Annotated in this window: 55 protein-coding genes (2 of these 55 cut by a window edge); 36 read left to right on the forward strand and 19 right to left on the reverse strand. The window is 59.8% G+C overall.

Annotation, left to right across the window (positions count from 1 at the left end; all coding sequences use genetic code 11):
• Both FHW75_RS00555 and FHW75_RS00560 read left to right on the forward strand, forming a co-directional pair.
• Positions 1-1231: the 3' portion of a sigma-54-dependent Fis family transcriptional regulator gene (locus tag FHW75_RS00555; protein WP_019099411.1), read on the forward strand. 62 nt of this gene lie to the left of the window's left edge; the window shows 1231 of its 1293 coding nt (coding positions 63-1293); its start codon lies beyond the left edge, outside the window; the stop codon is at positions 1229-1231.
• Positions 1232-1359: 128 nt separating this feature from the next.
• Positions 1360-1767 (forward strand): RcnB family protein, encoded by a 408-nt coding sequence (locus FHW75_RS00560; protein WP_016712780.1) that lies wholly within the window; start codon positions 1360-1362, stop codon positions 1765-1767.
• 60 nt (positions 1768-1827) lie between these two features.
• Here the strand turns inward: FHW75_RS00560 and gyrB are convergent, their stop codons facing one another.
• From gyrB to dnaA, 4 genes are read right to left on the reverse strand one after another with little or no spacing between them, the layout of a single operon-like run.
• Positions 1828-4248 (reverse strand): DNA topoisomerase (ATP-hydrolyzing) subunit B, encoded by a 2421-nt coding sequence (gene gyrB, locus FHW75_RS00565; protein ID WP_016712779.1) that lies wholly within the window; start codon positions 4246-4248, stop codon positions 1828-1830.
• Between the two features lie 4 nt (positions 4249-4252).
• On the reverse strand, positions 4253-5356 hold the full coding sequence (recF, locus tag FHW75_RS00570; RefSeq protein ID WP_183673029.1) for a DNA replication/repair protein RecF: 1104 nt from the start codon (positions 5354-5356) through the stop codon (positions 4253-4255).
• Positions 5357-5371: 15 nt separating this feature from the next.
• Positions 5372-6475, reverse strand: a complete 1104-nt coding sequence (dnaN, locus tag FHW75_RS00575; protein WP_019099412.1) for a DNA polymerase III subunit beta — start codon at positions 6473-6475, stop codon at positions 5372-5374.
• 40 nt (positions 6476-6515) lie between these two features.
• The gene (gene dnaA, locus FHW75_RS00580) at positions 6516-8042 is read right to left on the reverse strand and encodes a chromosomal replication initiator protein DnaA (protein ID WP_019099413.1); all 1527 of its coding nucleotides are present in this window, start codon (positions 8040-8042) and stop codon (positions 6516-6518) included.
• Between the two features lie 177 nt (positions 8043-8219).
• On the opposite strand from dnaA, the gene FHW75_RS00585 reads away from it, so the two are divergent.
• From FHW75_RS00585 to glmS, 22 genes are all read left to right on the forward strand, one after another.
• A complete protein-coding gene (locus tag FHW75_RS00585) occupies positions 8220-8552 on the forward strand; it encodes a hypothetical protein (RefSeq protein ID WP_155951553.1) in 333 nt (110 codons plus the stop codon).
• Positions 8553-8637: 85 nt separating this feature from the next.
• A complete protein-coding gene (gene rpmH, locus FHW75_RS00590) occupies positions 8638-8772 on the forward strand; it encodes a 50S ribosomal protein L34 (protein ID WP_003253163.1) in 135 nt (44 codons plus the stop codon).
• Positions 8773-8785: 13 nt separating this feature from the next.
• Positions 8786-9190 carry a ribonuclease P protein component gene (gene rnpA / locus FHW75_RS00595; protein WP_016712775.1) on the forward strand — a complete coding sequence of 135 codons (405 nt, stop codon included), beginning with the start codon at positions 8786-8788 and terminating at the stop codon, positions 9188-9190.
• Positions 9183-9428, forward strand: coding sequence for a membrane protein insertion efficiency factor YidD (gene yidD, locus FHW75_RS00600; RefSeq protein ID WP_015268406.1), 246 nt, complete (start codon positions 9183-9185; stop codon positions 9426-9428). The genes rnpA and yidD overlap by 8 nt, the downstream gene beginning before the upstream one ends.
• A gap of 2 nt (positions 9429-9430) precedes the next feature.
• Positions 9431-11113 (forward strand): membrane protein insertase YidC, encoded by a 1683-nt coding sequence (gene yidC / locus FHW75_RS00605; protein ID WP_019099414.1) that lies wholly within the window; start codon positions 9431-9433, stop codon positions 11111-11113.
• A gap of 88 nt (positions 11114-11201) precedes the next feature.
• Entirely contained in the window at positions 11202-12572 is a 1371-nt protein-coding gene (mnmE, locus tag FHW75_RS00610) for a tRNA uridine-5-carboxymethylaminomethyl(34) synthesis GTPase MnmE (protein ID WP_016712773.1), read from the forward strand.
• A gap of 546 nt (positions 12573-13118) precedes the next feature.
• Positions 13119-15011 (forward strand): tRNA uridine-5-carboxymethylaminomethyl(34) synthesis enzyme MnmG, encoded by a 1893-nt coding sequence (gene mnmG, locus FHW75_RS00615; protein ID WP_025754224.1) that lies wholly within the window; start codon positions 13119-13121, stop codon positions 15009-15011.
• Positions 15008-15658, forward strand: a complete 651-nt coding sequence (gene rsmG / locus FHW75_RS00620; protein ID WP_105947118.1) for a 16S rRNA (guanine(527)-N(7))-methyltransferase RsmG — start codon at positions 15008-15010, stop codon at positions 15656-15658. The genes mnmG and rsmG overlap by 4 nt, the downstream gene beginning before the upstream one ends.
• Before the next feature lie 18 nt (positions 15659-15676).
• A complete protein-coding gene (locus FHW75_RS00625) occupies positions 15677-16468 on the forward strand; it encodes a ParA family protein (RefSeq protein ID WP_012274913.1) in 792 nt (263 codons plus the stop codon).
• A 9-nt stretch (positions 16469-16477) separates the two neighbouring features.
• A complete protein-coding gene (locus FHW75_RS00630) occupies positions 16478-17350 on the forward strand; it encodes a ParB/RepB/Spo0J family partition protein (protein WP_016712770.1) in 873 nt (290 codons plus the stop codon).
• A 149-nt stretch (positions 17351-17499) separates the two neighbouring features.
• A complete protein-coding gene (locus FHW75_RS00635) occupies positions 17500-17907 on the forward strand; it encodes a F0F1 ATP synthase subunit I (protein WP_183673031.1) in 408 nt (135 codons plus the stop codon).
• 16 nt (positions 17908-17923) lie between these two features.
• Positions 17924-18793, forward strand: coding sequence for a F0F1 ATP synthase subunit A (atpB, locus tag FHW75_RS00640; RefSeq protein ID WP_003260030.1), 870 nt, complete (start codon positions 17924-17926; stop codon positions 18791-18793).
• Between the two features lie 142 nt (positions 18794-18935).
• Entirely contained in the window at positions 18936-19193 is a 258-nt protein-coding gene (gene atpE, locus FHW75_RS00645) for a F0F1 ATP synthase subunit C (protein ID WP_003097235.1), read from the forward strand.
• A gap of 56 nt (positions 19194-19249) precedes the next feature.
• Complete coding sequence (locus FHW75_RS00650; protein WP_003253189.1) at positions 19250-19720, forward strand: F0F1 ATP synthase subunit B; 471 nt, start codon at positions 19250-19252, stop codon at positions 19718-19720.
• 12 nt (positions 19721-19732) lie between these two features.
• A complete protein-coding gene (locus FHW75_RS00655; RefSeq protein WP_003253191.1) occupies positions 19733-20269 on the forward strand; it encodes a F0F1 ATP synthase subunit delta in 537 nt (178 codons plus the stop codon).
• A gap of 21 nt (positions 20270-20290) precedes the next feature.
• A complete protein-coding gene (atpA, locus tag FHW75_RS00660; RefSeq protein WP_016712768.1) occupies positions 20291-21835 on the forward strand; it encodes a F0F1 ATP synthase subunit alpha in 1545 nt (514 codons plus the stop codon).
• Between the two features lie 48 nt (positions 21836-21883).
• Positions 21884-22744 carry a F0F1 ATP synthase subunit gamma gene (atpG, locus tag FHW75_RS00665; protein ID WP_003253195.1) on the forward strand — a complete coding sequence of 287 codons (861 nt, stop codon included), beginning with the start codon at positions 21884-21886 and terminating at the stop codon, positions 22742-22744.
• A gap of 27 nt (positions 22745-22771) precedes the next feature.
• Positions 22772-24148 (forward strand): F0F1 ATP synthase subunit beta, encoded by a 1377-nt coding sequence (atpD, locus tag FHW75_RS00670; protein ID WP_016502294.1) that lies wholly within the window; start codon positions 22772-22774, stop codon positions 24146-24148.
• 43 nt (positions 24149-24191) lie between these two features.
• Positions 24192-24611, forward strand: a complete 420-nt coding sequence (locus tag FHW75_RS00675; RefSeq protein ID WP_010955886.1) for a F0F1 ATP synthase subunit epsilon — start codon at positions 24192-24194, stop codon at positions 24609-24611.
• A 121-nt stretch (positions 24612-24732) separates the two neighbouring features.
• Entirely contained in the window at positions 24733-26100 is a 1368-nt protein-coding gene (glmU, locus tag FHW75_RS00680; RefSeq protein WP_183673033.1) for a bifunctional UDP-N-acetylglucosamine diphosphorylase/glucosamine-1-phosphate N-acetyltransferase GlmU, read from the forward strand.
• Positions 26101-26291: 191 nt separating this feature from the next.
• Positions 26292-27068 carry a DeoR/GlpR family DNA-binding transcription regulator gene (locus tag FHW75_RS00685; protein WP_016712766.1) on the forward strand — a complete coding sequence of 259 codons (777 nt, stop codon included), beginning with the start codon at positions 26292-26294 and terminating at the stop codon, positions 27066-27068.
• Between the two features lie 3 nt (positions 27069-27071).
• Positions 27072-28907, forward strand: a complete 1836-nt coding sequence (gene glmS, locus FHW75_RS00690) for a glutamine--fructose-6-phosphate transaminase (isomerizing) (RefSeq protein ID WP_016712765.1) — start codon at positions 27072-27074, stop codon at positions 28905-28907.
• Positions 28908-28961: 54 nt separating this feature from the next.
• Here the strand turns inward: glmS and lpdA are convergent, their stop codons facing one another.
• On the reverse strand, positions 28962-30362 hold the full coding sequence (gene lpdA, locus FHW75_RS00695) for a dihydrolipoyl dehydrogenase (RefSeq protein WP_183673035.1): 1401 nt from the start codon (positions 30360-30362) through the stop codon (positions 28962-28964).
• Positions 30363-30569: 207 nt separating this feature from the next.
• On the opposite strand from lpdA, the gene cfaB reads away from it, so the two are divergent.
• Positions 30570-31754, forward strand: coding sequence for a C17 cyclopropane fatty acid synthase CfaB (gene cfaB / locus FHW75_RS00700; RefSeq protein ID WP_025754226.1), 1185 nt, complete (start codon positions 30570-30572; stop codon positions 31752-31754).
• Between the two features lie 36 nt (positions 31755-31790).
• Here the strand turns inward: cfaB and cls are convergent, their stop codons facing one another.
• On the reverse strand, positions 31791-33230 hold the full coding sequence (gene cls, locus FHW75_RS00705) for a cardiolipin synthase (RefSeq protein WP_025754227.1): 1440 nt from the start codon (positions 33228-33230) through the stop codon (positions 31791-31793).
• Between the two features lie 132 nt (positions 33231-33362).
• On the opposite strand from cls, the gene FHW75_RS00710 reads away from it, so the two are divergent.
• Entirely contained in the window at positions 33363-33890 is a 528-nt protein-coding gene (locus tag FHW75_RS00710; protein WP_016712761.1) for a DUF3617 domain-containing protein, read from the forward strand.
• On the opposite strand, the gene folE2 is transcribed toward FHW75_RS00710, so the two are convergent.
• Positions 33874-34779 carry a GTP cyclohydrolase FolE2 gene (folE2, locus tag FHW75_RS00715; protein WP_161989583.1) on the reverse strand — a complete coding sequence of 302 codons (906 nt, stop codon included), beginning with the start codon at positions 34777-34779 and terminating at the stop codon, positions 33874-33876. The genes FHW75_RS00710 and folE2 overlap by 17 nt on opposite strands.
• A 25-nt stretch (positions 34780-34804) precedes the next feature.
• Positions 34805-35185, reverse strand: a complete 381-nt coding sequence (locus FHW75_RS00720) for a hypothetical protein (protein WP_019099170.1) — start codon at positions 35183-35185, stop codon at positions 34805-34807.
• Positions 35186-35299: 114 nt separating this feature from the next.
• On the opposite strand from FHW75_RS00720, the gene zigA reads away from it, so the two are divergent.
• Genes zigA through FHW75_RS00735 form a run of 3 tightly spaced genes read left to right on the forward strand, consistent with a single transcriptional unit; the run spans position 35300 to position 38143 of the window.
• Complete coding sequence (zigA, locus tag FHW75_RS00725; RefSeq protein WP_019099169.1) at positions 35300-36508, forward strand: zinc metallochaperone GTPase ZigA; 1209 nt, start codon at positions 35300-35302, stop codon at positions 36506-36508.
• Positions 36505-37131 carry a DUF1826 domain-containing protein gene (locus tag FHW75_RS00730; RefSeq protein WP_019099168.1) on the forward strand — a complete coding sequence of 209 codons (627 nt, stop codon included), beginning with the start codon at positions 36505-36507 and terminating at the stop codon, positions 37129-37131. Before zigA ends, FHW75_RS00730 begins: the two co-directional genes overlap by 4 nt.
• Positions 37132-37171: 40 nt before the next feature.
• Complete coding sequence (locus FHW75_RS00735) at positions 37172-38143, forward strand: GTP-binding protein (RefSeq protein ID WP_183673037.1); 972 nt, start codon at positions 37172-37174, stop codon at positions 38141-38143.
• Here the strand turns inward: FHW75_RS00735 and FHW75_RS00740 are convergent, their stop codons facing one another.
• A complete protein-coding gene (locus FHW75_RS00740) occupies positions 38144-38536 on the reverse strand; it encodes a DUF3301 domain-containing protein (RefSeq protein ID WP_016712755.1) in 393 nt (130 codons plus the stop codon).
• Between the two features lie 120 nt (positions 38537-38656).
• Here FHW75_RS00740 and pdxY point away from each other — a divergent pair, with 120 nt between their 5' ends.
• Positions 38657-39529 (forward strand): pyridoxal kinase PdxY, encoded by an 873-nt coding sequence (gene pdxY / locus FHW75_RS00745; protein ID WP_019099166.1) that lies wholly within the window; start codon positions 38657-38659, stop codon positions 39527-39529.
• Here the strand turns inward: pdxY and FHW75_RS00750 are convergent.
• The gene (locus tag FHW75_RS00750; protein ID WP_016712753.1) at positions 39526-40011 is read right to left on the reverse strand and encodes an acyl-CoA thioesterase; all 486 of its coding nucleotides are present in this window, start codon (positions 40009-40011) and stop codon (positions 39526-39528) included. The genes pdxY and FHW75_RS00750 overlap by 4 nt on opposite strands.
• Positions 40012-40353: 342 nt before the next feature.
• Here FHW75_RS00750 and FHW75_RS00755 point away from each other — a divergent pair, with 342 nt between their 5' ends.
• On the forward strand, positions 40354-42114 hold the full coding sequence (locus tag FHW75_RS00755; RefSeq protein WP_019099165.1) for a cation:proton antiporter: 1761 nt from the start codon (positions 40354-40356) through the stop codon (positions 42112-42114).
• 154 nt (positions 42115-42268) lie between these two features.
• Here the strand turns inward: FHW75_RS00755 and FHW75_RS00760 are convergent, their stop codons facing one another.
• The 4 genes from FHW75_RS00760 to zwf all read right to left on the reverse strand — a co-directional run bounded on the left by FHW75_RS00760 (position 42269) and on the right by zwf (position 47485).
• A complete protein-coding gene (locus FHW75_RS00760; protein WP_019099164.1) occupies positions 42269-42676 on the reverse strand; it encodes an SMI1/KNR4 family protein in 408 nt (135 codons plus the stop codon).
• A 115-nt stretch (positions 42677-42791) separates the two neighbouring features.
• Positions 42792-43649 (reverse strand): Tim44 domain-containing protein, encoded by an 858-nt coding sequence (locus FHW75_RS00765; RefSeq protein ID WP_016712750.1) that lies wholly within the window; start codon positions 43647-43649, stop codon positions 42792-42794.
• A 110-nt stretch (positions 43650-43759) separates the two neighbouring features.
• Complete coding sequence (uvrD, locus tag FHW75_RS00770; protein ID WP_019098444.1) at positions 43760-45946, reverse strand: DNA helicase II; 2187 nt, start codon at positions 45944-45946, stop codon at positions 43760-43762.
• A 96-nt stretch (positions 45947-46042) separates the two neighbouring features.
• Complete coding sequence (gene zwf, locus FHW75_RS00775) at positions 46043-47485, reverse strand: glucose-6-phosphate dehydrogenase (RefSeq protein ID WP_019098445.1); 1443 nt, start codon at positions 47483-47485, stop codon at positions 46043-46045.
• A gap of 103 nt (positions 47486-47588) precedes the next feature.
• Between zwf and hexR the strand changes: the two genes are divergently transcribed.
• Both hexR and FHW75_RS00785 read left to right on the forward strand, forming a co-directional pair.
• Entirely contained in the window at positions 47589-48455 is an 867-nt protein-coding gene (hexR, locus tag FHW75_RS00780) for a transcriptional regulator HexR (protein ID WP_003253273.1), read from the forward strand.
• Between the two features lie 132 nt (positions 48456-48587).
• Positions 48588-48806 (forward strand): PA3496 family putative envelope integrity protein, encoded by a 219-nt coding sequence (locus FHW75_RS00785; RefSeq protein WP_080578095.1) that lies wholly within the window; start codon positions 48588-48590, stop codon positions 48804-48806.
• Here FHW75_RS00785 and FHW75_RS00790 read toward each other — a convergent pair.
• Positions 48748-49695 (reverse strand): LysR family transcriptional regulator, encoded by a 948-nt coding sequence (locus FHW75_RS00790; protein WP_161751335.1) that lies wholly within the window; start codon positions 49693-49695, stop codon positions 48748-48750. The genes FHW75_RS00785 and FHW75_RS00790 overlap by 59 nt on opposite strands.
• A 204-nt stretch (positions 49696-49899) precedes the next feature.
• Between FHW75_RS00790 and FHW75_RS00795 the strand changes: the two genes are divergently transcribed.
• Together FHW75_RS00795 and oadA are read left to right on the forward strand one after the other, a co-directional pair.
• On the forward strand, positions 49900-51315 hold the full coding sequence (locus FHW75_RS00795) for an acetyl-CoA carboxylase biotin carboxylase subunit (protein WP_016712746.1): 1416 nt from the start codon (positions 49900-49902) through the stop codon (positions 51313-51315).
• An 11-nt stretch (positions 51316-51326) separates the two neighbouring features.
• Positions 51327-53135: a sodium-extruding oxaloacetate decarboxylase subunit alpha gene (gene oadA / locus FHW75_RS00800; RefSeq protein ID WP_019098447.1), complete on the forward strand. Its 1809-nt coding sequence runs from the start codon at positions 51327-51329 to the stop codon at positions 53133-53135.
• Between the two features lie 85 nt (positions 53136-53220).
• On the opposite strand, the gene FHW75_RS00805 is transcribed toward oadA, so the two are convergent.
• The 3 genes from FHW75_RS00805 to FHW75_RS00815 are packed head-to-tail and all read right to left on the reverse strand — an operon-like array spanning position 53221 to position 54987.
• Complete coding sequence (locus FHW75_RS00805) at positions 53221-53892, reverse strand: GNAT family N-acetyltransferase (RefSeq protein WP_019098448.1); 672 nt, start codon at positions 53890-53892, stop codon at positions 53221-53223.
• Between the two features lie 7 nt (positions 53893-53899).
• On the reverse strand, positions 53900-54346 hold the full coding sequence (locus tag FHW75_RS00810) for a GNAT family N-acetyltransferase (RefSeq protein WP_084296601.1): 447 nt from the start codon (positions 54344-54346) through the stop codon (positions 53900-53902).
• Between the two features lie 11 nt (positions 54347-54357).
• Positions 54358-54987, reverse strand: a complete 630-nt coding sequence (locus tag FHW75_RS00815; RefSeq protein WP_084296602.1) for an FMN-binding negative transcriptional regulator — start codon at positions 54985-54987, stop codon at positions 54358-54360.
• A gap of 91 nt (positions 54988-55078) precedes the next feature.
• Between FHW75_RS00815 and FHW75_RS00820 the strand changes: the two genes are divergently transcribed.
• Complete coding sequence (locus FHW75_RS00820) at positions 55079-56608, forward strand: PLP-dependent aminotransferase family protein (RefSeq protein ID WP_019098450.1); 1530 nt, start codon at positions 55079-55081, stop codon at positions 56606-56608.
• A gap of 101 nt (positions 56609-56709) precedes the next feature.
• On the opposite strand, the gene FHW75_RS00825 is transcribed toward FHW75_RS00820, so the two are convergent.
• Positions 56710-57184, reverse strand: partial view of a polyamine ABC transporter substrate-binding protein gene (locus tag FHW75_RS00825; RefSeq protein WP_016712740.1) — the final stretch only. Its footprint extends 629 nt past the window's final position; 475 of the gene's 1104 nt are visible here — the last part of the coding sequence; its start codon lies off the right edge, out of view; its stop codon occupies positions 56710-56712.

The following is a 57184-nucleotide window of genomic DNA, read 5'->3' on the forward strand; positions in this document are numbered from 1 at the left end:
GACCATTGTGCTGGACACCGATTACAACATCCTGGCCGCCAACGCCGCCTATCGCCGCCAGTTCGGCCACCACGAGCAAGCCCCGTTGGGCGAAAAATGCCACAAGGTCTCGCATCACTACGCCGTCCCCTGCGACCAGGCCGGCGAGCATTGCCCGATGCGCAAAGCCTGGGACAGCAAGGTGCCGGAGCGGGTATTGCACATTCATCACACGCCACGTGGCCCCGAGCATGTCGATGTCGAACTGCGCCCCATCCTGGATGAGCAGAGTAGGGTGGTGGCCTTTGTCGAGCGCCTGACTACCATCGCCCTCGCATCGGCTCAGCCTCAGGAACAAGGCCTGGTCGGCCGGGCCCCAGCATTCAAGGTTGCCTTGTCCAGCCTGCAGCGCGCAGCGCCGGCGCAGATCCCGGTTTTATTGCAGGGTGAGTCAGGTACCGGTAAAGAGCTGTTCGCGCGCGCGCTGCACATGGGCAGCCCCAGGGCCAACGGCCCATTGGTAGTGGTCGATTGCACCGGGTTGACCGAGTCGTTGTTCGAGAGTGAGTTGTTCGGCTATGAGAAGGGCGCATTCACCGGCGCCAATCAGCGCAAGATTGGCCTGGCTGAGGCCGCGCATGGCGGTACCCTGTTCCTCGATGAAATTGGCGAAGTACCGTTAGCGATGCAGGTGAAACTGTTACGCCTTATCGAGTCCGGCAGCTTCCGCCCGGTGGGCAGCCTGCGCACGGTGCACTCGGACTTCCGCCTGGTTTCGGCCACACACAAACCGCTCAAGCAAATGGTTGCGCAGGGCACCTTCCGTGAAGACCTGTATTACCGCATCAGTGGTTTCCCCATTCGCCTGCCAGCGCTGCGCGAGCGTGTAGAAGATCTGCCGCTGCTCGCGCAAAGCCTGTTACAGCGAATGGCTGGCAAGCCTACGCCCAGCCTGAGTGAGGATGCCTTGCAGCAGCTTGGGTTACATCCATTTCCGGGCAACATCCGCGAGTTGCGTAACATTCTGGAGCGCGCCCGTTTGTTTGCCGATGACGGGCTGATTCGGCCAGAGCATTTGCCGGAAGATATCGGGCCTACCGAGGTGGTCAAGGGACGCGGCCGTCGCAATGACCTGGGTGAACTGGCGCAGGCGCTGGAGCAGTTCAAGGGCTCACGCAGTGAGCTGGCCAGTCAGCTTGGCATGAGTGAGCGCACGCTGTATCGCCGCTTGAAGTCGCTCGGGCTGAACTAAGCGTGCCCAGACTTTACCGGACCTTTACCTGCGCCCTGACATAAAAGGGCAAAAATCGTGGTCTGATCAGTTATCCGAATCTGGCAGTCAGTGAACGCCAGGCGTTAACAGGCAGAGGCCCCTCTCAAATGAAGAAAACCCTAACCGTGATCTGCGCCGCGCTCATGCTCAGCGCACCGTTGGCCAGCTTCGCACAACCGGGCCCACCCGACCGGCATGATGATGGCCCATCGCACCAAGGCAACCCGCCGCATGGCCAGCCAAAGCAGCAAGGCCGCCATGACAACGGCCGTGCACCCGAGTACCGCAACCCGAACTTCCGCCCGCAGCAGGGCATGCCTGTGCCTCACCAGCAGTGGCAACGAGGGCATGTGGTTGACCCACACTACCGTGGCGACCGCTACTGGGTGACTGACTGGAAAGCACGCCACTTGTATGCGCCACCACGTGACCATCGCTGGTTGTATGTGAATGGCGACTACGTGCTGGTGGCTATTGCCAGTGGTGTGATCGTTAACATTCTCAGCGGTTACTGATTTTCAGACACTAAAAAGCCCGCATCAGCGGGCTTTTTAGTGCGTGCGGATCACACCTGATCAGAAGTCCAGGTTCGATACCGACAGCGCGTTGCTTTCGATGAAGTCTCGGCGCGGCTCGACAGCATCACCCATCAGGGTGTTGAAGATCTGGTCGGCTGCGATCGCATCCTCGATGGTGACCTTGAGCATGCGGCGCACGGTCGGGTCCATGGTGGTTTCCCACAGCTGCTCAGGGTTCATCTCACCCAGCCCTTTATAGCGCTGGATGGTGTGGCGCTTGGTGGTTTCGTTCATTAGCCAGTCCAGGCCTTCCTTGAACTCGACGATTGCCTTACGGCGCTCACCGCGCTGAACGTAAGCACCTTCGCCCAACAAGCTGGATAGCTTGGCACCAACGTTGACTACGGTACGGTAGTCATTGCTGCCGAAGAAGTCCCGGTTGAAGGTGACATAGCTAGCCAGGCCGTGGGAGGTGACTTCCACTTCTGGCAACCATACGTTGCGCTCTTTGTCTTCGCGCAGGCTGGCTTTGTAAACCAGGCCGGACTTCTGGCTGTTGCTCAGGCGCTCTTGGAACTTGACCAGCCAGGCTTGCATCACAGCGTGGTCACCCAACTGCTCCACAGTCACTTCCGGCAGGTAGATGAAGTGCTCGGTGATGTCTTCCGGATACAAGCGCGACAGGCGCTTGAGGGTTTTCATCACGCTGCGGAACTCATTCACCAGGCTTTCCAGCTGCACACCGGAAACCGCCGGCGCCGACTCGTCCAAGTGCAGGCTGGCATCTTCCAGGGCCGACTGGGTCATGTACTCTTCCATGGCCTCGTCGTCCTTGATGTACTGCTCCTGCTTGCCTTTCTTCACCTTGTACAGCGGTGGCTGAGCAATATAGATGTAGCCGCGCTCGACCAGCTCCGGCAGCTGACGGAAGAAGAAGGTCAGCAGCAGGGTGCGGATGTGCGAACCGTCAACGTCAGCATCGGTCATGATGATGATGTTGTGATAACGCAGCTTGTCGATGTTGTACTCTTCGCGGCCGATACCACAGCCCAGCGCGGTGATCAGCGTGCCCACTTCCTGGGACGAGATCATCTTGTCGAAACGTGCTTTCTCAACGTTGAGGATCTTACCCTTCAGCGGCAAGATTGCCTGGGTACGACGGTTACGGCCTTGCTTGGCCGAACCACCGGCGGAGTCACCCTCCACCAGGTACAGTTCGGAAAGGGCAGGGTCCTTCTCCTGGCAGTCCGCCAGTTTGCCTGGCAGGCCGGCGATATCCAGCGCACCTTTGCGGCGAGTCATCTCACGGGCTTTACGTGCGGCTTCACGGGCACGGGCAGCGTCGATCATCTTGCCAACGACAGCCTTGGCCTCGTTCGGATTCTCCAGCAGGAAGTCGGCGAAGTACTTGTTCATCTCTTGTTCCACGGCGGTTTTCACCTCCGAGGAGACCAGTTTGTCTTTGGTCTGCGAGCTGAACTTGGGGTCCGGCACCTTCACCGAGATGATCGCGGTCAGGCCTTCACGGGCATCATCGCCAGTGGTTGCCACCTTGTTCTTCTTGGCCAGGCCTTCCTGCTCGATGTAGCTGTTCAGGCTACGGGTCAGCGAGGAACGGAAGCCGACCAGGTGAGTACCGCCGTCACGCTGCGGAATGTTGTTGGTGAAGCACAACAGGTTTTCGTTGAAGCTGTCGTTCCATTGCAGAGCAACTTCAACACCCACCCCATCGTCACGCTGGACGTTGAAGTGGAACACCTGGGAGTTGACCGGTGTCTTGTTGGTGTTCAGGTACTCGACGAATGCGCGCAGGCCGCCTTCGTACTTGAAGAACTCTTCCTTACCGCTGCGCTCATCCTTCAGCAGAATGCCCACGCCCGAGTTGAGGAACGACAACTCGCGAATACGCTTGGCCAGGATGTCCCAGCTGAAGTGAATGTTCTTGAAGGTTTCAGCCGAAGGCTTGAAGTGAATGTGGGTACCGGTGGTTTCACTGTCACCGACAACCGCCATAGGCGCTTGAGGAACACCGTGAACGTAAGTCTGTTCCCAGATTTTTCCGCTACGGCGAACGGTCAGCACCAGCTTCTCGGACAGGGCGTTCACGACCGAAACACCTACGCCGTGCAGGCCGCCGGACACCTTGTAGGAGTTGTCGTCGAACTTACCGCCGGCGTGCAGCACGGTCATGATGACCTCGGCTGCGGAAACGCCTTCTTCTTTATGCACGTCGACCGGAATGCCGCGACCGTTGTCGCGCACACTGATGGATTCGTCCGGATGGATAATGACAGTGATGTCATCGCAGTGGCCGGCGAGGGCTTCGTCGATGGAGTTGTCGACCACCTCGAAGACCATGTGGTGCAGGCCGCTACCATCATCGGTGTCGCCAATGTACATGCCGGGACGCTTGCGTACGGCATCCAAACCTTTCAGCACCTTGATGCTGGAGGAGTCGTACGTTTGATTTTCGCTCATGCCTTCACTCCCGATGGTCGTGGGTCTGGGTGATACTGCCTTGTTCCACGTGGAACAAAGCAACTGGCGTTTCCGTCTGCCAGCCTTCCCTCAGTAATTCGTGATCTACACAGGTGATGAACACCTGGCAGCGTAATTCTTCAAGCAAGCGGCACAGCGCGCGGCGATGCTGGTCGTCCAGTTCGGACGGCAAGTCATCCACGAGATAAATACAATGACCGCGGCGAGCCTGACTAACGAGGTGGCCCTGGGCAATGCGCAATGCACACACCACCAGCTTTTGCTGACCACGCGACAGGATGTCGGCTGCATTGTTGGCAGCCAGACGAAGACGCAAATCAGCACGCTGCGGACCGGCTTGGGTATGGCCCATCTGCTGATCGCGAAGGAGAGAGGAGGCGAGTACTTCTTGCAGTTCCCGGTCCTTGTCCCAGCCTCGGTAGTAGCTCAGGGTCAACCCGTCCAGCTCGACCAGTTCGCTCAGGGTTCGCTCGAAGACGGGCTTCAAGGCCTTGATGTAGTTGCGACGGTATTCATCTATTTCCGCGCTGGCCAGGCACAGTTCCCGGTCCCAGGCGGCTTGCGAAGCTGGATCAAGTGTACCATGACGCAACCATGAGTTCCGCTGCCGCAGCGCCTTCTGCAGCCGCTGCCAGGCTGGCAAGAAGCGAGGTTCCACGTGGAACACCCCCCAATCCAGAAACTGGCGACGAATTTTCGGGGCACCTTCCAACAGGCGGAAACTGTCTGGGTTGATGAGCTGAAGCGGTAACAACTCCGCCAGTTGCGCCGCGCTGCGCGCATTCTGCCCATCGATGCGAATAGTGAACTCCCCCTGGCGCTCCCGGGAGACGCCCAGGTTGCTGGTGCCCCCCTCGGTCAACTGCACTTCACCAAACACGGTACAGGCAGCCTGTTCGTACTGGATCACCGGGTTCAGGCGTGTGCTGCGGAAAGAGCGCGCCAGCCCCAGCAAATGCACGGCCTCAAGCACGCTGGTCTTGCCGCTGCCGTTGGCGCCATAAAGTATGTTGATACGGGGGGAGGGTAAGAGAGTCACCGGGTGCAAATTGCGCACCGCGGTGACCATGATACGTCGAAGGGACATGTCGCCTGCTATGGGTTACAGACGCATCGGCATGACAACATAGGAAGAATCGTCATTGCCCGCTTCCTGCAGCAGGGCACTGCTGTTGGAATCCGAGAGGATCAGACGAACTTGCTCAGTAGTCATTACGCCCAGCACGTCGAGCAGGTAGCTGACGTTGAAGCCGATTTCCAGCGAGCTACCTTCGTAGTCCACGCTGATTTCTTCCTCTGCTTCTTCCTGCTCGGGGTTGTTGGCCTGGATTTTCAGTTGGCCAGCAGCCAGTTGCAGACGAATGCCGCGGTACTTTTCGTTGGAAAGAATCGCAGTACGGCTGAAGGCTTCACGCAAGGCCTGGCGGTCACCGACCACCAGCTTGTCACCGCCCTTGGGCAGTACGCGCTCGTAGTCCGGGAACTTGCCGTCCACCAGCTTGGAGGTGAACGTGAATTCACCGGTGGTGGCACGGATGTGATGCTGGCCAAGCACGATGCTGACCATGCCTTCCGGGTCCGTGAGCAAACGCGCGAGCTCCAGGATACCTTTACGTGGCACGATGACCTGATGGCGATCATCTTGCTCAATCGGCGCGGTCATGGAGCACAACGCCAGGCGGTGACCATCGGTGGACACTGCGCGCAGGGTGTTGCGGGACACCTCCAGCAGCATGCCGTTCAGGTAGTAGCGCACATCCTGCTGGGCCATGGCGAAGCTGGTGCGCTCGATCAGCCGGCGCAGCTTGCTCTGTTCCAGGTTGCAGGTCAGCGAGCCCGGGCCTTCTTCCACCGTCGGGAAGTCATTGGCTGGCAGGGTAGACAGGGTGAAGCGGCTACGGCCGGCCTTGACCAACAGTTTCTGCTCGTCGACCTTGATATCGATCAGGACGTCGTTCGGCAGGCTTTTGCAGATGTCCATCAGCTTGCGTGCCGGGACAGTGATTTCGCCGGGCTCAGCCGGCTCTTCCAGTTGCACGCGGCCTACCAGTTCGACTTCCAGGTCGGTACCGGTCAACGACAGTTGCTGGCCTTGCACAACCAGCAATACGTTGGACAGGACCGGCAAGGTCTGACGGCGCTCGACGACACCGGCGACCAGTTGCAGGGGTTTCAACAGGGCTTCGCGTTGAATGGTGAAATGCATGGTCTAGTCCCTTGCCTTCAATTAGCTGCGCAGACGGCCATCAGGTCGTCAGCGTCCGCAGCAGGTTCTTGTAGTCCTCGCGGATATCCGCGTCGGATTCCTTCAGTTCGTTGATCTTGCGGCAGGCGTGCAGCACCGTCGTGTGGTCGCGGCCACCAAACATGTCGCCGATTTCCGGCAGACTGTGGTTGGTCAGCTCCTTCGACAGGGCCATGGCCACCTGGCGTGGACGTGCGACAGAACGGGAACGCCGCTTGGACAACAGATCAGAGATCTTGATCTTGTAGTACTCGGCGACGGTTCGCTGAATGTTATCCACACTGACCAGTTTGTCCTGCAGCGCCAGCAGGTCTTTCAGCGACTCGCGGATCAGTTCGATGGTGATATCGCGACCCATGAAGTGCGAGTGGGCGATCACCCGCTTCAAGGCACCTTCCAGCTCACGCACGTTGGAGCGGATACGCTGGGCAATGAAGAAGGCCGCATCATGCGGCAGCTCGACCTTGGCCTGGTCGGCCTTCTTCATCAGGATGGCCACGCGGGTTTCCAGCTCGGGTGGCTCGACGGCCACCGTCAGGCCCCAGCCAAAGCGCGACTTCAAGCGCTCTTCCAGGCCTTCGATCTCCTTGGGGTAACGGTCAGAGGTCAGGATTACCTGCTGGCCGCCCTCAAGCAGGGCGTTGAAGGTGTGGAAAAACTCTTCCTGCGAACGCTCTTTACGTGCAAAGAACTGGATATCGTCGATCAGCAACGCATCGACCGAGCGGTAGAAGCGTTTGAATTCGTTGATAGCGTTCAATTGCAGAGCCTTGACCATGTCCGCGACGAAGCGCTCCGAATGCAGGTACACGACCTTGGCGTTCGGGTTCTTCTTCAGCAGGTGGTTACCCACAGCATGCATAAGGTGGGTTTTACCCAGGCCCACACCGCCATAGAGGAAAAGCGGGTTGTAGCCATGCTTGGGGTTGTCCGCGACCTGCCAGGCAGCCGCACGCGCCAACTGGTTCGACTTACCTTCGACGAAGGTTTCGAAGGTGAAGGTACGGTTCAGGTAACTGGTGTGCTTGAGCGCACCTTCAACCTGCACGGTGCGCTGCTCGGCCCGACCACCAACGGCGGGTGCCGGAGCCGTTTCGGCCATGGCATCGAAGCTGTCGCGTACGGACGGTTCGGCAAGATCCTCCACCAATACCGGCTCGGTCAATGGCACTGCAACAGGTTCGACCGCTGCCACCGGAGCAGGCTTGTGCTGGCCTTGAGCGAGCGAGGCCGCCACGGCCGCACTGACCGGTGCGTTGGGCGCGGCACGCGGAGCCGAGCTGCGACGGCTACCTATTAACAAGGAAAGGGCAGGCGCAATACCGCTGCCGTTTTCACCTAGCAGCTCAAGCAAGCGACCCAGGTACTTTTCATTGACCCAATCGAGAACGAAACGGTTGGGCGCATAGACGCGCAACTCGTCGCCTTCGGCTTCGACCTGTAGCGGACGGATCCAGGTGTTGAATTGCTGGGCAGGCAGTTCATCGCGCAGAAGCTCCACGCACTGCTGCCAAAGTTCCACTGACACGGATATCCCCTGAGTTTGAAAGCCGGATGAGGCAAAAACAAACCGCCATTGTACCGGTCGGGCGCCCAGTTATCCACATGTGGACACGTTAGGAGCCATGACAAAACAGCCATTTATCGACCAAAACGGCTTTGTCGCGTTGTGAATAAGGTCTGTGGATAACCGATCATGAGGGCTATGCACAACCCTGAGGTCAGGCCTGTTGATAACTCACCTGTGGGTAAGTGGCATTTTAATCCACAGCTTGCCCGCACGAAGAAAACAGGCGCAGCACCGGTTGAGAACACGGTTGTAAAACGCTGTACATGGCGCTATTTGTGGGCTACAGCAGGTTATCCACAGAAGGTTACCCACATAAGATTTATAAGTTCTTCAGAAAAGCTTTTTATATGTCTCTTCTTTTTTTTCATGTTGTCCCCGATTCGTGTGTCCGATCAAGCACCCCTTGGGGATGAACCGGAAGGCACCGTCCATCCTGTGCTCTATATGGAAAGACTGGTTGGAAATTGACCTATGGGCTTGCTTTCTCTAGAATCGCCGGTCTCTTAAAAAGGGGGCCATCCCGGCCCGTCGTCGACAAACCAGGTAACACGCCATGAAACGTACTTTCCAACCAAGCACCATCAAGCGCGCCCGCACCCACGGTTTCCGTGCCCGTATGGCTACCAAGAACGGCCGCGCTGTTCTGTCGCGTCGTCGTGCCAAAGGCCGTAAGCGTCTGGCCATTTGATTTTTCGGCACAGGTGGTGAGTCAGGACTTCAGTCGGGAAAAGCGACTGCTTACACCCCGACACTTCAAAGCGGTCTTCGACTCCCCAACCGGCAAGGTTCCAGGGAAAAACCTGCTGATCCTTGCACGCGAGAACGGCCTTGATCACCCAAGGCTCGGCCTGGTGATTGGCAAGAAGAGCGTCAAGCTCGCCGTTCAACGCAACCGCCTCAAGCGCTTGATGCGCGATTCCTTTCGTCTGAACCAGCAAATGCTCGCCGGGTTGGACATCGTGATCGTCGCGCGCAAGGGATTGGGTGAAGTAGAAAACCCGGAATTGCACCAACACTTTGGCAAACTCTGGAAACGCCTGGCGCGCAGCCGGCCAACACCAGCAGTCACCGCCAATTCCGCAGGGGTAGACAGCCAAGATGCGTAAACTGGCGCTCGTTCCGATCCAGTTTTACCGTTATGCCATCAGCCCCCTGATGGCCAACCACTGTCGTTTCTTCCCCAGCTGCTCCTGTTACGCTTATGAAGCCATCGAAAACCACGGCCTCTGGCGTGGTGGGTGGCTAGCCGTTCGTCGCCTGGGGCGTTGTCATCCGTGGAACGACGGCGGTTTCGATCCCGTTCCACCTGCTCCTTCCTCCCGAACTTCTTCGATAGCCGAGTAATCATGGATATTAAACGCACGATCCTGATCGTCGCCCTGGCAATCGTGTCCTACGTCATGGTCCTCAAGTGGAACCAGGACTACGGCCAGGCTGCCCTGCCGACTCAGAATACTGCTGCCAGCACTGTTGCCCCGGGCTTGCCGGATGGCGTACCGGCCGGTAATGCCGGTGCCAGCGCCGATGTACCGAGCGCCAACGCCGAAACCAGCACAGCCGAACTGGCACCCGCTGCAGTCAGCAAGGACCTGATCCGGGTCAAGACCGATGTTCTGGACCTGGCTATCGATCCGGTCGGTGGTGACATCGTCCAGCTGAACCTGCCGAAGTTCCCACGTCGCCAGGACCACCCGGACATTCCGTTCCAGCTGTTCGACAACGGTGGTGAGCGTGTCTACCTGGCACAAAGCGGCCTGACCGGTGCCAATGGCCCGGATGCCCGCCCTGCCGGTCGCCCGCTTTACGCAGCCGACCAGAAGGGTTACCAGCTGGCTGATGGCCAGGATCAACTGGTGGTCGACCTGAAGTTCAGCGACAACGGCGTCAACTACATCAAGCGCTTCAGCTTCAAGCGGGGTGAGTACGACCTGAATGTCAGCTACCTGATCGACAACCAGAGCGGTCAGGCCTGGAGCGGCAACATGTTTGCCCAGCTCAAGCGTGACGCCAGCTCCGATCCGTCGTCGAGCACCGCTACCGGCACCGCAACCTACCTGGGCGCCGCCCTGTGGACAGCTTCCGAGCCTTACAAAAAGGTCTCGATGAAGGACATCGACAAAGGTAGTTTGAAAGAAAATGTGTCCGGCGGCTGGGTTGCCTGGCTGCAGCACTACTTCGTGACCGCCTGGATTCCGGCCAAGTCGGACAACAACGTTGTCCAGACCCGCAAGGACAGCCAGGGCAACTACATCATCGGTTACACCGGCCCAGTCATCAGCGTGCCTGCTGGCGGCAAGGTCGAAACCAGCGCCATGCTGTACGCCGGTCCGAAAATCCAGTCCAAGCTGAAAGAGTTGTCCCCAGGCCTGGAACTGACCGTCGACTACGGCTTCCTGTGGTTCATTGCCCAGCCGATCTTCTGGCTGCTGCAACATATCCACAGCCTGCTGGGTAACTGGGGCTGGTCGATCATCGTACTGACCATGCTGATCAAAGGCCTGTTCTTCCCGTTGTCGGCTGCAAGCTACCGTTCGATGGCACGTATGCGTGCTGTGGCGCCGAAGCTCGCCGCGCTGAAGGAACGCTTCGGTGACGATCGCCAGAAGATGTCCCAGGCGATGATGGAGCTGTACAAGAAAGAGAAGATCAACCCGCTGGGCGGCTGCCTGCCGATCCTGGTACAAATGCCGGTATTCCTGGCCCTGTACTGGGTACTGCTGGAAAGCGTTGAAATGCGCCAGGCCCCATGGATGCTGTGGATTACCGACCTGTCGATCAAGGATCCGTTCTTCATCCTGCCGATCATCATGGGCGCCACCATGTTCATCCAGCAGCGCCTGAACCCGACCCCACCGGATCCGATGCAGGCCAAGGTGATGAAAATGATGCCGATCATCTTCACCTTCTTCTTCCTGTGGTTCCCGGCTGGTCTGGTGCTGTACTGGGTTGTGAACAACTGCCTGTCGATCACTCAGCAGTGGTACATCACCCGCAGCATCGAGGCAGCCAGCAAAAAAGCTGCTGCTTGACAGGCTGCTGCGCTAGCCTGTGAATAAAAAACGCCCCCTAGTGGGGCGTTTTTGCTATCTGTCGTTTTTGTCGTAGAGGCTTTCGAGCATGAACACTGTGCGTGAAACCATCGCCGCCATCGCTACCGCCCAAGGCCGCGGGGGGGTGGGTATTGTCAGGTTGTCCGGGCCTCTGGCTGCCAAGGCCGGCCAGTTGATCACCGGCCGTACACTCACCCCTCGGCATGCCCATTACGGCCCGTTCCGCGACGATGAAGGGCTTGTACTGGATGAGGGGATCGCGCTGTTCTTCCCTGGGCCGAATTCCTTCACAGGTGAGGATGTGCTCGAACTGCAGGGTCACGGCGGACCAGTTGTCCTGGACATGTTGCTGCAGCGCTGTGTACAAGTCGGCTGCCGCCTGGCCCGCCCGGGCGAATTCAGCGAGCGTGCGTTCCTCAATGACAAACTTGACCTCGCCCAGGCCGAAGCCATTGCCGACCTGATCGAGGCCAGTTCCAGCCAGGCGGCGCGTAACGCCCTGCGTTCGCTGCAAGGGGAGTTCTCGAAACGTGTGCACAGCCTTACCGAAGCGTTGATTGCCCTGCGCATCTACGTCGAGGCGGCTATCGACTTCCCGGAAGAAGAAATCGACTTCCTCGCCGATGGCCACGTGCTGTCGATGCTCGATGCCGTACGCAGCGAGTTGTCCACTGTGCAGCGCGAGGCCGGGCAGGGTGCCTTGCTGCGTGACGGCATGACGGTGGTCATCGCCGGCCGGCCAAATGCGGGCAAGTCGAGCCTGCTGAACCAGCTTGCTGGCCGGGAAGCGGCCATTGTCACCGACATTGCCGGTACCACCCGGGACATCCTGCGGGAACATATCCACATCGACGGCATGCCATTGCACGTCGTCGATACGGCCGGTTTGCGCGATACCGACGACCATGTGGAAAAGATCGGCGTGGAACGCGCCCTGAAGGCCATTGGCGAGGCTGACCGTGTGTTGCTGGTGGTCGACTCCACCGCGCCCGAGGCCAGTGACCCGTTCGCTTTGTGGCCGGAATTTCTCGACCAGCGGCCAGACCCGGCCAAGGTCACGCTGATTCGCAACAAGGCCGACCTGAGTGGTGAGCGGGTAGCGCTGGAGCAGTGTGATGACGGCCATGTGACGATCACCCTCAGCGCCAAAGGCGACGATGCAGGGCTGCAACTGCTGCGCGACCATCTGAAGGCCTGCATGGGTTACGAACAGACTGCAGAGAGTGGGTTCAGTGCCCGTAGGCGCCATCTGGATGCCTTGCGCCAAGCCAGCGAACACCTTGAGCACGGTCGTGCTCAGTTGACCCTGGCGGGCGCAGGAGAGCTGCTGGCTGAGGACTTGCGCCAGGCACAACATGCCCTGGGCGAAATTACCGGGGCATTCAGCTCGGATGATTTGTTGGGGCGGATTTTCTCCAGCTTCTGCATCGGCAAATAATCCACAGCAGGCAAGATCAAGAGCCGCTCCTTCGGGAGCGGCTTTTTTTTGCCTGCAATTTCTCATCTCAAGCCTTGAGGAGATCGCTATGGGAGCGGGTTTACCCGTGACGAGGCCCTCGAAACTCACACATCACTCATCCACAGAAGGCAATCTGTGCTCAGGAACCCTGTGGAAAACCCGCCTTCAGCTCCGTTGATAAGCAGGCTTTTTTGCTGAGGAAAATCTGGCCTGTGGGTAAAGAGCCATTTAATCCACAGGCTAAATCGTGTTATCCATAACCCTCATGGCACTCCAACCACAGGGTTTAATTTCTCTCTACAAGCCATGAACAAAGGGCTACAGAACCTTATCCACAGACAAGGCTGTGCATAAGAATAAACATAAAAACAAAGCTTTTTTAAATTTTTCCTCTTTGTTTTCTGTTGTTTGCCACTCATCCACAGACTGGTCAAAATTTGCTCAGACGGTTTCTTTAAAGGGGGTGAAGTCCCTATACTTGTCCGCTTACCTTCTCTATTCGCAAAAACAGGCACGAGGTGCGTGGTGGATTTCCCTTCCCGTTTTGAAGTGATCGTCATCGGCGGCGGCCATGCCGGTACCGAGGCTGCGCTTGCGTCTGCACGCATGGGTGTGAAAACCCTGCTGTTGACCCATAACGTGGAAACCCTCGGTCACATGAGCTGCAACCCCGCCATCGGCGGTATTGGCAAAAGCCATCTGGTCAAAGAGATCGATGCCCTCGGTGGCGCCATGGCGCTGGCCACCGACAAGAGCGGCATCCAGTTCCGCGTTCTGAACAACCGCAAGGGCCCGGCCGTACGCGCCACCCGAGCACAGGCCGACCGCGCCATCTACAAGGCAGTGGTGCGTGAAATCCTGGAAAACCAGCCGAACCTGTGGATATTCCAGCAGTCCTGCGACGACCTGATCGTCGAGCAGGACCAGGTCAAAGGCGTGGTGACCCAGATGGGCCTGCGTTTCTTCGCCGAATCGGTGGTACTGACCACCGGTACCTTCCTCGGCGGCCTTATCCACATTGGTTTGCAAAACCATTCCGGCGGCCGCGCCGGTGATCCGCCTTCGATCGCCCTGGCCCACCGCATGCGTGAGCTGCCGCTGCGCGTCGGCCGCCTGAAAACCGGTACGCCGCCACGCATCGATGGCCGCTCGGTGGACTTCTCGGTGATGACCGAGCAGCCAGGCGATACGCCGATCCCGGTGATGTCGTTCATGGGCAATGCCGAAATGCACCCACGTCAGGTGAGCTGCTGGATTACCCACACCAATGCGCGCACCCACGAGATCATCGCCTCGAACCTCGACCGTTCGCCGATGTACTCGGGCGTGATCGAAGGTGTCGGTCCGCGCTACTGCCCGTCGATCGAAGACAAGATCCACCGATTCGCCGACAAGGAAAGCCACCAGGTGTTCATCGAGCCGGAAGGCCTGACCACCCATGAGCTGTACCCCAACGGTATTTCCACTTCGCTGCCGTTCGACGTGCAGCTGGAACTGGTGCGTTCGATCCGTGGCATGGAAAACGCCCACATCGTGCGCCCGGGCTATGCCATCGAATACGACTACTTCGACCCGCGCGACCTCAAGTACAGCCTCGAAACCAAAGTCATCGGTGGCCTGTTCTTCGCCGGGCAGATCAACGGCACCACCGGTTACGAAGAAGCCGGTGCCCAGGGCCTGCTGGCCGGTACCAACGCCGCGCTGCGTGCGCAGGGCCGCGACAGCTGGTGCCCACGCCGCGACGAGGCATACATCGGCGTGCTGGTCGACGACCTGATTACCCTGGGTACTCAAGAGCCGTACCGCATGTTCACCTCGCGTGCCGAATACCGCCTGATCCTGCGCGAAGACAACGCCGACCTGCGTTTGACCGAGAAAGGCCGCGAACTGGGCCTGATCGATGACCAACGCTGGGCCGCCTTCTGCGCCAAGCGCGAGGGTATCGAGCGCGAAGAGCAGCGCCTGAAGTCGACCTGGGTGCGCCCGAACACCGAGCAGGGCCAAGCCATTGTGGATAAGTTCGGCACCCCGCTTAGCCACGAGTACAGCCTGCTCAACCTGCTGGCGCGCCCGGAAATCGACTACGCCGGCCTGATCGAGGCGACCGGCGGTGATGCGATCGACCCACAAGTTGCCGAGCAGGTCGAGATTCGTACCAAATACGCCGGTTACATCGATCGCCAGCAAGACGAAATCGCCCGCCTGCGTGCCAGCGAAGATACCCGCCTGCCTGTGGATATCGACTACTCGACCATTTCCGGCCTCTCCAAGGAAATCCAGGGCAAGCTTGGCCAGACCCGTCCGGAAACGTTGGGCCAGGCTTCGCGCATCCCGGGCGTGACCCCGGCGGCGATTTCCCTGTTGCTGATTCACTTGAAAAAACGCGGCGCTGGCCGCGAATTGGAGCAAAGCGCTTGAGTTCCCTGGTCACCCCGCAACACGCAGAAGAGTTGTCCACAGGTGCCCGCCAGCTTGGCGTCGAGCTGAGCACCGAGCATCACGAAAAGCTGCTCGGCTACCTGGCCCTGTTGATCAAATGGAACAAAGCCTACAACCTAACCGCAGTGCGCGACCCCGACGAGATGGTGTCGCGGCACCTGCTGGATAGCCTCAGCGTCATGCCGTTTATCCACAGCGAGCGTGTCAACTGGCTGGATGTGGGCAGCGGCGGAGGCATGCCTGGTATTCCCTTGGCTATCCTGCATCCGGACAAGCGCGTGACGGTGCTTGACGCCAATGGCAAGAAGACCCGCTTCCTGACCCAGGTGAAAATGGAGCTCAAGCTGGACAACCTCACGGTTATCCACAGCCGGGTCGAGGCCTTCCAGCCAGCGCAGCCGTTCGACGGCATCATCTCCCGTGCCTTCAGCAGCATGGAGAACTTCACCAACTGGACCCGCCACCTGGGCGACACCGGGACGCAATGGCTTGCAATGAAGGGGCTGCATCCTGCCGATGAACTGGTAGCATTGCCCGCAGACTTCACAGTGGAAAGCGAACAGGCCCTGACCGTTCCGGGTTGCCAGGGCCAGCGCCATCTGCTGATACTGCGCCGCAAGGCATGACTGGGAACACACGCAACAATGGCTAAGGTATTCGCAATCGCGAACCAGAAAGGTGGTGTGGGCAAGACAACCACCTGTATCAATCTCGCCGCCTCGCTGGCGGCGACCAAGCGTCGTGTGCTGCTGATCGACCTCGATCCGCAGGGCAACGCCACCATGGGCAGCGGTGTGGACAAGCACGAGCTCGAGCACTCGGTCTACGACCTGCTGATCGGAGAATGCGATTTGGCCCAGGCCATGCATTACTCCGAGCACGGCGGTTTCCAGTTGCTGCCGGCCAACCGCGACCTGACCGCCGCCGAGGTGGTGCTGCTGGAAATGCAGGTCAAGGAAAGCCGTCTGCGCAACGCGCTGGCGCCCATCCGCGAGAACTACGACTACATCCTCATCGACTGCCCACCGTCGCTGTCGATGCTGACGCTGAACGCCTTGGTCGCTTCCGATGGCGTGATCATCCCCATGCAGTGCGAGTACTACGCACTGGAAGGTCTCAGCGACCTTGTGGATAACATCAAGCGCATCGCTGCCCGGTTGAACCCGGAGCTGAAGATCGAGGGCCTGTTGCGGACCATGTACGATCCGCGCCTGAGCCTGAACAACGATGTTTCGGCGCAGCTGAAGGAGCACTTTGGCCCGCAGCTGTACGACACGGTCATTCCGCGCAACATTCGCCTGGCCGAGGCCCCGAGCTTCGGCATGCCGGCACTGGCTTACGACAAGCAATCGCGAGGCGCGCTGGCTTATCTGGCCCTGGCCGGGGAACTGGTACGCCGTCAACGCCGTCAATCACGCACTGCACAAACAACTTAAGGAATCCGTATGGCCGTCAAGAAACGGGGTCTCGGACGTGGGTTGGATGCACTGCTCAGTGGTCCTTCCGTCAGCGCGCTCGAAGAGCAGGCTGTGAAGATCGACCAGAAAGAACTGCAACACCTGCCGGTCGAGCTGATCCAGCGTGGCAAGTACCAGCCGCGCCGGGACATGGACCCGGAGACGCTGGAAGAGCTTGCGCACTCGATCCGCAACCATGGCGTGATGCAGCCGATCGTGGTGCGCCCGATTGGCGACAACCGCTACGAGATCATCGCCGGTGAGCGCCGCTGGCGCGCCACGCAGCAGGCCGGCCTGGACACGATCCCGGCCATGGTCCGGGAAGTGGCCGATGAAGCGGCCATTGCCATGGCGCTGATCGAGAACATCCAGCGCGAAGACCTCAACCCGCTGGAAGAGGCCCTGGCCCTGCAGCGCCTGCAGCAGGAATTCGAGCTCACTCAGCAGCAGGTGGCCGACGCCGTAGGCAAGTCGCGGGTGACCGTGGCCAACCTGCTGCGTCTGATTACGCTGCCTGAGGCGATCAAGACCATGCTCGCCCACGGTGACCTGGAGATGGGCCACGCCCGTGCATTGCTCGGTCTGGAAGAAAACCGTCAGGAGGAGGGGGCGCGTCATGTTGTCGCACGTGGCCTCACCGTGCGCCAAACTGAGGCACTGGTGCGTCAGTGGCTCAGTGACAAGCCTGATCCGGTCGAGCCGAGCAAACCTGATCCGGATATCGCACGCCTTGAACAGCGGCTCGCAGAGCGCCTGGGCTCGGCTGTCCAGATCCGTCATGGCAACAAGGGCAAAGGCCAGTTGGTTATTCGTTACAACTCCCTTGACGAGTTGCAGGGCGTGCTTGCTCACATCCGCTGAAACAATTCCTGTTGTAGCGCGCAGTCGGAAATCACTACCGAAGAGTTGAATAGGGGTTAATCCACCCCTATACTCTGCGCGCATTTTGTCGGCACAAATTATGCCAAGTCATAACTGACTTGTTGGTCGACTTCCGAGGAGCAGTTGTGATGGAAATCCGCACGCCAAACCGCCTGCCTTTCCATCGCTGGGCGGTTTTTCCGGTACTGCTGGCTCAATTCGTCGTACTACTGCTGGCAACCTTGGTGTTGTGGCAGTGGAAAGGGGTGGTCAGTGGATATTCAGGCCTTTGCGGAGGTTTGATTGCCTGGCTGCCCAATGTGTACTTCGCCTGGAAGGCTTTTCGCTTCAGCGGAGCTCGGGCGGCACAAGCCATCATCAAGTCGTTTTACGCTGGCGAGGCAGGCAAGATGATTTTGACGGCAGTGCTTTTTGCACTGACCTTTGCAGGAGTGAAGCCATTGGCGCCGTTAGCAGTATTCGGCGTCTTCGTGCTGACCCTTTTGGTCAGCTGGTTCGCGCCCCTGCTGATGAATAAAAGACTTTCGAGACCTTAGGGCGTTTGAGGCAACCATGGCAGCAGAAACCGCTTCGGGCTATATCCAGCACCACTTGCAGAACCTGACCTACGGTCAACTACCAGACGGCAGCTGGGGCTTCGCCCATTCGGCTGCAGAAGCCAAGGCAATGGGCTTCTGGGCGTTCCACCTGGACACCCTGGGTTGGTCCGTCGCGCTGGGTCTGATCTTCCTGTTCATCTTCCGCATGGCGGCCAAGAAGGCGACTTCCGGCCAACCTGGCGGTCTGCAGAACTTCGTTGAAGTGATGGTCGACTTCGTCAACGGCAGCGTGAAGGACTCCTTCCACGGCCGTAGCCCGGTAATCGCTCCGCTGGCGCTGACCATTTTCGTCTGGGTATTCCTGATGAACGCCGTCGACCTGGTACCGGTCGACTGGATTCCTCAGCTGGCCATCCTGATTTCCGGTGACCCGCACATTCCGTTCCGCGCCGTGTCGACCACCGACCCGAACGCGACCCTGGCCATGGCCTTCTGTGTGTTCGCCCTGATCATCTTCTACAGCATCAAGGTCAAGGGCCTGGGCGGCTTCATCGGTGAGCTGACCCTGCACCCGTTCGGCAGCAAGAACATCTTCGTTCAGATCCTGCTGATTCCGGTCAACTTCCTGCTGGAATTCGTCACCCTGATCGCCAAGCCGATCTCGCTGGCACTGCGTCTGTTCGGCAACATGTATGCCGGCGAACTGGTGTTCATCCTGATCGCAGTCATGTTCGGCTCCGGCCTGCTGTGGCTGAGCGGCCTGGGTGTGGTGCTGCAATGGGCGTGGGCTGTGTTCCACATCCTGATCATCACCCTGCAAGCTTTCATCTTCATGATGCTGACCATCGTCTACCTGTCGATGGCGCACGAAGATAACCATTAAGACCGCCTGGCGTGTCTGATAGCCTTCCTCGCCTGTTCGGGGGGAGGGCTTAAAAAGTCCGCAAGGGCAGCTGTACTCACGATTTGTTTTACCGCTTCAAACTAAAAACCTAACCAATACGACGTAAAAGTCGGGAGGAAAGATGGAAACTGTAGTTGGTCTGACCGCTATCGCTGTTGCTCTGCTGATCGGCCTGGGTGCTCTGGGTACCGCCATTGGTTTCGGCCTGCTGGGCGGCAAATTCCTGGAAGGCGCTGCTCGTCAACCAGAAATGGTTCCGATGCTGCAGGTCAAAATGTTCATCGTTGCCGGTCTGCTCGACGCCGTAACCATGATCGGTGTTGGTATCGCTCTGTTCTTCACCTTCGCGAATCCGTTCGTTGGTCAGATCGCCGGCTAATCACTCGTCACCACGAGTTGATGGCTGTATGAATTAAGACCGAGCGAGGTGTTGGCGTGAACATTAATGCAACCCTGATTGGCCAATCCGTTGCTTTTCTGATTTTTGTACTCTTCTGCATGAAGTATGTATGGCCTCCGGTCATCACTGCTCTGCAAGAGCGCCAAAAGAAGATTGCCGACGGCTTGGACGCTGCCAACCGCGCAGCTCGCGACCTGGAGCTGGCCCAAGAAAAAGCGGGTCAGCAACTGCGTGAAGCTAAAGCACAGGCAGCCGAAATCATTGAGCAAAGCAAGAAACGCGCTGCTCAGCTTGTCGAGGAAGCCCGTGAACAGGCCCGCGTCGAAGCTGACCGTGTGAAGGCTCAGGCTCTGGCCGAGATCGAACAGGAACTGAACAGCGCTAAAGACGCCCTGCGTGCCCAAGTGGGTGCCCTGGCCGTTGGCGGTGCCGAAAAGATCCTTGGCGCCACAATCGATCAAAACGCGCATGCGGAGCTGGTTAACAAACTGGCCGCTGAAATTTAAGCGAGGGCGATCATGGCAGAACTGACCACGTTGGCCCGACCTTACGCTAAGGCTGCCTTTGAGCATGCCCAGGCCCATCAGCAACTGGCCAATTGGTCAGCCATGCTCGGCCTGGCTGCTGCGGTGTCGCAAGACGACACCATGCAGCGCCTGCTCAAGGCCCCGCGACTGACGAGCGCAGAAAAGGCCGCCACGTTCATTGACGTGTGCGGTGACAAGTTCAATGCACAGGCACAGAATTTCATTCATGTTGCCGCGGAAAACGACCGTCTCCTGCTTCTGCCGGAGATTGCCGCCCTGTTCGACCTGTACAAGGCCGAGCAAGAGAAATCCGTGGACGTGGAAGTCACCAGTGCCTTCGCGTTGAACCAAGAACAGCAAGACAAACTCGCCAAGGTTCTCAGTGCACGGTTAGGCCAGGAAGTGCGCCTGCACGCGTCGGAGGATGCCAGCCTGATTGGCGGCGTCGTCATCCGCGCTGGTGACCTGGTAATCGATGGCTCTGTTCGCGGCAAAATCGCGAAACTGGCCGAAGCATTGAAATCTTGAGTTTGAAGGGGCAGCAGAGCAATGCAGCAACTCAATCCTTCCGAAATTAGTGAAATCATCAAGGGCCGCATCGACAACCTCGATGTGAGCTCCCAAGCCCGTAACGAAGGTACCGTTGTTTCGGTATCCGACGGTATCGTGCGGATCCACGGTCTGGCCGACGTCATGTACGGCGAAATGATCGAGTTCCCTGGCAGCGTATTCGGCATGGCCCTGAACCTGGAGCAAGACTCCGTAGGTGCAGTGATCCTGGGTGCATACGACACCCTCGCCGAAGGCATGAGCGCCAAGTGCACCGGCCGCATCCTGGAAGTTCCTGTTGGTAAGGAACTGCTGGGTCGCGTCGTTGACGCACTGGGCAACCCGATCGACGGCAAAGGTCCTCTGGGCAACACCCAGACCGACGCAGTCGAGAAAGTGGCTCCAGGCGTCATCTGGCGTAAGTCGGTAGACCAGCCTGTACAGACTGGCTACAAGTCCGTCGACGCCATGATCCCTGTCGGCCGTGGCCAGCGCGAGCTGATCATCGGTGACCGTCAGATCGGCAAGACCGCCATGGCCATCGACGCCATCATCAACCAGAAAGACTCCGGTATTTTCTGTGTTTATGTTGCTGTCGGCCAGAAGCGTTCCACCGTTGCCAACATCGTTCGCAAGCTGGAAGAAGCCGGCGCCCTGGCCAACACCATCGTGGTCGTTGCCAGTGCTTCGGAATCCGCCGCACTGCAGTTCCTGGCGCCATACGCCGGCTGCACCATGGGCGAGTTCTTCCGTGACCGCGGTGAAGACGCCCTGATCGTTTACGATGACCTGTCCAAGCAGGCCGTTGCTTACCGTCAGATCTCCCTGCTGCTGCGCCGTCCACCAGGACGTGAAGCGTACCCAGGCGACGTGTTCTATCTCCACTCCCGTCTGCTGGAGCGTGCTTCGCGCGTTTCGGAAGAGTACGTCGAGAAGTTCACCAACGGCGCAGTCACTGGCAAAACCGGTTCCCTGACCGCTCTGCCGATCATCGAAACCCAGGCTGGCGACGTTTCCGCGTTCGTTCCGACCAACGTGATTTCCATCACCGACGGTCAGATCTTCCTGGAATCGGCCATGTTCAACTCGGGCATCCGCCCTGCAGTGAACGCCGGTGTTTCGGTATCCCGCGTAGGTGGTGCCGCTCAGACCAAGATCATCAAGAAGCTGTCCGGTGGTATTCGTACCGCGCTGGCTCAGTACCGTGAACTGGCTGCATTCGCCCAGTTCGCGTCCGATCTGGACGAAGCGACCCGCAAGCAGCTGGAGCATGGTCAGCGCGTTACCGAGCTGATGAAGCAGAAGCAGTACGCGCCAATGTCCATCGCAGACATGGCCCTGTCGCTGTACGCCGCTGAGCGTGGCTTCCTGACTGACGTAGAAGTCTCCAAGATCGGCAGCTTCGAGCAAGCACTGATCGCCTTCTTCAACCGTGATCACGCCGAACTGATGGCGAAGATCAACGTGAAGGGTGACTTCAACGACGAAATCGACGCAGGCCTGAAAGCCGGTATCGAGAAGTTCAAGGCCACCCAGACCTGGTAAGCCGCAGCGGGGGCCGTGGCCCCCGCTTGCTAACCTGATAGGTGATACATGGCAGGCGCAAAAGAGATTCGCAGTAAGATTGCGAGCATCAAAAGCACGCAAAAAATTACCAGCGCCATGGAGAAAGTGGCGGTCAGCAAAATGCGCAAGGCACAAATGCGCATGGCTGCTAGCCGTCCTTACGCGGAGCGTATCCGCCAGGTGATCGGTCATCTGGCCAACGCCAACCCCGAATACCGCCACCCGTTCATGATCGAGCGCCCTGTAAAGCGCGCCGGTTATATCGTGGTGAGCAGTGACCGTGGTCTGTGCGGTGGCTTGAACACCAACCTGTTCAAGGCCCTGGTCAAGGACATGAGCGCAAACCGCGAACAGGGCGTGGAAATCGACCTGTGCGTGATCGGCAGCAAGGGTGCGACTTTCTTCCGCATCTTTGGCGGCAACGTCGTAGCCGCGATCAGCCACTTGGGCGAAGAGCCATCGATCAACGATCTGATCGGCTCCGTCAAAGTGATGCTGGACGCCTACCTGGACGGCCGTATCGATCGCCTCTCGGTGGTTTCGAACAAGTTCATCAATACCATGACCCAGAAGCCAACGGTCGAGCAATTGGTACCGTTGGTGGCAACCCCGGATCAGGATCTCAAGCATCACTGGGATTACCTGTACGAACCCGACGCAAAAGAGCTGCTGGACGGCTTGATGGTGCGTTACGTGGAGTCGCAGGTGTACCAGGCGGTGGTCGAGAACAACGCTGCTGAACAAGCGGCCCGGATGATCGCCATGAAGAACGCCACAGACAACGCCGGTGATTTGATCAAAGAGCTTCAGTTGATCTACAACAAGGCGCGTCAGGCTGCGATCACCCAGGAGATCTCGGAAATCGTCGGCGGCGCTGCCGCGGTTTAACGGTTCACATATTCAGAGGATCCAGCTATGAGTAGCGGACGTATCGTTCAAATCATCGGCGCCGTCATCGACGTGGAATTCCCACGTGACGTCGTGCCGAGTGTTTACAACGCGCTGAAAGTACAAGGCGCGGAAACCACCCTGGAAGTTCAGCAGCAGCTGGGCGACGGCGTGGTTCGTACCATTGCGATGGGCTCGACCGAAGGCCTGAAGCGCGGTCTGGAAGTCGTTGACTCCGGCGCTGCCATTTCCGTTCCTGTTGGTAAGGCCACCCTGGGCCGTATCATGGACGTACTGGGCAACCCGATCGACGAAGCCGGCCCGATCGGCGAAGAAGAGCGTCGCGGTATCCACCAGCCAGCGCCTTCGTTCGCTGACCAGGCAGGCGGCAACGACCTGCTGGAGACCGGCATCAAGGTTATCGACCTGGTTTGCCCGTTCGCCAAGGGTGGTAAGGTTGGTCTGTTCGGTGGTGCCGGTGTTGGCAAGACCGTAAACATGATGGAACTGATCCGTAACATCGCCATGGAACACAGCGGTTACTCCGTGTTCGCTGGTGTGGGTGAGCGTACTCGTGAGGGTAACGACTTCTACCACGAGATGAAGGACTCCAACGTTCTCGACAAGGTAGCGCTGGTCTACGGTCAGATGAACGAGCCACCAGGAAACCGTCTGCGCGTAGCGCTGACTGGCCTGACCATGGCTGAGAAGTTCCGTGACGAAGGTAACGACGTTCTGCTGTTCGTCGACAACATCTATCGTTACACCCTGGCCGGTACCGAAGTATCCGCACTGCTGGGCCGTATGCCTTCGGCAGTAGGTTACCAGCCGACCCTGGCTGAAGAGATGGGCGTTCTGCAAGAGCGCATCACCTCCACCAAGGAAGGTTCGATCACCTCCGTTCAGGCCGTTTACGTACCTGCGGACGACTTGACCGACCCGTCGCCAGCGACCACCTTCGCCCACTTGGACGCCACCGTCGTTCTGTCCCGTGACATCGCCTCCCTGGGTATCTACCCAGCGGTCGACCCACTGGACTCGACTTCGCGCCAGCTGGACCCGAACGTGATCGGCAACGAGCACTACGACACCGCTCGTGGCGTTCAGTATGTTCTGCAGCGCTACAAAGAGCTGAAGGACATCATCGCGATCCTGGGTATGGACGAACTGTCCGAGACCGACAAGCAACTGGTAGCCCGCGCTCGTAAGATCCAGCGCTTCCTGTCGCAGCCGTTCTTCGTGGCCGAAGTCTTCACCGGTTCGCCAGGCAAGTACGTTTCCCTGAAAGACACCATCGCTGGCTTCAGCGGCATCCTCAAAGGTGACTACGACCACCTGCCAGAACAAGCGTTCTACATGGTCGGCAGCATCGACGAAGCGATCGAGAAAGCCAAGAAACTGTAATTCCTGCGCCCCGCAAGGGGCGCTATCAGGTTGAGGCAAGCAGATGGCTATGACAGTCCATTGCGATATCGTCAGCGCGGAAGGAGAGATTTTCTCCGGCCTGGTCGAGATGGTAGTTGCGCACGGTAACCTGGGTGATCTCGGTATCGCTCCAGGCCACGCGCCGCTGATCACCAATCTCAAGCCTGGTCCGATCACGCTGACCAAGCAGGGTGGCGCCCATGAGGTGTTCTACATCTCTGGTGGCTTCCTCGAGGTTCAGCCAAACATGGTCAAGGTGCTTGCCGATACCGTGCAACGTGCTGCAGACCTGGATGAAGCTCAGGCTCAGGAAGCCCTCAAGGCTGCTGAGAACGCCCTGAATCTGAAAGGCGCGGACTTCGACTACGGTGCCGCCGCCGCACGTCTGGCCGAGGCCGCAGCCCAGCTGCGCACCGTCCAGCAAATGCGCAAAGGCAAGTAATCGGCCTTTGGCTGATAACTTCTGTTGCGATTGAGTAAAAGGGTAGCCTCGGCTACCCTTTTTCTTTTTCTGATTTCTCCCCCCGGTCATTCCACTGACCGCCCAGGATTGGTAGCCAGTAATGTCACTCGATATCGTTATTCTCGCCGCCGGCCAAGGCACCCGCATGCGCTCGGCGCTGCCCAAGGTGCTGCACCCGGTAGCCGGCAACTCCATGCTCGGCCATGTTATCCACAGTGCGCGCCAACTGCAGCCGCAAGGTATTCATGTTGTGATTGGCCATGGTGCCGAGCTGGTTCGCGAGCGCCTTGCCGCTGACGACCTGAACTTCGTCATGCAGGATAAGCAACTGGGTACCGGCCATGCTGTTGCCCAGGCTCTGCCGGCGCTGACTGCCGACACCGTGCTGGTGTTGTACGGTGACGTGGCATTGATCGAAGTGGAGACCCTGCAGCGCCTGTTGGACAAGGCCAACGACCAGCAGCTGGGCCTGCTCACTGTTACCCTGGACGACCCGACAGGTTATGGCCGTATCGTCCGTGACGAGCAGGGCAAGGTAACTGCCATCGTTGAGCACAAGGACGCCAACGACGTGCAGAAAGCGATCAAGGAAGGCAACACCGGTATCTTGGCGTTGCCAGCTGCGCGCCTGGCTGACTGGATGGGCCGTCTGTCTAACAACAACGCCCAGGGCGAGTATTACCTGACCGACGTCATCGCCATGGCAGTGGCCGATGGCCTGGTAGTGGCTACCGAACAGCCGCACGACCCGATGGAAGTGCAGGGCGCCAATGACCGCCGCCAGCTGTCCGAGCTGGAGCGTCACTACCAGCTGCGTGAAGGCCGCCGCCTGATGGCCCAGGGTGTAACCCTGCGCGACCCGGCACGCTTCGATGTACGGGGTGAAGTGACCGTTGGTCGTGACGTGCTGATCGACATCAACGTGATTCTCGAAGGCAAGGTGGTCATCGAGGACGATGTGCAGATCGGCCCTAACTGCGTGATCAAGAACACCACCCTGCGCAAAGGCGCGGTGGTCAAGGCTAACAGCCACCTTGAAGGCGCCGTGATGGGCGAGGGTAGCGACGCTGGCCCGTTCGCCCGCCTGCGCCCAGGCAGCGTGCTGGATGCCAAAGCCCATGTGGGTAACTTCGTGGAACTGAAAAACGCCCACTTGGGCGAAGGCGCCAAGGCCGGTCACCTGACCTACCTGGGCGATGCCGAAATCGGTGCGCGCACCAATATTGGCGCCGGTACTATCACCTGCAACTACGATGGCGCGAACAAGTTCAAGACCGTGATGGGTGAGGACGTGTTCATCGGTTCGAACAACTCGCTGGTAGCGCCTGTGGAAATTCAGGCCGGCGCGACCACTGCAGCCGGTTCGACCATCACTCAGGCTGTCGAAGCCGGTGACCTGGCGGTGGCCCGTGCGCGCCAGCGCAACATATCGGGCTGGAAGCGCCCGGAAAAAATCAAGAAGAGCTGATTTGTTCACAGCTGTTTGGATCGAAAGCCGACTTATGTGAGTAAGTCGGCTTTTTTATTGGTTTTTTGCGGTGCCTGTAGGGCTGCAGCGAATCGGGTTAAAACTATCCACAGGGCAGCGACAGCTTGACGAATCGTTCATCTTAGGTTTTGATTGCAATCATTATCTTTCGAAACGAAACTTAAGCACTCATGTCGAAACGAAATACCCCACAGCGGCGGCACAACATCCTGGCGTTGCTCAGTGAGCAGGGCGAGGTGAGCGTGGACGCTTTGGCTAAACGTTTCGAGACTTCGGAAGTAACCATTCGCAAAGATCTCGCCGCTCTCGAAACCAACGGCCTGCTGCTACGCCGCTACGGTGGTGCGGTACCCGTGCCGCAAGAACTGCTCGGTGAGCCGGCCCAGCCTGTGTCTTCCTACAAGAAGGCCATCGCCCGTGCCGCGGTTGGTCGAATCCGCGAACATGCGCGCATCATCATCGACAGCGGCAGCACCACGGCAGCCATGATCCCCGAGCTGGGGCGTCAGCCAGGCCTGGTGGTGATGACCAATTCGCTGAATGTGGCCCGTGCCATCAGCGACCTTGAACACGAGCCGGTGCTGCTGATGACCGGCGGTACCTGGGACCCGCATTCCGAGTCGTTCCAGGGCCAGGTGGCCGAGCAGGTTTTGCGCTCTTACGATTTCGACCAGCTGTTCATCGGTGCCGATGGCATCGACCTCGGCCGGGGTACCACCACCTTCAACGAACTGCTGGGGCTTAGCCGGGTCATGGCTGAAGTTGCCCGCGAAGTGATCGTGATGGTCGAGTCGGACAAGGTGGGGCGCAAGATCCCTAACCTCGAGCTGCCCTGGAGCAGCGTGCACACCCTTATTACAGACGAACGACTGCCCGCAGCGGCACGTGAACAAATTCAAGCCCGCGGCATCAACCTGATCTGCGCCGCGATCAGCCAGGAGCAATAAAACATGTGTGGAATCGTTGGTGCCATCGCCGAGCGCAATATCACAGCCATCCTGATCGAAGGCCTCAAGCGTCTGGAGTACCGCGGGTACGACAGCGCAGGCCTGGCTGTTCTTACCCAAGGCGGTGAATTGCAGCGCCGTCGCCGTATCGGCAAGGTCAGTGAGCTGCAAGCCGCTGTAGCGGCTGACCCACTGGCTGGCCAGCTGGGTATCGCCCATACCCGTTGGGCTACCCACGGTGCGCCGACCGAAGGCAACGCCCACCCGCACTTCTCGGGCAATGAAGTGGCGGTGGTGCACAACGGTATCATCGAGAACCACGAAGAGCTGCGTGAAGAGCTGAAAGGCCTGGGCTACACCTTCACCTCGCAGACCGACACCGAAGTGATCGTCCACCTTATCCACAACACCCTGAAGAGCACTCCAGACCTGGCCGATGCGCTGAAAGCCGCCGTCAAGCGCCTGCATGGCGCTTATGGCCTGGCACTGGTCAGCGCCAAGCAACCCGACCGACTGGTAGCTGCACGCAGCGGCAGCCCTCTGGTCATTGGCCTGGGCCTTGGCGAAAACTTCCTGGCGTCCGACCAGTTGGCCCTGCGCCAGGTCACTGACCGCTTCATGTACCTGGAAGAAGGCGACATCGCTGAAATTCGCCGTGATCAGGTCACCATCTGGGACGAGAACGGCCACAAGGTCCAGCGCGAAACCGTGCAGTACCATGAAGGTGCCGAGGCTGCTGACAAGGGCAACTATCGCCACTTCATGCTCAAGGAAATCCACGAGCAGCCAAGCGTCGTTCAGCGCACCCTGGAAGGCCGCCTGGGCAAGGACAACGTGATGGTCCAGGCCTTCGGCCCGAAGGCTGCCGAACTGTTCGCCAAGGTGCGCAATGTGCAGATCGTTGCCTGCGGCACCAGCTACCACGCAGGCATGGTCGCCCGTTACTGGCTGGAAAGCCTGGCCGGCATCCCGTGCCAGGTGGAAGTGGCCAGCGAGTTCCGTTACCGCAAGGTGGTGGTGCAACCGGATACCCTGTTCGTTTCGATCTCGCAGTCCGGCGAAACCGCCGATACCCTGGCCGCGCTGCGCAACGCCAAAGAGCTGGGCTTCCTCGGCAGCCTGGCGATCTGCAACGTGGGCATCAGCTCGCTGGTACGCGAGTCGGACCTGACCCTGTTGACCTTGGCCGGCCCGGAAATCGGTGTGGCCTCGACCAAAGCCTTCACCACCCAGCTGGTGTCGCTGATGCTGCTGACCTTGGCCCTGGGCCAGGTGCGCGGTACCCTGGAAGCCGGTGTCGAAGCCGAGCTGGTTGAAGAACTGCGTCGCCTGCCGACCCGCCTGGGCGAAGCACTGGCGATGGACGCCACTGTCGAGAAGATCGCCGAGCTGTTCGCCGATAAACACCACACCCTGTTCCTTGGCCGTGGTGCGCAATACCCGGTGGCGATGGAAGGTGCGCTCAAGCTCAAGGAAATCTCGTACATCCACGCTGAAGCCTACCCGGCAGGCGAGCTGAAGCACGGCCCGCTGGCGCTGGTGGACAACGACATGCCGGTGGTTACCGTTGCGCCGAACAACGAGCTGCTGGAGAAGTTGAAGTCCAACCTGCAGGAAGTGCGTGCCCGTGGCGGCGAGCTGGTCGTGTTCGCCGACGAGCAGGCTGGCATGACCAATGGTGAAGGCACCCATGTGATCAAGGTGCCGCACATTGCCGATGCCTTGGCGCCAATCCTGTACACCATTCCGCTGCAGCTGCTGTCCTACTATGTCGCTGTGCTCAAGGGTACCGACGTTGACCAGCCGCGTAACCTGGCCAAGTCGGTTACGGTTGAGTAAGTAGCGGACAGTCGCTGTTCAAGAGCCCTCCACACGGAGGGCTTTTTGTTCCTGTCAGATCTGCATTGCCATACCGTCCACATTCATCGCCGCCTGGCGCAATGCCTCGGAGCGGGTCGGGTGCGGGTGGCAGGTGAGGGCGATATCTTCCGCCGAGGCCGAGAACTCCATGGCCACGCAGAATTCGCCGATCATTTCGCTGACACTTGGGCCTACCAGGTGCACACCCAGCACCTCATCGGTTTCGGCATCGGCGATAACCTTGGCGAAGCCTTCGGTTTCGTGGTTGATCTTGGCGCGGCTGTTGGCGGTGAAGGGGAACTTGCCGACCTTGTAGGCACGGCCTTCAGCCTTGAGCTGCTCTTCGGTCTTGCCCACGGTGGCCAGCTCCGGGCGGGTGTAGATCACGCCCGGGATGAGGTTGTAGTTGACCTCGTGTGGCTTGCCGGCGATGCGCTCGATACAGGCCACCGCTTCGTCTTCGGCTTTATGTGCCAGCATCGGGCCGGAGGTGACGTCGCCAATCACCCAGACACCCGGCACGGATGTGCGGTGGTGTTCGTTGGCGAGCATGCCGCGCTTGTCGGTTTCCAGGCCTACGCTTTCCAGGTTCAGCCCTTTGGTATAAGGGCGGCGGCCGATAGCCACCAGCACATAGTCGGCCTGCAGTGATTCTGCCGTGCCACCGGCGGCAGGTTCCAGCACCAGGCTCACGCCGTCGGCACTGGCGGTGGCCTGGGTCACTTTGCTACCCAACTTGAACACCATGCCCTGCTTGGCCAGTGCCTTTTGCAGGGTCTTGGCGGTTTCCGTGTCGGTGCCCGGGCAAATACGGTCGAGGTATTCGATGACCGTGACCTGGCTTCCCAGGCGGCGCCAGACCGAACCCAGCTCAAGGCCGATCACACCGGCACCGATGACGACCAGGTGCTTGGGCACTTGGGGCAGGGACAGCCCACCGGTCGAATCGATGATGCGCTGGTTGTCGATGGTCACGCCCGGCAGCGGGGTGGGTTCGGAGCCGGTGGCAATGACAATGTCCTTGGCCTGCAGCGCAGTTTCGCTGCCGTCTTCGGCCTTGACCACAACCTTGCCAACGCCATCCAGGCGGCCCCAGCCCTTGATCCAGTCCACTTTGTTTTTGCGGAACAGATACTCAATGCCTTTGGTCAGCCCGGTTACGCTCTCGTCCTTCTGTTTCATCATCTGGGCGAGGTTGAGGGTGGGTTTTACTTCGATACCCAGGTGGGCGAACTCGTCGCCACTGGCAGCCTCGTACAGTTCGGAAGCGTGCAGCAACGCCTTGGACGGCATGCAGCCCACGTTCAGGCAGGTGCCGCCCAAGGTCGAGCGGCCTTCCACACAGGCAACGGTCAGGCCCAGCTGGCCGGCGCGGATGGCGGCGTTGTAGCCACCAGGGCCACCGCCGATGATCACCACGTCATAGGATTTCATGGGTTCAACTCCAGGATGAAGAAGCGCGAGAGGGGCACAAGGTTAAGCTGAGATGCTAGAATTGTATACAATCCTCTATGTGGATAAGATCAGTTGGTTCTAGACCATGGTCTCGTATAGGGGAAACCTTCCACGAATGAACTACTCTGATCCGGCGACGTTCGAAATATCAGGCGTCGTGGCCATATACGGACAGGAGGGTCGTTCATGCTTGCTCAACTTCCACCGGCACTGCAGAGTTTGCATCTGCCGCTGCGGCTGAAACTGTGGGACGGAAACCAGTTCGATCTGGGGCCGAGCCCGCAGGTCACGATCCTGGTCAAGGAGCCTCAGCTTATTGGCCAGTTGACCCACCCAAGCATGGAACAGCTGGGCACAGCATTCGTTGAAGGCAAGCTGGAACTGGAAGGCGATATCGGTGAAGCCATTCGTGTGTGCGATGAGCTGAGCGAAGCGCTGTTCACGGACGAAGATGAACAGCCGCCGGAACGCCGATCTCATGACAAGCGCACTGACGCCGAAGCCATCTCTTACCACTATGACGTATCCAACGCCTTCTACCAGTTGTGGCTGGATCAGGATATGGCCTATTCCTGTGCCTACTTCCGTGAACCGGACAACACGCTCGACCAGGCGCAGCAGGATAAATTCGATCACCTGTGCCGCAAGCTGCGGCTGAATGCCGGTGACTACCTGCTAGACGTTGGGTGTGGTTGGGGTGGGCTTGCGCGTTTTGCAGCACGCGAATATGACGCCAAGGTGTTCGGTATTACCCTGAGCAAGGAGCAGCTCAAGCTCGGCCGGCAGCGTGTCAAAGCCGAGGGCTTGGCCGACAAAGTGGACCTGCAGATTCTCGATTACCGCGATTTGCCTCAAGATGGTCGCTTCGACAAAGTGGTCAGCGTGGGCATGTTCGAGCATGTCGGGCATGCCAACCTGGCGCTGTATTGCCAGAAACTGTTCGGTGCTGTCAGGGAAGGCGGGCTGGTGATGAACCACGGTATCACCGCCAAACACGTCGATGGCCGTCCGGTAGGGCGGGGTGCAGGTGAGTTCATCGACCGTTATGTATTCCCCCACGGTGAGCTCCCTCATTTGTCGATGATCAGCGCCAGTATCTGTGAAGCGGGGCTGGAGGTGGTAGACGTGGAAAGCCTGCGTCTGCACTACGCCAAGACCTTGCACCACTGGAGCGAAAACCTGGAGAACCAGTTGCACAAAGCCGCGGCGCTGGTGCCGGAAAAAACCCTGCGTATCTGGCGCCTCTACCTTGCTGGCTGTGCCTATGCGTTTGAGAAAGGCTGGATCAACCTGCACCAGATTTTGGCAGTGAAGCCTTATGCGGATGGCCACCACGATTTGCCATGGACGCGGGAGGACATGTATCGCTGAACCCCATGGCCGCCTCTGCAAGGGAGGCGGCCTTTCTCACAGAATGGGTGAAATCAGTCGCGCAATCCGCATCCCCAATTGCTGTAGCCGATGTGTATCGCGGCTGTCCTCCGCAGTAATCTCCCGCGCCTGTTCAAAGTCTTTGATCAGCATGTGTTCGACCTGGTCGGCGAAGTTGCGGTCGACCGTTAGCAGGGTGATCTCGAAGTTCAGCCGGAACGAACGGTTGTCCAGGTTGGCACTGCCGATTGCGCTTACCTCATCATCTACCAGCACCACCTTCTGATGCAGGAAGCCGGGCTGGTAGCGGAACATGCGCACACCCGCGCGCACGGCTTCGAAGGCGAACAGGCTGGAGGCGGCATAGACGATGCGGTGGTCTGGCCGTGACGGGATCAGTACCCGCACATCGACACCCCGTAGTACCGCCAGGCGCAGTGCAGCAAAGACCGCTTCGTCCGGGATGAAGTAAGGGCTGGTGATCCATACCCGCCGGGTAGCGGAATGGATCGCCTCGAGGAAGAACAACGAGCAGGTTTCCTGCGGGTCGGCGGGGCCGCTGGCCAACGCCTGGCACAGCACGCCGTTATCCGGGTAGGCATCCGGCAGAATCAGCGGCGGTAGCTGGCGCGTGGCCCAATACCAATCCTCGGCGAACGACTCCTGCAGGCAGGCCAGCACCGGCCCGCTGATCTGCACATGGGTGTCGCGCCAGGGCGACAGCTGAGGATGCTCTCCGAGGTATTCGTCCCCCACGTTGTGGCCGCCGATAAAGCCGAGCAGGCCATCCACCACCACAATCTTGCGATGGTTACGGAAGTTCACCTGGAAGCGGTTGAACCAGCCGCGGCGGGTGGCGAAGGCATGGATCTGCACACCACCGTTGCGCAGTTGCTGGCTGTAGCTGGCCGGCAAGGCATGGCTGCCGACGCGGTCATACAGTACGAACACCTGTACCCCCTCGGCGGCCTTGCGCAACAGCAGTTGCTGCAGTGCCTTGCCGAGGGTGTCGTCATGAATGATGAAGAACTGCACCAGCACCACATCGCGTGCCTTTTCGATAGCCGCGAAGATGGCATCGAATGTGGCTTTGCCATTGACCAATAGCTTTACTTGGTTGTTCGCAAGGCAAGGCATGCGCCCCAGCTTGGGCATGGCGCGCAAGGCTGCGTAGCTTTCCGACTCGCGGGCGGTGAGAGCTTCTTCCACCCAAGGCCGCCAGTTTAGGTTGGCCATGGCCACGTGCATTTCCTGGTTCGCCTGGCGCCGGGCCTTGATGTAGGCATAGAACGAGCGGGCGCCGAAGATCAGGTAGGGGATCAAGGTGAGGTAAGGGATGAAGAACAGGGGCATGGCCCAGGCAATCGCGCCTTGGGCGGTGCGTACAGTGAACAGTGCGTGGAGCGCGGCGACGACACCCAACAGGTGGATAAGGCCGAGTAGGTAACCAAAAAAGTAGGGGCTGTGGTAATCCATATGCATCCTGCTTGCCGAGTACACTTGGGGTAACAGAACACGTTCCCGGCCCGCCTTGCAACCCGCAGGTGGATTTGGCGTCTAAGGCTCAGCCCGGCCCGTTTGGCCGGCTTTTCTCAGGAGCGTTCATCCATGAAGATTCGTCTGCCACTGTTGGCGTTGGCCCTAGGTATGAGCAGCCCGCTGGTGCATGCCCAGATGCTGCAGCCGGGTTTGTGGGAGCTGACCACCAGCAACATGCAGGTCGATGGCAAGCCGTTACCTGACATGGCGTTCATGCTCGGCCAGCTGAAAAACCTGCCGCCCGAGCAGCGTGCCATGATGGAAGGGGTGTTGGCCAAACAGGGGGTGACCGTTGGAGGAAATGGCGTGCGTTCGTGCCTGACGCCAGAGCAGGTGGCAACCAATGACATCCCGCTGCAAGACCCGAAATCCGGCTGCACTCAGAAGATCACCGACCGAACCGGTAATGTGTGGAAGTTCCAGTTCAGCTGCCCGAAGGCTCAGGGCAGTGGCCAGGCTACTTTCCTCAGTGATCGTGAATTCACCACCCAGGTCAGTGGTACGTTCAACGCTTCAGGGGTGCAGCAGCAAGGCAGCATGAACACCCGTGCGGTGTGGTTAGGCAATGACTGCGGCGCGGTTAAACCGCGCAGCTGATATTCCATTGCCACTGGCTGGTGGCAACCGCGTCGTGGGCATGCAGGCTTTCTGCATGTTCCACACGCAGCTTGAAAGCGGTACTCCATTCAACTTGCCGTAGTGCCTTGTGCAGGCGTCGGGCGGCGTCCTCACAGAACATCAAGTTTTGCCCGTTGGCCAAGGCGAAGGCTTGTTCATCTGCGCGCTTCACTGCTGTCTGCACCGCTGTACCCAAGCTCGCCTCTATACGATCGATCAGTTCGGTAATTGGCAGCACCTGCTGACTGCTGTGCAGGCGCACCTGAATCTGAGCCTTGCTTCGCTGGCTATGAGGTGTAGCTACAATTCCTTCGGCACTGCCAAGCCATTGCAGAACGGCAGATTTATCAACCTGCTGCTCGCTGAAGCTCGCCTGAAACTGTTGTTGAATCAGCTGCCTTGCAAGTGCTGCCGAGCAAGGGCAGGTCGAGGAGTAAGGCACGGAAACCGATAGTTCCACGTGGAACATTTCATTTTCGATTCGCGCATCGACGGTTACGGCATAGCTTTTCCAGCCTGCCAAGGGGCTGACCAACGCAGGTCTTTTCAGCAGATGCTCGAAGCTGAGTCGCAAGTAGGCAGCGGAAGACAGACCGTCATGGCTGGACAGAAAATCTTCCAGGAGCTGCCTCATTGCCAGCGGTGTGAGTGGCTGGTGTTCCAATGACTCCAGTGCAAGGTAAAGCCGCGACATATGGATGCCGCGTGAACTGCCATCCACCAGGCTTACCCCTGCATCGACTTTGGCAGCTGCGGTACGCCCTTCGAACTGCACAGGCAGGGCAATTCCGCACATGCCAACCCAGCTCAACGGCAAGGTGTGCTTCTGGGTTTGTGCGGCGATATCGGGGAGCTTGAGCTGGGTCATTTGGCTTTCCAGATAAAAAGAGGCATCAACGGCAACCGCCAATCAAGCTGCAATGCAGGTTGAAGCGCTGCCCGCTGGAGCTGGATACGCGGTTCAAAGTGGTCCAGCCAACACGGCGGCTGTGGCCCACCCAGGCCTCACCATCGCTGGCCAGGCCGGTGAAAAAGGTCAACGTGCCGTAGCGGCTGTTGGTTTGTGCCCATAGTCGCCGGGTGGCGTGGTCGTAGCCGCGCAGGTAGAACGTACTGCCGTCGGTGCGCACGCTGTAGTAACTACCTTTGCTGTCCTGGCAGGCGAGCAGTGTGGCGCTTCGCGTACAAAGCGCCAGCGTACTGGCTTGTGGCATGGCCAACAGCACGTTGGGCACAGCGAGCAGCAGCAACGCCATGGCGCGTGACAGATACATGTTTTATCCCCGGTAAGCACTCGTCCGTCGAGAACGGCTTGGCGAAATTGTATTGTTACTTTATAACATTGTGCAATGCATCGTTTCGAATGCGTCCGCCTGAAGAGGTTCGCCATGCCCAATCGTCTCCCCGTCACCGTGCTGTCCGGCTTTCTTGGCGCCGGCAAGAGCACTTTGCTCAACCATGTATTGCGTAACCGTGAGAACCTGCGGGTCGCGGTTATCGTCAACGACATGAGTGAAATCAACATTGATGCCAGCGAGGTGCAGCGCAATGTGAGCCTCAACCGCGCTGAAGAGAAACTGGTCGAAATGAGCAACGGCTGCATCTGCTGCACATTGCGTGAAGACTTGCTTGAGGAGGTGGCGCGGCTGGCCGAAGAAGGGCGTTTCGATTATTTGCTGATCGAGTCTACTGGCATCTCGGAGCCACTGCCGGTGGCAGAGACATTCACCTTCCGTGACGAACAGGGCCGTAGCCTGTCCGATATGGCGCGCCTGGACACCATGGTTACGGTGGTCGATGGCTTGAACTTCTTGCGCGATTACCAGGCAGCAGACAGCCTGGCCAGCCGTGGCGAAACGTTGGGTGAAGAAGACGAGCGGTCGATCAGTGACCTGCTGATCGAACAGGTCGAGTTCGCCGATGTGCTGTTGCTGAGCAAGATCGACTTGATCAGCCAGCATGAGCGTGAAGAACTCATCGCCATCTTGCGCAGCCTCAATGCACGGGCGCAGATCGTGCCCATGGTCATGGGCCAGGTACCGCTGGCGCGTATCCTCGACACTGGCCTGTTCGACTTTGACCAGGCAGCCCAAGCGCCGGGCTGGCTGCGGGAGCTGCGTGGTGAGCATGTGCCGGAAACCGAAGAGTATGGAATCGCGGCCATGACCTGGCAGGCCCGACGTCCGCTTCATCCACAGCGCTTTTTCGACTTTATCCACACGCAATGGAGCAATGGGCGGCTTTTGCGTTCCAAAGGTTTTTTCTGGCTGGCCAGCAAGTACCAGGAAGCCGGTAGCTGGTCGCAGGCGGGCGGAATGATGCGCCACGGTCTGGCTGGCCGCTGGTGGCGTTTCGTGCCTCGCGAGCAATGGCCGCAGGATGTGGATAACACTGGCGCGATCTTGAAACACTGGACGGCTGAGACCGGTGATTGCCGCCAAGAGTTGGTGTTCATCGGGCAAAACATCGACTTCGAAAAATTATCCACAGCCCTTGATGCCTGCCTGTTGACGGACCAGGAAATGGATTTGGGCCACATGGGCTGGTTGCGTTTGCCCGACCCGTTCGGCCCATGGCACGAAGAGGTGGCAGCATGAACTTGGCACACCGGCCTGTGGATATCTTTCAGGTGTTCGGCGAAACCCCGCAAGTGCTGACAGAAGTACTGCAGGATGGTGTGAACCTGGCCGTTTGGCGCCGACGGTTGCCGGCGCAGCTGGAAGACTTTGCGGACCTGTTGATAAGTCTTGGTCAGCCCTTGGCTGATCAACGGGTAATCGATGTGGATGAGCAGCAAACACCGGTATTGCCCGATCTGATGCGTGAAGCGGCAGATTTACACGGCTATGAGGCGTTCGTTGCTGATGTGACCTGGCTGGTGGCGGCTTACACCTGCCTGGTTGGCGCTCGACGGGTTGGCTTGCGTCTGCGGGTACTGGCTGGCCCCATGTGCCCGCGTTTCCATGTGGATAACGTGCCGTTGCGGTTGCTCACCACTTACGTCGGCCCAGGCAGCGAGTGGTTGCGAGAGCAGGAAAGCCCGCGTGGGGAGTTACACACAGCCCAAGTTCCTGTGGGTAACATTCAGCATCTGCACGCTGGCGAAGTGGCCATACTTAAAGGTGAGAAGTGGCAAGGTAACGAGGGCGCAGGGCTGGTGCATCGTTCGCCTTCGGGCCAGCAGGGGCGTCTGTTGCTCAGCCTTGACTGGCTTGCCTGACAGCGCATAGTGAGGCATCGCCACCGCTTGAAGCCATGCCATGCTGCAGAACATACCCACCCACGTGATAGCCGGCCCGCTGGGGGCCGGCAAAACCACCCTGATCCGTCATCTGTTGGCTCAGCGCCCAGCCCATGAGCGTTGGGCTGTATTAATCAATGAGTTTGGCCTGGTAGGGCTGGATGCGGCCTTGCTCAGCCGTGACGAAGATGGCATCGCCATCGGGGAAGTCGCAGGCGGCTGCCTGTGCTGTGTCAATGGCATGCCGTTCCAGGTGGGCTTGGGTCGGTTACTGCGCAAATCCCGGCCTGATCGGCTGTTTATCGAACCTTCCGGGCTGGGTCACCCATTGCAGTTGCTTGCTCAGCTGCAACAGGCTCCTTGGGCCGGAGTGCTGACAATCAAGCCCTTCCTGATGGTGGTGGATGCGCAATCCATGGCGCGTGACGAGCCGCTTCCAGAGGCTCAACAGCAGGCTTTCGATATGTCTGAAAGCGTGGTTTTCAACAAATCAGAAGTTGTGGATGAAAAATGTAAGTTGTTGATAACTAATAAATTTAAAGACAAGAAAATCATCTGGGCCGAGCAGGGGAAAGTGCCATTCTCAAACCTACCCGGCAGCCCTGAGCAGATTGTCGACAGCCCATTTGAGGAGGACCGGATTGTCGACAATCTTGAGAGTAGCCCAGGAATATTGTGGACAGACCCAGGTCAGCCTATCTGTCTTGCCCAGCAGGGGGAGGGAGGTTGGAGTATTGGCTGGCGCTGGCACCCGGGCCAACAGTTTTATCCACAGCGGGTACAGGTGTTCTTGCGCGCATGGCCCTGGCGTCGCGCCAAGGGTGTTATCCACAGCGTGGATGGCTGGCAATCATTCAATGGGCTGAGGGGAGACATGCCCGCCTGGCAGCCTAGCGACTGGCGCAGGGACTCCCGTATCGAGCTGATTTTCGATCAGCCGCAATCGCAACCCGCACTGCAAGCCGGGTTGAGCGAGTGCCGCGTCAGTTGATCAATTGCGCCAGCGGTTGTGCTCCTGGCGCCACTGCTGCATTTCGATGACGTTGTCGGTGCGCGGTGGTGTCTTGATTTCGAACGGATAGGGTGCGAGTTCGATCTGCACACTGTGGGCGCCGAACTGGGTCACCGTGCCGGGATGGCGCTGCTCGCCGGTAACGGTGAACTCGAAGGCGTAGATGCGCGCCAGGCGCTTGCGGCCGTTGGCATCGCGCACAAAGGCGATACGCTTGAGCGCGACGGCGTCGTCGAGCAATTCGAGGTCAAGCTTGGCGCAATGCTGTTTCACCCGTTCCAGGGCTTTTTCGCGCAACCCATGGTTGTGCCACAACCAGGCGCCTGCCGTGGCTACCAGCATCAGGACGAAGAGGTTCTCCAGGGTCAACATTTGCATATGCTCCAAACAGGTAGATCCAGCTTAACTGCGTCCCTGGCCTGTCGTACAGGTGGCAATCGAGTTCATACTGCGCTCCGCACAATCCTTGAAACAGCTTTGGAAACCTCCCGCATGAAACGTACCCCGCACCTGCTCGCCATTCAGTCCCATGTGGTGTTCGGCCACGCCGGCAACAGTGCCGCGGTATTTCCCATGCAGCGTATCGGGGTCAATGTCTGGCCGCTCAATACCGTGCAGTTCTCCAATCACACTCAGTATGGCCAGTGGGCCGGCGAAGTGCTTGCTCCGGCGCAAATTCCTGCGCTGGTGGAAGGCATTTCCAACATCGGCGAACTGGGTCACTGCGATGCGGTGCTTTCCGGCTACCTGGGCAGTGCCGAACAAGGGCGAGCGATACTGGCCGGCGTCGAGCGGATCAAGGCAGTAAATCCGAAAGCGTTGTATGTGTGCGACCCGGTCATGGGGCACCCTGAGAAGGGCTGCATCGTGCCGCCGGAAGTCAGCGAGTTCCTGCTCGAGGAGGCGGCCGCCCGCGCGGATATCCTGTGCCCGAACCAGCTGGAGCTGGACAGCTTCTGTGGGCGCCGTGCGCAGTCGCTGGAAGACTGCGTGAATATGGCGCGCAGCCTGCTGCAGCGGGGGCCGCAGGTGGTGGTGGTCAAGCACCTGGCTTATCCAGGGCGTGCGGAGGACCAGTTCGAGATGCTGCTGGTGACTGCCGAGCACAGCTGGCTCCTGCGCCGCCCGCTGCTGGCGTTTCCACGTCAGCCGGTGGGGGTGGGCGACCTGACCTCGGGCTTGTTTCTGGCCCGCGTGCTGCTCGGCGACAGCTGGGTACAGGCACTCGAGTTCACCGCGGCGGCGGTGCATGAAGTGCTGCTGGAAACCCAGGCCTGCGCCAGCTACGAACTGCAACTGGTGCGGGCCCAGGACCGCATCGCCCACCCGCGGGTGCGCTTCGAGGCGCAATTGCTGGCGCTTTAAATGGCGTCGGTCTTCAGGTCCTGGTAGCGCTTTTCCAGCTCCTGGCGGATCTGCCGGCGCTGCTGGCCCTGCAGGAAGCGGCGCTTTTCTTCACTGCTTTGCGGCTGGCGCGGTGGCACCGCTACCGGGCGACGGTTGTCGTCGACCGCGACCATGGTGAAGAAGCAACTGTTGGAGTGGCGTACCGAGCGCTCACGGATGTTCTCGGTCACCACTTTGATGCCAACCTCCATCGACGTGTTGCCGGTGTAGTTGACCGACGCCAGGAAGGTCACCAGTTCACCCACGTGTACGGGTTCACGGAAGATTACCTGGTCGACCGACAGCGTCACCACATAGCTGCCGGCATAACGGCTGGCGCACGCATAGGCCACTTCGTCGAGGTATTTGAGCAGGGTGCCGCCATGTACGTTGCCAGAAAAGTTGGCCATGTCCGGGGTCATCAGGACGGTCATGCTCAGCTGGGCGTTTCCAGGTTCCATAGTGTGCTCACGGTGAGGTTGCGCTGAATCGGGCGAATGGGGGGCGTTATCTGCTGACACTTCTGTTCCCCTCTTTTGAATTTGCCTTGCTGATACGGGACGTTGCCTGACGCCCCGCCGTCACGCTGATCATGCCATCAGCGGCGCTTTTCCAGCCGATCTGTTTCTGCATATTGCACCGGCTTTTTGCGGCGGGGTGCGATGTTAACCTGAGTACGCCCATGCAACATGGGCGTTCCTGCATTCAATACAGTATGTACTTGCTGCTCGCTCGGGTTTGCCTTGGCAGAGGAGCGGTCTGCCCAGGCATCCAGAAAACGACGAGAAAAGGAGTATCACGCCATGCATGCCATCAGTTTCATCCAGGACCTGGCAGTCATCATGCTGGTCGCTGGCGTGGTCACCATTCTTTTTCATCGTCTCAAGCAGCCGGTGGTGCTGGGCTACATCGTCGCCGGCTTCATCATTGGCCCGCACACTCCGCCGTTCGGCCTGATCCATGATGAAGACACCATCAAGACCCTCGCCGAGTTGGGGGTGATCTTCCTGATGTTCTGCCTGGGCCTCGAGTTCAGCCTGCGCAAGCTGTTCAAGGTGGGCGCGACGGCGTTTATCGCGGCGTTCCTGGAAATCGTGCTGATGATATGGATCGGCTTCGAAATCGGCCGCTGGTTCGGCTGGAGCACCATGGATTCGCTATTCCTTGGCGCTATCCTGGCCATTTCTTCGACCACCATCATCGTCAAGGCGCTCAACGACCTGAAGATGAAGAACGAGCGTTTCGCCCAGCTGATCTTCGGTGTGCTGATTGTGGAAGACATCCTCGGTATCGGCATCATCGCCCTGCTGTCGGGCATCGCTGTCAGTGGCACGGTCAGCTCCGGTGAAGTGTTCTCCACCGTCGGCAAGCTGTCGCTTTTCATGATCGTTGCCTTGGTCATCGGCATCCTGCTGGTGCCACGGCTGCTGGCCTATGTGGCCAAGTTCGAAAGCAACGAGATGTTGCTGATTACCGTGCTGGGCCTGTGCTTTGGCTTCTGCCTGCTGGTGGTAAAGCTGGAATACAGCATGGTGCTGGGCGCCTTCCTGATTGGCGCAATCATGGCTGAATCGCGCCAGTTGCTGAAGATCGAACGCTTGATCGAGCCGGTACGCGATCTGTTCAGCGCCATCTTCTTCGTAGCGATTGGCTTGATGATCGACCCGCAGGTGCTGATCGACTACGCCTGGCCGATCGTGGTCATTACCTTGGCGGTGGTATTGGGCAAGATGCTGTCCTGTGGCTTGGGGGCGTTCATTGCCGGCAATGACGGGCGCACGTCATTGCGGGTGGGCATGGGGCTTTCGCAGATTGGCGAGTTCTCGTTCATCATCGCCGCGCTGGGCATGACCCTGCAGGTGACCAGCGATTTCCTGTACCCGGTCGCGGTCGCGGTATCGGCAATCACCACGCTGCTGACACCGTACCTGATTCGCGCGGCCGACCCCTTGTCGCAGAAGCTGGGCAATGTGGTGCCTGGCCGCCTGGCGCGGGTACTTTCCTTGTATGGCGAGTGGTTACGCAACATTCAGCCGCAGGGCGAGGGTGCCATGCTGGCGGCGATGATTCGGCGCATCCTGTTGCAGGTGGGGGTGAACCTGGCGCTGGTGATCGCCATTTTCTTCAGCGGTGGTTACTTCGCAGGGCGTATTGGCAACTGGCTCAGTGAGTGGGTCAGCGATGCCAGCCAACAGAAGGCGCTTATCTGGGGGGCGGCGTTGTTGCTGTCGCTGCCTTTCCTGATCGCGGCCTATCGCAAGCTCAAGGCACTGTCGATGCTGCTGGCAGAGATGGGCGTCAAGCCGGAAATGGCCGGGCGGCATACCCAGCGGGTGCGGCGAGTGATCGCCGAGGTGATCCCGCTATTGTCGCTGTTGGTGATTTTCCTGCTGCTGTCGGCGCTTTCGGCAAGCATTCTGCCAACCAGCGAGTTGCTGCTGGTGATTGCCGTGGTGGCTGCGGTGGTGGTGGCCTTGCTGTGGCGCTGGTTTATCCGCGTGCACACGCGCATGCAGATTGCCTTGCTGGAGACACTGGAGAACAGCCGCGAGAATTCACACTGAGGGTCAATGCTCCCTGCGCAAGATTTCACCGTCGTCCGAGGGGATGGAGCGGTAGCGATGTCGCCAGGCGCAGAAAGCCTGGCGATTTTAACCGCATTGATGGCGCTAGGCCATTATTTTTCCTGTGCCGGTGGCATTCCAGCAACGGCTGGAATCAGCTCTCCAGCCAGACATCCCGCGCCCAGTGCCACACCGACTCCCAGCTGTCTTCGCCGACAATTTCGTCTTCCGCCTCCCACAGCACCACGGTGCCGTCTTCTTCGACGCAATAGTAGTTGTCGCCGTCCTGGCACAGCGGAATCAGGTCGCGCGGCACGCCGGCATCCCAAGCGTTGGCGGCGACGTCGGGCAGGTAGGTATGCGACTGTGGATCGGTGACAGTCACCGGTTCCAGCGAGCCGTACACCACGTCACTGACAGTCAGTAGAAACTCTTTGAACACGAACGGAATGTTGATGAACAGCTCTTCTTCGATCTCGACCAACTGGTCCTCGTCGGGAAGCTCAAGGGGCACCGGTACTGGCTGGTTGGCTTCACGGAGTTGTTCGATCACTTCTTCCACGGTTCACTTCCTCTGACCTAGATGACAACGCTGCGCGTTATACCCTAGTAGGCCACTCTGGCAAAAGCAAAAACCCCAGGACAGCGCCTGGGGTTTTTTGTGCAGCCTGCAGCGGTTAGCCGTTTTGACGGATACCGGCAACCAGCCAAGGCTGGTTTTCGCCCTGGGCGCGAACCATGTGCCAGCTTTCGCTGAACACTTCGCCCTGGTCGAAGCGCGAGTTCTTAGACACGCCACGGAAGGTCAGGGTGGCATCGGTGCGATCGCTGCGATCGTCTACACCGTCCAGCTGCACTTCGAGGTTATCGATGTAGGTGGACTGGAAGCCATCACCCAGTTCAGCGCGTTCACGCTTGAGGAACTCGAGCATTTGCGGGGTGACGAATTCGGCGATCTTGTCCATCTCGTTGGCATCCCAGTGCTGCTGCAGCGACTGGAAGTGGTTACGGGCAGCAGCCAGGAAGCTTTGCTCGTTGAACCAGGCCGGGGCATTGATCACCGGGGCGGCAGCGGCAGCAGGTGCGGCCGAACCACCGAAGATCGAAGGCTGGGCAGGCTGAGCGTGAGCCTCACGCTGCATTGGCGCATGGCCTGGCATGGCCATTTGCGGCTGCTGCTGGCGGCGGCGAGCGGCGATGAAACGGAACACCAGGAAGGCGATAAGCGCCACGATCAGGAAGTCCATGATCTGGAAGCCTTCGAAACCGTCACCCATGAACATGGATGCCAGCAGACCACCGGCGGCCAGGCCTGCCAGTGGGCCCAACCAGCGCGAAGCACCGCTGGCGGCCGGGGCCGCACGACCAGGTGCGGCGGCCGGCGCGGCGGCAGGCGTGGTTGGCGTAGCCTGACGGGTCTGGTGGATAGGCGCGGAGCCCGAGCTCTTGCCGCCGCCGAAACGCTTGGCGTTGGCGTCCAGGCTCAGCGTCAGGCCGACGCAGAGCGCCAGAGCGATGCTAAGAAAACGTTGCATAAGTGGGATATCCCCTGTTGTGGATTGCACGCGCGTCATGTTGCACAGGTTCCCGTGCACATGACCAGCGACAGAGTGTTTCGAGCTTTTGCCTGAATGTTACAAGGCTGCTACAGGGCTTCGAGCTTGGCATACCCCAGCATCAGCCACTTGCTGCCTTCGGCAAAGTTCACCTGTACCCGCGCCTGCGCGCCGGATCCCTCGAAGTTGAGGATCACGCCTTCCCCGAATACCGCATGTTGCACACGCTGGCCCAGGTTGAACGCGGTCTGCGGAATGCTGGCATTGGCGAACAAGTTGCTATTGGTCGCCGTCTTGACCCCACTGAACGGCCGGCTGACGCTGTTGGACAGCCGCACCTCCTGGACCAGGCCCGCCGGAATTTCACGTACGAAACGCGACACCTTGTTGTAGGTCTCGCTGCCATACAGGCGACGTGTTTCAGCGTAGGTCATGACCAGCTGGCGCATGGCACGGGTAATTCCCACATAGGCCAGGCGGCGTTCCTCTTCGAGGCGGCCGGGTTCTTCCAGGCTCATCTTGTGCGGGAACAGGCCTTCTTCCATGCCCACCAGGAACACGTAGGGGAACTCCAGGCCCTTGGCGCTGTGCAGGGTCATCAGCTGGATGCTGTCTTCGTGCTCGTCGGCCTGGGCATCGCCGGCTTCGAGCGAGGCATGGCCGAGGAAGGCCGATAAGGGCGAAAGGTCGGCGTCTTCGTCGGTGGATTCGAAGTTGCGCGCCGCACTGACCAGTTCCTCAAGGTTTTCTACCCGTGCCTGGCCCTTTTCACCTTTTTCTTCCTGGTGATAGATGATCAGCCCGGATTGCTCGATGGTGGTCTGGGTCATGGTATGCAGCGGCATGTCCACGACCTTGGCGGCCAACCCCTCGATCAGCTCGATGAAAGCCCCCAGCGCACTGGCGGCGCGGCCTTTGAGGGCCTTGGCGGCGAGCAGCTGGCACATGGCGTCCCACATCGATGCCTGGCTGTGGCGGGCATGCTCGCGGATGGCTTCGACGGTTTTTTCGCCAATGCCGCGTGGCGGTACGTTGATTACCCGCTCCAGGGCAGCATCGTTGCCGCGCCCTTCGATCAGCCGCAGGTAAGCCATGGCGTTCTTGATTTCGGCACGTTCGAAGAAGCGCTGGCCGCCATAGATACGGTAGGGAATACGCTCGCGCAGCAGGGCTTCTTCCAGCACGCGCGACTGGGCGTTGGAGCGGTACAGGATGGCGATTTCGTTGCGCGCATTGCCCTGCTTGACCAGGCTCTCGATGGTTTCCACCACGTAGCGCGCTTCGTCGTGCTCGTTGTAGGCCGCGTACAGGGTCAGCGGTTCGCCTTCGCCCATGTCGGTCCACAGCTCTTTACCCAGGCGATCGCTGTTGTTGGCAATCAGGGCGTTGGCCGCCTTGAGGATGCCGCCGGTAGAGCGGTAGTTCTGCTCCAGGCGGATCATTTCGGCGTCGGGGAAGTCGGCGGTGTACTGGTGAATGTTTTCGATCTTGGCACCGCGCCAGCCGTAGATCGACTGGTCGTCATCACCCACCGCCATCAGGCTGGCACCCCCGCGCGCCAGCAGGCGCAGCCAGGCGTACTGCACGGCGTTGGTGTCCTGGAACTCGTCTACCAGCACATGCTGGAAGCGCCGCTGGTAGTGCTCAAGCAGGCCCGGGTGGTCGCGCCACAGGTCCAGGGCACGCAGTAACAGTTCGGAGAAATCGATGACCCCGGCACGCTCACACGCCTGTTCATAGGCGGTATAGACGTCACGCATGGTCGCCAGGAACAGGTCGCCACCGGCCTGGATATGCTGCGGGCGCAGGCCTTCGTCCTTCTGCCCGTTGATGAACCACTGTGCCTGGCGTGCCGGCCATTTCTGTTCATCCAGGCCCAGCTCGCGCATCACCCGCTTGATCAGGCGCTGCTGGTCGTCACTGTCGAGAATCTGGAAGTTCTGCACCAGCCGCGCTTCCTGCCAGTGGGCCCGCAGCAAGCGATGGGCCAGGCCGTGGAAGGTCCCTACCCACATGCCCGCCGGGTTGATCCCCAGCAGTTGTTCGATTCGCTGGCGCATTTCTGCTGCAGCCTTGTTGGTGAAGGTCACCGACAGAATCGAGTGCGGCGATGCCTGCTCCACCTGGATCAGCCAGGCGATGCGGTGCACCAGCACGCGGGTTTTACCGGAACCGGCGCCGGCAAGCACCAGTTGACGCCCAAGCGTGGCCGCTACGGCCTGGCGTTGGGCATCGTTGAGGGAATTCAGCAGGAGGGAGAGGTCGTCTGTGTGCATCGGGCCATTCTAGGGCGCGGCAGGAAATGGGGCAAACCTCCACTGTATAAATATTCACCTTGGCGCATGGCCGTTCATCGACCCGATGACAGTGGGTCAGCCCTGCCAGTGCCTGCCATGACGCGCCAGCAGGCTGTTGGCTTGCTCTGGCCCGTTACTGCCCGCCGGGTAAGGGCGTGGCGCCTGAAAGTGCTCTTCGCAACCCCTGATGATCGGGTCGGTCCAGGCCCAGGCTGCTTCCACTTCATCGCGGCGCATGAACAGCGTCGAGTCGCCCTCCAGTACATCCAGCAGCAGGCGTTCGTAGGCTTCCCAGCGGCGGGTCTGGCTGAACACCTGGGCCAGGTTCAGGTCCAGGTCCACCGGTTCCAGGCGCATGCCCTTGCCCGGGCTTTTGGTCATCATGCGCAGGCTGATGCGTTCCTCCGGTTGCAACTGGATCAGCAACTGGTTGACCTGGCCACCGTTGAATAGCTCGTGGGGTACCGGTTTGAACTGAATGACGATCTGCGACGAGCGCCGTGCCATGCGCTTGCCGGTGCGCAGATAGAATGGCACGCCCGCCCAGCGCCAATTGTCGATGTGCGCTTCGATGGCGATGAAGGTTTCGGTATCGCTGTCGTTGTCGACATCCTTTTCGAAGTAGTAGGCCGGTACTTCCTGGCCGCCGATGTGCCCGGCGCCATACTGGCCGCGCACGGTCTTGTCCTGCACATCCTGGCCGGTGATCGGCTTGAGGGCGCGCAGGATCTTCACTTTTTCGTCGCGTACCGCTTCGGCCTCGAACTGGGCGGGGGGCTCCATGGCCACCAGGCACAGCAGCTGCAGCAGGTGGTTCTGCAGCATGTCGCGGATTGCCCCGGCGCGGTCGTAGTAGGCGCCCCGGTTCTCTACACCCAGCGTCTCGCAAACACTGATCTGTACGTGGTCGACCTGATTGTTGCGCCACACCGGCTCCAGCAGGGCATTGGCGAAGCGCAGGGCCATCAGGTTCTGCACGGTTTCCTTGCCCAGGTAGTGGTCGATCCGGAATACCTGGTTTTCCTCCAGCACTGCGCCAATCGCTTCGTTGATGGCGGTAGCCGATTCCAGCGAGTGGCCGATCGGCTTTTCCAGCACGATGCGCGCTTCGGCGTCGGCCAGGCCGGCGTTATGCAAGTGCTTGGCAATCGGTACGAACAGGTTGGGGGCGGTGGCCAGGTAGAAGATGCGCGTCAAGCCGCCGGGCTCGCCCAGGTAGCGCGCCAGGCGGCCAAAGTCGGCGCTTTGCGAAGCATCCATGGCGAAATAGTCGATCCGCGCGGAAAACCGCTGCCAGACCTCTTCTTCGAAGTCGTTGCGGGCGATCTGTGCCCGGCAATGGCGTTCGGCGAGCTTGAGATAATCGTTACGTGGCAAGTTGCGGCGCGCCAGCGCGATGATCCGCACGGCAGGGTCAAGACGGGCCTCGCGAAACAGGTGGTAGAGCGCCGGAAGCAACTTGTGCAGGGCCAGATCGCCGGTGCCGCCGAAGACCAGAATGTCGCAAGGAATAGTCAAACCGCCACTCTCCACGTTCGTTTAACTGGGCGGGTTGGCGTCCATGTAGTATAACTACAAGAAAGCTACAACCCGGCCAGCCGATCATAACCGAGTCCAGCCTGTGAATCTGTTGCAACATATCGCCCAATCGCGCCACCTGCTGCGCAAATCGGAACTCAAAGTGGCCGACCACGTGCTGCTCGACCCGGCTGCCGTCATGCACAGTTCCATGGCCGACCTGGCACACAGCGTGGGTATCAGCGAACCGACCATCGTGCGGTTCTGCCGGGCTATCGGTTGCTCGGGCTTTCAGGACCTCAAGCTGAAGCTGGCGCAGAGCCTGGCAGCGGGGGCCAGTTTCGGGCAGTTCGCCATTCATGAAGACGACTCGGTTGCCGACTACAGCCTGAAGATCTTCGACACCACCCTGCATACCCTGATGGAAGTGCGTGAGCACCTCGACCCGCAGGCGCTGCAGCAGGCGGTGAGTGCCATGGCCCAGGCGCAACGCGTGGAGTTCTATGGCTTTGGCGCGTCCGGTGCGGTGGCGGCCGATGCCCAGCACAAGTTCTTCCGCCTGTTGCTCAGCGCCGCCGCGTATTCCGACCCGCACATGCAGGCGATGTCGGCGGTTACCCTGAAACCGGGTGATGTGGCGGTGTGCATTTCCCAGTCGGGCCGCTCCAAGGACTTGCTGATCACCGCCAACCTGGTGCGTGAGAGCGGTGCCAACCTGATTACCCTGTGCCCCAGCCAGACACCTCTTGCCGAGTTGTCGACGGTCAACCTGGCGATCGACGTGCATGAAGACACCGAAATCTACACGCCGCTGACCTCGCGTATCGCTCACCTGGTGGTGATCGACGTGTTGGCCATGGGCGTGGCGATGGCGCGTGGGCCGAGCCTGGTCAACCACCTGAAAAGCGTTAAACGCAGCTTGCGCAGCCTGCGTTTGTCGCCCAAGTCGATCAAGGCTACAGACGACTGATCTGCATTGCCTGTACTGGCCCTGTCGCCGGCACAGGCAGTAAAAATTCATTGTTTTGTCACCATTCCACCGCCAAACCGTAAACCATCCAGGCCAGTCTGAAACTCCCGCATCCTATCTGGGAGACAGGCAATGGCACGCGACCACGAAGGTACTTACCAACCCAACGCCAAGGCTCGCAAACAGCAGGAAAAGGATCAGCGCCGCATGGAGTACCGCCGCGCGATCGAGGTCTATTGCGACCAACGCCAATTGCTCCGCGACCTGGCAGACTACCCCGAGCTGCAAGCGCTCACGGTATGGCAGACGTCGTCGGCAGCTTCCCCGAAAAACGTTCAACAAGCGCGCTGATCAACGCACGTTCGCTGCGGATGAACGCCAAAAACGCCAAGGCCACCGGCGACTGCCGCTTGGCCTTGGCCTGCACCACGCACCAGCTCCGGTATAGCGGCAGTTCTTCTACGGGTAGCTCCCTCAACACACCAGTGGCCAGCTCCAGGTTGACTGCATGGCGGGTCAGCAAGGCGACACCCAGGCCGGCGATCACGCATTCGCGCTGGGCATCGGCAGAGGCCACTTCCAGCGTCTGCGTAAAGTGTACGCGCTTGTCCTTGAAGTACTCCTCGCACGCCTTGCGTGTGCCCGAACCTTGCTCGCGGACCAGCAGGGTATGAGGCTCCAGGTCCTGCAGGCGCAACTGCTCCAGTTTGCACAGCGGATGTTCGGGCGGTGCCACCGCCACGATTGGGTTGTTGAGGAATGGCAGAAATTCCAGGCCCATGTCCTGCGGCACCATCGACATGATGATCAGGTCGTCGCGGTTATCCGAAAGGCGACGAATGGCCTGGGCGCGGTTGACCACCGTCAGGGTCAGGTTGACCTCCGGGTGACGCTGCTTGAAGGCGGCGAACAGGTGTGGCACGAAGTACTTGGCACTGGACTCGATCGCCAGTTTCAGCTGCCCCTGCAGTGAGCCCTGCATGTCCGACAGCTGCATGTCCAGGCTCTCCAGCCGCCCGAAGATGTCGCGGCTGGCGCGTTGCAAGGCTTCGGCCGCCTCGGTCAGGTACAGCTTCTTGCCTACGTACTCGAACAGTGGCTGGCCAATCAGCTCTTCGAGCTGGCGGATCTGTAGACTAACGGCGGGTTGCGTCAGTGCCATCTCTTCCGCCGCGCGGCTGTACGAGCGCAAATCGCACACCTCGTTGAAGATCTGCAATTGACGCAAAGTCATACGCATCAAGGACTTACGCATTTTTATCGACTCGTTGGCAACACCTTGTAACCGCACTATAAGCTTTTGCTAATACAGCCTCTAACAAATATTGATTTTTGTTTATCGACCTACAGCGCTAGGGTGAATACGCGACTGGCCAGCAACGTCTGGTCACGCGCCGACCGGTAGAACCGGCTCGACTGTTCCTACGGCTTTGGGAAGACTCCAGTGATAAAAAAAATCCTGATCGCCAACCGAGGTGAAATCGCAGTTCGGATCGTGCGTGCCTGCGCCGAGATGGGCATTCGCTCGGTAGCGATCTATTCCGACGCCGACCGTCACGCCTTGCACGTCAAGCGCGCCGATGAGGCACACAGCATTGGTGCCGAGCCGCTGGCTGGCTACCTGAACCCGCGCAAGCTGGTGAACCTGGCTGTGGAAACCGGCTGCGATGCCCTGCACCCAGGCTATGGTTTCCTGTCGGAAAACGCCGAACTGGCGGAGATCTGCGCAGAGCGCGGGATCAAGTTCATCGGCCCGGCTGCCGACGTGATTCGCCGCATGGGCGACAAGACCGAAGCGCGCCGCACCATGATCGCCGCCGGTGTGCCGGTAACCCCGGGTACCGAAGGCAACGTTGCCGATATTCATGAAGCCCTGAGCGAAGGTGACCGCATCGGTTACCCGGTGATGCTCAAGGCCACTTCCGGTGGTGGCGGCCGTGGTATCCGCCGCTGCAACAGCCGTGAAGAACTGGAACAGAACTTCCCACGGGTTATTTCCGAGGCCACCAAGGCCTTTGGTTCGGCCGAGGTGTTCCTGGAAAAGTGCATCGTCAACCCCAAGCACATCGAGGCGCAGATCCTCGGTGACAGCTTTGGCAACGTGGTGCACCTGTTCGAGCGCGACTGCTCGATCCAGCGCCGTAACCAGAAGCTCATCGAAATTGCCCCAAGCCCGCAGCTCACCCCCGAGCAGCGCGCCTACATCGGCGACCTGGCAGTGCGTGCGGCCAAGGCCGTGAACTACGAGAACGCCGGTACCGTGGAGTTCCTGCTCGCCGATGGCGAGGTGTACTTCATGGAAATGAACACCCGGGTGCAGGTGGAGCACACCATCACCGAGGAAATCACCGGTATCGACATCGTCCGTGAGCAGATCCGCATTGCTTCGGGCCTGCCGCTGTCGGTCAAGCAGGAAGATATCCAGCACCGCGGATACGCGCTGCAGTTCCGCATCAACGCCGAAGACCCGAAAAACAACTTCCTGCCCAGCTTCGGCAAGATCACCCGTTACTACGCCCCCGGCGGCCCGGGCGTGCGTACCGACACGGCAATCTATACCGGCTACACCATTCCGCCGTTCTACGACTCCATGTGCCTGAAGCTGGTGGTGTGGGCGTTGACCTGGGAAGAAGCCATGGACCGCGGCCTGCGGGCCCTGGACGACATGCGCGTGCAAGGGGTGAAGACCACTGCCGCGTACTACCAGGAAATCCTGCGCAACCCGGAATTCCGTAGCGGCCAGTTCAATACCAGCTTCGTCGAAAGCCACCCTGAACTGACCAACTACTCGATCAAGCGCAAACCCGAAGAGCTGGCCCTGGCCATCGCCGCCGCCATCGCCGCCCACGCAGGCCTGTGAGGAACCCCATAATGTCCAAGAAAATCCACGTTACCGACACGATCCTGCGCGACGCCCACCAGTCCTTGCTGGCCACCCGCATGCGCACCGAAGACATGCTGCCGATCTGCGACAAGCTCGACAAAGTCGGCTACTGGTCGCTGGAAGTCTGGGGCGGCGCCACCTTCGACGCCTGTGTGCGCTTCCTGAAAGAAGACCCGTGGGAGCGCCTGCGCAAGCTGCGCGCAGCCCTGCCCAATACCCGCCTGCAAATGCTGCTGCGCGGCCAGAACCTGCTGGGCTACCGCCATTACAGCGACGACGTGGTCAAGGCCTTCGTCGCCAAGGCAGCGGTCAACGGCATCGACGTGTTCCGCATCTTCGACGCCATGAACGACGTGCGTAACCTGCGCGTGGCCATTGAAGCGGTCAAGGCCGCTGGCAAGCACGCCCAGGGCACCATCGCCTACACCGTCAGCCCCGTGCACACCATCGACGCCTTTGTAGCCCAGGCCAAACAGATGGAAGCCATGGGTTGCGATTCGATCGCGATCAAGGATATGGCCGGCCTGTTGACGCCGTTCGCCACTGGCGAGCTGGTCAGGGCGCTGAAGGCCGAGCAATCCCTGCCGGTATTCATCCACTCCCACGACACCGCCGGCCTGGCTGCCATGTGCCAGCTGAAGGCAGTTGAAAACGGCGCCGACCACATCGACACCGCCATCTCCAGCTTCGCCTGGGGCACCAGCCACCCAGGCACCGAGTCGATGGTGGCTGCGCTCAAGGGCAGCGAATTCGACACCGGCCTGGACCTGGAACTGCTGCAGGAAATCGGCCTGTACTTCTACGCCGTGCGCAAGAAGTACCACCAGTTCGAAAGCGAGTTCACCGCCGTGGACACCCGCGTGCAGGTCAACCAGGTGCCGGGCGGCATGATCTCCAACCTGGCCAACCAGCTGAAAGAGCAGGGTGCGCTTAACCGCATGAACGAAGTGCTGGCCGAGATCCCACGTGTACGTGAAGACCTTGGCTTCCCGCCGCTGGTAACCCCGACCTCGCAGATCGTTGGCACCCAGGCATTCTTCAACGTGTTGGCTGGCGAGCGCTACAAGACCATCACCAACGAGGTGAAACTGTACCTGCAAGGCGGTTACGGCAAGGCCCCGGGCGTGGTGAATGAGCAGCTGCGCCGTCAGGCAATCGGCAGCGAAGAAGTGATCGACGTACGCCCGGCCGACCTGCTCAAGCCGGAAATGGCCAAGCTGCGTGCCGACATCGGCGCCCTGGCTCATTGTGAAGAAGACGTGCTGACGTTCGCCATGTTCCCTGACATTGGCCGAAAGTTCCTCGAAGAGCGCGAAGCCGGCACCTTGACGCCAGAAGCCCTGCTGCCGATTCCGGAGGCCGGCGCCGTAGCCGCCCCGGGCGGTGAAGGCGTGCCGACCGAGTTCGTCATCGACGTGCACGGCGAAACCTACCGCGTCGATATCACCGGCGTGGGCGTTAAGGCCGAAGGCAAGCGTCACTTCTACCTGTCGATCGACGGCATGCCGGAAGAAGTGGTGTTCGAGCCACTCAACGAGTTCGTTGGCGGCGGCGGCAGCAAGCGCAAGCAAGCCACCGACCCAGGCCACGTCAGCACCACCATGCCAGGCAACATCGTCGATGTGCTGGTCAAGGAAGGCGACCTGGTCAAGGCCGGCCAGGCCGTGCTGATCACCGAAGCCATGAAGATGGAAACCGAAGTGCAGGCGGCCATCGCCGGCAAGGTCGTCGCCATTCATGTGGCCAAGGGCGACCGTGTAACGCCGGGTGAAATCCTGATCGAGATCGAGGGCTGATTTAAGCGCTCATCTACAAGCGGTTTACCTCTGGGGAGCGAATGCTCCCCTTTTTTTGTACTGAACCTGATGGCCCATACAAGACTCAGCCTTTGCGGCATGCCTCAAGTGTCTGCACCTGCCCACTCGGCTGCTGGTTTTCCTCTCCCAGCCACCGCTCGAATCCGGCAGCCACCGCTGGCCACTCTTCATCGGTAATCGAATACCAGGCCGTATCGCGGTTATGGTCCTTCACCACCAGGTGCTTGCGGAACACCCCTTCGTAAACGAAGCCAAACCGCTCCGCCGCCCGCTTGGAGCGGGCGTTGGCGTTGTTGCACTTCCACTCCAGCCGGCGGTTGCCCAGTTCGAAGGCCAACTTGCCCAGCAGGTACACCGCCTCGGTTCCTTTAGGTGTGCGCTGCATGGCGGCGCCGAAGGCGATATGGCCGATTTCGATACGCCCGTGGTCGGGTACGATGGACATCAGGCTCAGAATGCCCTGTGCCTGGCCGCTGGGGCGGTCGATGACGGTGTAGAACAGCGGATCGCGGCCTGCGGCGTTGCCCTCCAGCCAACGGTCGAAGGCGGCACGCTCGGTGAACGGCCCATAAGGCAGGTAGTCCCATAGCACCGGGTCGGATGCCGGGCCTTGCAGCACGTCCCAAAGGGCGTCGCCATGGCGCGCCGGGTCGAGCTTTTCCAGGCGGATGAAGCGGCCTTCAATGGGTTCGGCCTGGGGCGTTGCGGCGGGTTTCCAGTTCAATGCGTCTGTCATGTTCGGCCTACAAACCTTTGCGGAATTGGATGAAGCCCGAGCGTTCGGCAACCTGCTGATACAGGCTGATGGCGCTGGCATTGGTTTCGTGGGTCAGCCAGTGCACCTTGATGCAGCCGTCGGCCTTGGCTCTTGCGTAGACGTGCTCGATCAGCTGGCGGCCAATGCCCAGGCCCCGCTGCGCACTGTCCACGTACAGGTCCTGCAGGTAGCAGGAATTCTCGATGCTCCAGTTGGAACGATGGTAGATGAAGTTGACCATGCCTACCGCCTTGCCATCGGCCCAGGCCAGGGTCGAATGGGTGGGCTCCTTCGGATCGAGCAGGCGTTGCCAGGTGCTCAGGCTGACTTCATCGGCCAGTTCGCTTTCGTAGAAGTGCAGGTAGGCCTGCCACAGGGCGAGCCAGGCCGCGTGATCTTGGGCAGTGACAGGGCGTAGGGTAACGCTGGACATGGGCTATTCCTTCAGAGTTGGCGCATGTGCGCCGCGAGTTGGTTGTCCAGCTGATCGGCGCTGGCGCTCAGGCCTTCGCGCACGCCAGCGATGTCTTGATCGGAACGGTTCTGGCTGAGCTTGCGTGCCCCTTGCAGACGGGCGACGGGCAGGCGGATGCCGACGATGGCGCGGAGCATGCCATCGAGGTAGTCGGCAGGGGCGTCCGTGACTTTCCACGGTTCGCTGCGGCCCTGTTCATGGCGGTCGGTCAGGCGGCTGACGATCGCCAGCAGCGGCTCGGTATCATGGATCACCTCGGCTGTGCCGTAGGCGTGCACGGCCAGATAGTTCCAGGTAGGTACGACTTTGGGGTTATCAGCCTTGCTCGGGTAGTAGCCGGGGCTGACATAGGCATCGGCGCCGGGGAATACCAGCAAGGCTTCGGCACCCTGTGCCAGGTCCTGCCATTGGCGGTTGGCCCGGGCCAGGTGGGCATAGACCGTACCGAATTCGCCTTCGGTGGTATCGACCAGCACTGGCAGGTGCGTGGCCAGCAGCCCCTGATCGCCGTGGCTGACCAGGACAGCCAGGCGGGTGTCGAGCATGTGCTGGTGCAGGCGGCCGAGGTCGTGCTCCTGATGCGGCTTGCTGTTGTACATAGGGCTTGGTCCTTGTCGAATGGTTCCATCCTAGGCAGGCTATTGGTTCTGGGTAAGAGCCATTACTGCCTGATTTGATAGGTCCAATGCCATGAGCGAGCGCCCCTTCACACTGCCATTCGACCCTGCCGGGATCGCCCTTGATCGACGCCGTGGGCTGAGTCAGCAGCTGTACCAGGCATTGCGTGCGCGGGTGCTGGATGGGCGCCTGAGCAGTGGAACACGGCTACCAGCCACTCGCGACCTGGCCGTCATGCTGGCGCTGTCACGCAACAGTGTGGTGCGCGCCTATGACCAATTGTATGCGGAGGGCTACATCGAAAGCCGAGTTGGAGATGGTACTTACGTAAGTCGGCTGCCAAAAATATCCACACAAATATCCACAGGGTTATCCCGAGGCTTATCAACAGGGTTATCCACATTTTCCGCAGAAAATACTGAGGATTTATCCAGCGAACGGCGTTTATCTGCGCCTTTACAGCGCCTGAAAAGTAACCACTTACCCTCCCCAAGAAGTGGTGCGCCCCGTGCCTTTCGGGTCGGCATTCCGGCATTCGACTTGTTCCCTTTTGACGTCTGGGCCAAGCTGCAGGCGGGTTTTTGGCGTAAACCATCCCCTGCGCAGCTGGGTTACGGTGACCCGGCAGGCGAGCCGGCTTTGCGCGAGTTGATCGCGGCCTACCTGCGCCGTTCGCGTGGGCTAAGTTGTATGGCTGAACAAATTGTGATCACCAGTGGTGCACAACAAGCCATCAGCCTTTGTGCACAGCTGTTGTTGCAGCCGGGTGACGGTGTGGCTGTGGAAAACCCCGGCTACCGCGCGGCCGGGCATGCCTTTGCGCTGGCTGGCGCCACGTTGCATGGCGTGCCTGTGGACGAAGAGGGCATGGACTGCCGTCTGCTCGGTCAGCAGGCGAACTGCCGGCTGGCGTATGTCACGCCGGCCCATCAATACCCGACCGGGGTCACCATGAGCCTGGCGCGGCGCCTGGCGTTGCTGGCGTGGGCCGAACGCAACGATGGCTGGATCATCGAGGACGACTATGACGGCGAGTACCGCTACAGCGGTGCGCCCTTGGCTCCGTTGGCGGCGCTCGACCGGCACGGTCGGGTGCTGTACGTCGGCACCTTCGGCAAGATTGCGTTCCCCGCGTTGCGCCTGGGTTACCTGGTGCTGCCGCCGCAACTGGTGCAGGGATTCAGTCAGGGCAAGGCGTTGGCCGTGCGGCATTCGGAAGTCAGCAGCCAGTGCGTGATGGCCGAATTCATGGCGCGCGGGCATTTCCAGCGGCATATCCGCCGTATGCGCAAGGCCGCTTTGAGTCGACGTAACGTACTCAAGGCTGGCTGGCCTGTGGATATTCCCGGGTTGGGCGAGATGCCGGAAGTGGCGGCCGGGCTGCATGTGAAGGTGGATGTGGATAACTTTGCGCGGGAGCAGGAACTGGTGGCAAAGGCTGAAGCAGTGGGTTTAGAGGTGACGCCGCTAAGTAATTTCTGGTTGGCGGACAGCGAGGTGCCTGTGGATAAGCGAGCGGGGCTGGTGCTGGGGTTTGCGGCGGTGCCGGAGGGGGAGATTGCCGAAGCCTTGATGAAATTGCGAAAGGTTTGGAAAAAGTGAATTGGGGCCGCTGTGCGGCCCTTCGCGGGCACGCCCGCTCCCACAGAGTCCGGTTGTAATGCGATCAATGTGGGAGCGGGCATGCCCGCGAAGCAGGCGACTCAGGTTCCGGACTTGATCCTGGTCCAGGCCCGGGTTCTGGCCCGCTCTGCGTCCCGTGCCAAGGGCTTGAGGGTATAAAGCTTGGCCATCGCTTCCGCCGTCGGGTACAGGTTGGGATTGTTGCGAATCGCCGGACTGACCTTTTCAGTCGCATCCTTGTTCGGGTTCGGATAACCGACAAAGTCGCTGATCGGCGCAATCACCTCAGGCCGTAGCAAGTAATTGATGAATGTGTGGGCATCTTCCGGGTTGGCCGCATTCTTTGGAATCGCCAGCATGTCGAACCAGATCGGCGCACCCTCCTTGGGCAGGCGCATGTCCACCACCACGCCGTTCTTGGCATCGCGCGCGCGGTTGGCGGCCTGCGAGAAACTGCCGCTGTAACCCACCGCCACACAGATATCGCCATTGGCGATGTCTGCCATGTACTTCGAAGAATGGAAGTAGGTGATGTGTGGGCGGATCTTCAGCATC

It is taken from the genome of Pseudomonas sp. OG7 (assembly GCF_014192825.1).
GTDB lineage: Bacteria > Pseudomonadota > Gammaproteobacteria > Pseudomonadales > Pseudomonadaceae > Aquipseudomonas > Aquipseudomonas monteilii.

Coding starts and splice junctions, on each gene's coding strand:
- yidD (WP_015268406.1), top strand. CDS start 9,183: ATGCGTAAACTGGCGCTCGTTCCGATCCAGTTTTACCGTTATGCCATC.
- recF (WP_183673029.1), bottom strand. CDS start 5,356: ATGTCCCTTCGACGTATCATGGTCACCGCGGTGCGCAATTTGCACCCG.
- FHW75_RS00820 (WP_019098450.1), top strand. CDS start 55,079: ATGAGCGAGCGCCCCTTCACACTGCCATTCGACCCTGCCGGGATCGCC.
- FHW75_RS00685 (WP_016712766.1), top strand. CDS start 26,292: ATGTCGAAACGAAATACCCCACAGCGGCGGCACAACATCCTGGCGTTG.
- mnmE (WP_016712773.1), top strand. CDS start 11,202: ATGAACACTGTGCGTGAAACCATCGCCGCCATCGCTACCGCCCAAGGC.
- FHW75_RS00805 (WP_019098448.1), bottom strand. CDS start 53,892: ATGACAGACGCATTGAACTGGAAACCCGCCGCAACGCCCCAGGCCGAA.
- FHW75_RS00815 (WP_084296602.1), bottom strand. CDS start 54,987: ATGTACAACAGCAAGCCGCATCAGGAGCACGACCTCGGCCGCCTGCAC.
- atpE (WP_003097235.1), top strand. CDS start 18,936: ATGGAAACTGTAGTTGGTCTGACCGCTATCGCTGTTGCTCTGCTGATC.
- atpD (WP_016502294.1), top strand. CDS start 22,772: ATGAGTAGCGGACGTATCGTTCAAATCATCGGCGCCGTCATCGACGTG.
- rpmH (WP_003253163.1), top strand. CDS start 8,638: ATGAAACGTACTTTCCAACCAAGCACCATCAAGCGCGCCCGCACCCAC.
- FHW75_RS00755 (WP_019099165.1), top strand. CDS start 40,354: ATGCATGCCATCAGTTTCATCCAGGACCTGGCAGTCATCATGCTGGTC.
- FHW75_RS00765 (WP_016712750.1), bottom strand. CDS start 43,649: ATGCAACGTTTTCTTAGCATCGCTCTGGCGCTCTGCGTCGGCCTGACG.
- FHW75_RS00810 (WP_084296601.1), bottom strand. CDS start 54,346: ATGTCCAGCGTTACCCTACGCCCTGTCACTGCCCAAGATCACGCGGCC.
- FHW75_RS00625 (WP_012274913.1), top strand. CDS start 15,677: ATGGCTAAGGTATTCGCAATCGCGAACCAGAAAGGTGGTGTGGGCAAG.
- zigA (WP_019099169.1), top strand. CDS start 35,300: ATGCCCAATCGTCTCCCCGTCACCGTGCTGTCCGGCTTTCTTGGCGCC.
- pdxY (WP_019099166.1), top strand. CDS start 38,657: ATGAAACGTACCCCGCACCTGCTCGCCATTCAGTCCCATGTGGTGTTC.
- folE2 (WP_161989583.1), bottom strand. CDS start 34,779: ATGACCCAGCTCAAGCTCCCCGATATCGCCGCACAAACCCAGAAGCAC.
- FHW75_RS00560 (WP_016712780.1), top strand. CDS start 1,360: ATGAAGAAAACCCTAACCGTGATCTGCGCCGCGCTCATGCTCAGCGCA.
- FHW75_RS00730 (WP_019099168.1), top strand. CDS start 36,505: ATGAACTTGGCACACCGGCCTGTGGATATCTTTCAGGTGTTCGGCGAA.
- FHW75_RS00785 (WP_080578095.1), top strand. CDS start 48,588: ATGGCACGCGACCACGAAGGTACTTACCAACCCAACGCCAAGGCTCGC.
- FHW75_RS00740 (WP_016712755.1), bottom strand. CDS start 38,536: ATGTTGACCCTGGAGAACCTCTTCGTCCTGATGCTGGTAGCCACGGCA.
- uvrD (WP_019098444.1), bottom strand. CDS start 45,946: ATGCACACAGACGACCTCTCCCTCCTGCTGAATTCCCTCAACGATGCC.
- atpB (WP_003260030.1), top strand. CDS start 17,924: ATGGCAGCAGAAACCGCTTCGGGCTATATCCAGCACCACTTGCAGAAC.
- glmU (WP_183673033.1), top strand. CDS start 24,733: ATGTCACTCGATATCGTTATTCTCGCCGCCGGCCAAGGCACCCGCATG.
- FHW75_RS00675 (WP_010955886.1), top strand. CDS start 24,192: ATGGCTATGACAGTCCATTGCGATATCGTCAGCGCGGAAGGAGAGATT.
- FHW75_RS00710 (WP_016712761.1), top strand. CDS start 33,363: ATGAAGATTCGTCTGCCACTGTTGGCGTTGGCCCTAGGTATGAGCAGC.
- FHW75_RS00735 (WP_183673037.1), top strand. CDS start 37,172: ATGCTGCAGAACATACCCACCCACGTGATAGCCGGCCCGCTGGGGGCC.
- FHW75_RS00630 (WP_016712770.1), top strand. CDS start 16,478: ATGGCCGTCAAGAAACGGGGTCTCGGACGTGGGTTGGATGCACTGCTC.
- glmS (WP_016712765.1), top strand. CDS start 27,072: ATGTGTGGAATCGTTGGTGCCATCGCCGAGCGCAATATCACAGCCATC.
- atpG (WP_003253195.1), top strand. CDS start 21,884: ATGGCAGGCGCAAAAGAGATTCGCAGTAAGATTGCGAGCATCAAAAGC.
- lpdA (WP_183673035.1), bottom strand. CDS start 30,362: ATGAAATCCTATGACGTGGTGATCATCGGCGGTGGCCCTGGTGGCTAC.
- atpA (WP_016712768.1), top strand. CDS start 20,291: ATGCAGCAACTCAATCCTTCCGAAATTAGTGAAATCATCAAGGGCCGC.
- FHW75_RS00585 (WP_155951553.1), top strand. CDS start 8,220: ATGCACAACCCTGAGGTCAGGCCTGTTGATAACTCACCTGTGGGTAAG.
- cls (WP_025754227.1), bottom strand. CDS start 33,230: ATGGATTACCACAGCCCCTACTTTTTTGGTTACCTACTCGGCCTTATC.
- cfaB (WP_025754226.1), top strand. CDS start 30,570: ATGCTTGCTCAACTTCCACCGGCACTGCAGAGTTTGCATCTGCCGCTG.
- yidC (WP_019099414.1), top strand. CDS start 9,431: ATGGATATTAAACGCACGATCCTGATCGTCGCCCTGGCAATCGTGTCC.
- FHW75_RS00655 (WP_003253191.1), top strand. CDS start 19,733: ATGGCAGAACTGACCACGTTGGCCCGACCTTACGCTAAGGCTGCCTTT.
- FHW75_RS00720 (WP_019099170.1), bottom strand. CDS start 35,185: ATGTATCTGTCACGCGCCATGGCGTTGCTGCTGCTCGCTGTGCCCAAC.
- gyrB (WP_016712779.1), bottom strand. CDS start 4,248: ATGAGCGAAAATCAAACGTACGACTCCTCCAGCATCAAGGTGCTGAAA.
- FHW75_RS00750 (WP_016712753.1), bottom strand. CDS start 40,011: ATGGAACCTGGAAACGCCCAGCTGAGCATGACCGTCCTGATGACCCCG.
- dnaN (WP_019099412.1), bottom strand. CDS start 6,475: ATGCATTTCACCATTCAACGCGAAGCCCTGTTGAAACCCCTGCAACTG.
- FHW75_RS00790 (WP_161751335.1), bottom strand. CDS start 49,695: ATGCGTATGACTTTGCGTCAATTGCAGATCTTCAACGAGGTGTGCGAT.
- oadA (WP_019098447.1), top strand. CDS start 51,327: ATGTCCAAGAAAATCCACGTTACCGACACGATCCTGCGCGACGCCCAC.
- FHW75_RS00635 (WP_183673031.1), top strand. CDS start 17,500: ATGGAAATCCGCACGCCAAACCGCCTGCCTTTCCATCGCTGGGCGGTT.